Annotated in this window: 41 protein-coding genes (1 of these 41 cut by a window edge); 35 read left to right on the top strand and 6 right to left on the bottom strand. The window is 60.3% G+C overall.

Translation table 11 applies throughout. The annotated features are described in order from the left end of the window. The 23 genes from UP10_RS45540 to UP10_RS34725 all read left to right on the top strand — a co-directional run. Positions 1–242, top strand: a 242-nt coding sequence (locus UP10_RS45540; protein WP_044587925.1) for a hypothetical protein, incomplete at its 5' end; no start/stop codon positions are given. A gap of 463 nt (positions 243–705) precedes the next feature. Further along, positions 706–2,406 carry a putative bifunctional diguanylate cyclase/phosphodiesterase gene (locus UP10_RS34830; RefSeq protein WP_050043952.1) on the top strand — a complete coding sequence of 567 codons (1,701 nt, stop codon included), beginning with the start codon at positions 706–708 and terminating at the stop codon, positions 2,404–2,406. Between the two features lie 21 nt (positions 2,407–2,427). After that, on the top strand, positions 2,428–3,570 hold the full coding sequence (locus UP10_RS34825) for a DUF2336 domain-containing protein (protein WP_044591681.1): 1,143 nt from the start codon (positions 2,428–2,430) through the stop codon (positions 3,568–3,570). A 163-nt stretch (positions 3,571–3,733) separates the two neighbouring features. Next, the gene (locus tag UP10_RS34820) at positions 3,734–5,179 is read left to right on the top strand and encodes a sigma-54 dependent transcriptional regulator (RefSeq protein WP_050043951.1); all 1,446 of its coding nucleotides are present in this window, start codon (positions 3,734–3,736) and stop codon (positions 5,177–5,179) included. Positions 5,180–5,728: 549 nt separating this feature from the next. Then, positions 5,729–6,691 (top strand): NADH-quinone oxidoreductase subunit B family protein, encoded by a 963-nt coding sequence (locus UP10_RS34815; RefSeq protein ID WP_044591714.1) that lies wholly within the window; start codon positions 5,729–5,731, stop codon positions 6,689–6,691. Between the two features lie 59 nt (positions 6,692–6,750). Next, positions 6,751–8,349 (top strand): nickel-dependent hydrogenase large subunit, encoded by a 1,599-nt coding sequence (locus tag UP10_RS34810; RefSeq protein WP_044591713.1) that lies wholly within the window; start codon positions 6,751–6,753, stop codon positions 8,347–8,349. A 133-nt stretch (positions 8,350–8,482) separates the two neighbouring features. Next, positions 8,483–8,752 carry a hypothetical protein gene (locus UP10_RS34805; RefSeq protein WP_245322092.1) on the top strand — a complete coding sequence of 90 codons (270 nt, stop codon included), beginning with the start codon at positions 8,483–8,485 and terminating at the stop codon, positions 8,750–8,752. 38 nt (positions 8,753–8,790) lie between these two features. Further along, positions 8,791–9,099 (top strand): hypothetical protein, encoded by a 309-nt coding sequence (locus tag UP10_RS34800; RefSeq protein ID WP_044591679.1) that lies wholly within the window; start codon positions 8,791–8,793, stop codon positions 9,097–9,099. An 88-nt stretch (positions 9,100–9,187) separates the two neighbouring features. Continuing rightward, positions 9,188–9,676: a hydrogenase maturation protease gene (locus UP10_RS34795; protein WP_044591712.1), complete on the top strand. Its 489-nt coding sequence runs from the start codon at positions 9,188–9,190 to the stop codon at positions 9,674–9,676. Further along, positions 9,673–9,987: a hypothetical protein gene (locus tag UP10_RS34790; RefSeq protein WP_044591678.1), complete on the top strand. Its 315-nt coding sequence runs from the start codon at positions 9,673–9,675 to the stop codon at positions 9,985–9,987. The genes UP10_RS34795 and UP10_RS34790 overlap by 4 nt, the downstream gene beginning before the upstream one ends. A gap of 102 nt (positions 9,988–10,089) precedes the next feature. Continuing rightward, entirely contained in the window at positions 10,090–11,118 is a 1,029-nt protein-coding gene (locus UP10_RS34785; RefSeq protein ID WP_044591711.1) for a tetratricopeptide repeat protein, read from the top strand. Then, on the top strand, positions 11,115–11,312 hold the full coding sequence (locus UP10_RS34780; RefSeq protein WP_044591677.1) for a hypothetical protein: 198 nt from the start codon (positions 11,115–11,117) through the stop codon (positions 11,310–11,312). The genes UP10_RS34785 and UP10_RS34780 overlap by 4 nt, the downstream gene beginning before the upstream one ends. 21 nt (positions 11,313–11,333) lie before the next feature. Further along, positions 11,334–11,549, top strand: coding sequence for a hypothetical protein (locus UP10_RS34775; RefSeq protein ID WP_245322091.1), 216 nt, complete (start codon positions 11,334–11,336; stop codon positions 11,547–11,549). Between the two features lie 30 nt (positions 11,550–11,579). Beyond that, a complete protein-coding gene (locus UP10_RS34770) occupies positions 11,580–12,449 on the top strand; it encodes a NifU family protein (protein ID WP_044591675.1) in 870 nt (289 codons plus the stop codon). Between the two features lie 2 nt (positions 12,450–12,451). After that, on the top strand, positions 12,452–13,654 hold the full coding sequence (locus UP10_RS34765) for an NHL repeat-containing protein (RefSeq protein WP_050043950.1): 1,203 nt from the start codon (positions 12,452–12,454) through the stop codon (positions 13,652–13,654). Then, a complete protein-coding gene (gene hypF, locus UP10_RS34760) occupies positions 13,651–16,122 on the top strand; it encodes a carbamoyltransferase HypF (protein WP_156180552.1) in 2,472 nt (823 codons plus the stop codon). Before UP10_RS34765 ends, hypF begins: the two co-directional genes overlap by 4 nt. Next, positions 16,092–16,373: a HypC/HybG/HupF family hydrogenase formation chaperone gene (locus UP10_RS34755; protein ID WP_044591674.1), complete on the top strand. Its 282-nt coding sequence runs from the start codon at positions 16,092–16,094 to the stop codon at positions 16,371–16,373. Before hypF ends, UP10_RS34755 begins: the two co-directional genes overlap by 31 nt. 14 nt (positions 16,374–16,387) lie before the next feature. Next, entirely contained in the window at positions 16,388–17,080 is a 693-nt protein-coding gene (locus UP10_RS34750) for a D-sedoheptulose-7-phosphate isomerase (RefSeq protein WP_044591708.1), read from the top strand. Next, the gene (hypD, locus tag UP10_RS34745; RefSeq protein WP_044591673.1) at positions 17,077–18,207 is read left to right on the top strand and encodes a hydrogenase formation protein HypD; all 1,131 of its coding nucleotides are present in this window, start codon (positions 17,077–17,079) and stop codon (positions 18,205–18,207) included. Before UP10_RS34750 ends, hypD begins: the two co-directional genes overlap by 4 nt. After that, positions 18,204–19,271, top strand: coding sequence for a hydrogenase expression/formation protein HypE (hypE, locus tag UP10_RS34740; protein WP_044591672.1), 1,068 nt, complete (start codon positions 18,204–18,206; stop codon positions 19,269–19,271). Before hypD ends, hypE begins: the two co-directional genes overlap by 4 nt. A 10-nt stretch (positions 19,272–19,281) precedes the next feature. Further along, positions 19,282–19,623 (top strand): hydrogenase maturation nickel metallochaperone HypA/HybF, encoded by a 342-nt coding sequence (locus tag UP10_RS34735; protein WP_044591671.1) that lies wholly within the window; start codon positions 19,282–19,284, stop codon positions 19,621–19,623. Beyond that, positions 19,623–20,780, top strand: coding sequence for a hydrogenase nickel incorporation protein HypB (hypB, locus tag UP10_RS43525; RefSeq protein WP_082077418.1), 1,158 nt, complete (start codon positions 19,623–19,625; stop codon positions 20,778–20,780). Before UP10_RS34735 ends, hypB begins: the two co-directional genes overlap by 1 nt. A gap of 33 nt (positions 20,781–20,813) precedes the next feature. After that, positions 20,814–21,506, top strand: a complete 693-nt coding sequence (locus UP10_RS34725; protein WP_044591669.1) for a HoxN/HupN/NixA family nickel/cobalt transporter — start codon at positions 20,814–20,816, stop codon at positions 21,504–21,506. Positions 21,507–21,755: 249 nt separating this feature from the next. Here UP10_RS34725 and UP10_RS46115 read toward each other — a convergent pair whose 3' ends face one another. Further along, complete coding sequence (locus UP10_RS46115) at positions 21,756–23,072, bottom strand: sensor histidine kinase (RefSeq protein WP_050043949.1); 1,317 nt, start codon at positions 23,070–23,072, stop codon at positions 21,756–21,758. A gap of 245 nt (positions 23,073–23,317) precedes the next feature. Beyond that, positions 23,318–23,695, bottom strand: a complete 378-nt coding sequence (locus UP10_RS34710) for a sensor histidine kinase (RefSeq protein WP_283807705.1) — start codon at positions 23,693–23,695, stop codon at positions 23,318–23,320. Positions 23,696–24,227: 532 nt separating this feature from the next. Here UP10_RS34710 and UP10_RS42350 point away from each other — a divergent pair. Then, entirely contained in the window at positions 24,228–27,296 is a 3,069-nt protein-coding gene (locus UP10_RS42350) for a PAS domain S-box protein (protein WP_197086973.1), read from the top strand. 15 nt (positions 27,297–27,311) lie between these two features. On the opposite strand, the gene UP10_RS34700 is transcribed toward UP10_RS42350, so the two are convergent. Further along, positions 27,312–27,959, bottom strand: coding sequence for a response regulator transcription factor (locus UP10_RS34700; protein WP_044591705.1), 648 nt, complete (start codon positions 27,957–27,959; stop codon positions 27,312–27,314). Positions 27,960–28,478: 519 nt separating this feature from the next. Here UP10_RS34700 and UP10_RS34695 point away from each other — a divergent pair. The 3 genes from UP10_RS34695 (at position 28,479) to UP10_RS34685 (ending at position 36,540) form a co-directional block, all read left to right on the top strand. Continuing rightward, entirely contained in the window at positions 28,479–28,928 is a 450-nt protein-coding gene (locus tag UP10_RS34695; RefSeq protein ID WP_349644000.1) for a response regulator transcription factor, read from the top strand. Between the two features lie 385 nt (positions 28,929–29,313). Continuing rightward, the gene (locus UP10_RS34690) at positions 29,314–30,867 is read left to right on the top strand and encodes an ATP-binding protein (protein WP_050043947.1); all 1,554 of its coding nucleotides are present in this window, start codon (positions 29,314–29,316) and stop codon (positions 30,865–30,867) included. Positions 30,868–31,146: 279 nt separating this feature from the next. After that, a complete protein-coding gene (locus UP10_RS34685; RefSeq protein ID WP_197086971.1) occupies positions 31,147–36,540 on the top strand; it encodes a trifunctional serine/threonine-protein kinase/ATP-binding protein/sensor histidine kinase in 5,394 nt (1,797 codons plus the stop codon). A gap of 438 nt (positions 36,541–36,978) precedes the next feature. Here UP10_RS34685 and UP10_RS34680 read toward each other — a convergent pair whose 3' ends face one another. Then, complete coding sequence (locus UP10_RS34680; RefSeq protein WP_245322090.1) at positions 36,979–37,221, bottom strand: hypothetical protein; 243 nt, start codon at positions 37,219–37,221, stop codon at positions 36,979–36,981. A 204-nt stretch (positions 37,222–37,425) separates the two neighbouring features. On the opposite strand from UP10_RS34680, the gene UP10_RS34675 reads away from it, so the two are divergent. Both UP10_RS34675 and UP10_RS34670 read left to right on the top strand, forming a co-directional pair. Beyond that, complete coding sequence (locus UP10_RS34675) at positions 37,426–38,286, top strand: acetoacetate decarboxylase family protein (protein ID WP_197086970.1); 861 nt, start codon at positions 37,426–37,428, stop codon at positions 38,284–38,286. Between the two features lie 331 nt (positions 38,287–38,617). Beyond that, positions 38,618–39,322 (top strand): Crp/Fnr family transcriptional regulator, encoded by a 705-nt coding sequence (locus UP10_RS34670; protein WP_044591665.1) that lies wholly within the window; start codon positions 38,618–38,620, stop codon positions 39,320–39,322. Between the two features lie 220 nt (positions 39,323–39,542). Here UP10_RS34670 and UP10_RS34665 read toward each other — a convergent pair whose 3' ends face one another. After that, the gene (locus tag UP10_RS34665; protein WP_044591664.1) at positions 39,543–40,436 is read right to left on the bottom strand and encodes a LysR family transcriptional regulator; all 894 of its coding nucleotides are present in this window, start codon (positions 40,434–40,436) and stop codon (positions 39,543–39,545) included. 100 nt (positions 40,437–40,536) lie between these two features. Between UP10_RS34665 and UP10_RS34660 the strand changes: the two genes are divergently transcribed. The 3 genes from UP10_RS34660 to UP10_RS34650 all read left to right on the top strand — a co-directional run bounded on the left by UP10_RS34660 (position 40,537) and on the right by UP10_RS34650 (position 44,412). Next, entirely contained in the window at positions 40,537–41,958 is a 1,422-nt protein-coding gene (locus UP10_RS34660) for an aldehyde dehydrogenase family protein (protein WP_044591663.1), read from the top strand. Positions 41,959–42,327: 369 nt separating this feature from the next. Further along, positions 42,328–43,233, top strand: coding sequence for a helix-turn-helix domain-containing protein (locus UP10_RS34655; protein ID WP_044591662.1), 906 nt, complete (start codon positions 42,328–42,330; stop codon positions 43,231–43,233). A gap of 48 nt (positions 43,234–43,281) precedes the next feature. Next, positions 43,282–44,412 carry an alpha/beta hydrolase gene (locus UP10_RS34650; RefSeq protein WP_082077414.1) on the top strand — a complete coding sequence of 377 codons (1,131 nt, stop codon included), beginning with the start codon at positions 43,282–43,284 and terminating at the stop codon, positions 44,410–44,412. 157 nt (positions 44,413–44,569) lie between these two features. Here UP10_RS34650 and UP10_RS34645 read toward each other — a convergent pair whose 3' ends face one another. Further along, positions 44,570–45,226: a TetR/AcrR family transcriptional regulator gene (locus UP10_RS34645; protein WP_044591699.1), complete on the bottom strand. Its 657-nt coding sequence runs from the start codon at positions 45,224–45,226 to the stop codon at positions 44,570–44,572. Positions 45,227–45,327: 101 nt separating this feature from the next. Here UP10_RS34645 and UP10_RS34640 point away from each other — a divergent pair, with 101 nt between their 5' ends. The 3 genes from UP10_RS34640 to UP10_RS34630 all read left to right on the top strand — a co-directional run. Next, positions 45,328–45,897 (top strand): hydrolase, encoded by a 570-nt coding sequence (locus UP10_RS34640; RefSeq protein ID WP_044591661.1) that lies wholly within the window; start codon positions 45,328–45,330, stop codon positions 45,895–45,897. A gap of 62 nt (positions 45,898–45,959) precedes the next feature. Beyond that, positions 45,960–46,910 (top strand): AbrB family transcriptional regulator, encoded by a 951-nt coding sequence (locus tag UP10_RS34635; protein ID WP_245322089.1) that lies wholly within the window; start codon positions 45,960–45,962, stop codon positions 46,908–46,910. 170 nt (positions 46,911–47,080) lie between these two features. Continuing rightward, positions 47,081–47,466, top strand: the 5' end (the start) of a protein-coding gene (locus UP10_RS34630) for a helix-turn-helix domain-containing protein (RefSeq protein WP_044591660.1). Its footprint extends 520 nt past the window's final position; only the first 386 of its 906 coding nucleotides appear in the window; its start codon is at positions 47,081–47,083; its stop codon lies off the right edge, out of view.

Below are 47,466 nucleotides of genomic sequence, written 5' to 3'. Positions count from 1 at the left end.
GTTCATCTTCCAATCAGTTTTTCGTTGCCGGCGTCCTATGCTTTTTCTCATCCGCTCGTGAAAGTCCGCGATCTTCCTCGGGCTACGGGGCTCTGGCCGTTGATTCCTCGCCCAATATCGAGCATGGCGTCGATCCCAGCGCCAAGGGTGAGATCACCGCGGGCTTTTTTGCCTTGCACTTGCGGCGCGCGTTCTACCGCCAGATCAGCCATCATGAAGAACTGCGGTCGGGCATGGCTTAGTGCTAAATGATGGCTGATCTAATGTGCTGCTGCGTACGAACGAATGCGGTTCACGTGACTACAGCCCAAAGAGAGCCCAAGAACGGGCATGAAAAAAATGGGAACTTCATCGAAGGACGGTGACAAAAAGCGCTGTAAAATCAATGGCAGCCAACAAGGGTCATCCGTTCGGGACGCAGGGGTCGCAGGTTCGAATCCTGCCACTCCGACCAAGAAATCATTAGGTTTTTTCGTCTGATTTTGATCCTCGGTCAAGTTGACCACCGTTTCGGCCACCGAAACATATCGGGTTTTTTGCCCGATGACCGTGGCTGCCCCCTGTAAATCGCGCTACGGAACCGAGCGATTCTGATCACCGTATAGTATGCGGGTCACGACAGATCTTCGCGCGTCGTTAACCATGCGCCGCTGTGCCAGCGTCGTTTAACTTGAAGTTGATGCTTCGTGACCATCGTTTACCGCGATGCGTGATCCCAACAACCATGCTGAAGGCTTTTTTCTGGCGCATGACGCGTTTGAGGGGCTGTTCAACAGTGCTCCATTGCCCATGTGGGTATATGACCGTGAACATCTCGGATTTCTCGCCGTAAATGACGCCGCGGTGCTCTTTTATGGGCACAGCCGCGAACAGTTTCTGTCAAAGACAATATTCGACATTCGACCAGCCGAAGATTGCACCGAACTTAGAGAAATCATTGATCTTGGCGGATACGAATTCGAGGATCGCAGCTGGCGCCATCGAAAGGCGAACGGGACGACCATCGATGCCAATGTTTACACGCAGGCCGTGACCTATGAGGGGCGCGCCGGTGCGCTGGTCACGATGATTGACGTCACCAAACGCCGACAGGCCGAGGCCCGCATCAGCCATATGGCGCATCACGATGCGATGACCGGCCTTGCGAACAGGTTTCTACTGCAACTCAGCATTAACGATGCCCTCGTGCGGGTGCGCTATGGCGGCCGCATCGCGCTGCTTTGCATCGACCTCGATCGCTTCAAGGAGGTCAACGATTCGCTAGGCCACGCGCTCGGCGACGAACTCTTGCGAATCGTATCCAAAAGGCTCCGCGGCTGCGTCCGTGAGGGCGACACGGTCGCACGTCTGGGGGGCGACGAATTTGCGATCGTCCAGTGCGGGATAGCCGGCCCGGATGATGCCGGTGCGCTGGCCGATCGCATTCTCGAGGCAATCTCCGAACCATTCGACATCAAAGGGCACACTGTCAAAATAGCCGCGAGCATAGGCATCGCTCTGGCGCCAGATCACGCGGCTGACGCCGAGACAATTTCGAAAGTGGCGGATGTCGCCCTTTATCAGGCGAAATCGGCTGGCCGCGACGGCTATTGTTTCTTCGACCAGGAAATGAGCGAGAATGCCAGGGCGCGCCGCGAACTTGAGCGAGAATTGCGCCACGCTATCCAGCATGGCGAACTGGAAGTTCATTACCAACCGATTGTTAACGCCCGGACCCGCAGGATTTGTGGCGCGGAGGCGCTGGCGCGCTGGCGGCATCCGGCCAAGGGCATGATTTTCCCCGACCGGTTCATTCCGCTGGCGGAGGAAACCGGGTTGATCACGCAAATCGGTGAGTGGGTGCTTCGGACTGCGTGTATCGACGCGGCGACCTGGCCTGACGGTGTCAAGGTATCGGTTAATCTGTCCGCCCGCCAATTCAGCAACGATAATCTGGCCAGTGTGGTGATGTGCGCGCTTGCCGAATCCGGATTGCCGCCCGAACGGCTGGAGCTCGAGGTCACCGAGACGGCACTCATTGAATCGGCAGCGGAATGCCTGCGCACGCTTAGCCAACTCAAGAATCTCGGCGTCACCGTTGCGCTCGATGATTTCGGGACCGGATACTCGTCTTTCAGTCAGTTGACCATGTTCCCGTTCGACAAGATCAAGATCGACAAGTCCTTCACCCAAAACATGATCGAACGGGCCGACTGTGCGGCAATCGTGCATGCAACTCTGGTCCTTGCGCAAGGTCTCGGCATGGAAACGACCGCCGAGGGCGTCGAAACGATCGAACAATCTCAACTGTTGCGGTTGGCCGGCGCGACCTCGCTGCAAGGCTACTTGTTCAAGCGCCCTTGTCCGGTCTCCGAGATCGATTTCGAGGAAGTCCACGGAAGCGACGGGATCGAAGATGCCGCATAGCTTCGAACGAGCCGCGATGCCATGAACCGATCGAACGCGCCAATTCACGGACGCGCCGACGACGGGCGGCAATCGCTGATCGATGAACTGGAAGCCGCGTTTGCCAATCGTGACATTGGTGCGCGCGCCGACGTTCTGCGGCGCGTCACCGATCTGTTCGTGAACAGATTAGAACGGTTCAGCGATGAGCAGCGGAGCTTGTTTGACGACGTCATGTGCCGATTGATATGCGAAATCGATCGGTCGGCACGGATTGCGTTCGGACAGCGGCTCGCCACGATCGCGAACGCGCCACCCATGGTCAGCCGCGTGCTCGCACTTGACGACTCCATCGACATCGCAGGACCGTTGCTATCACACTCGGAGCATCTCGATGGCGAAACCCTTGTCACGGGCGCTCGAACCAAAAGCCAGCAGCATTTGCTGGCGATTTCTCAGCGCAAGCAGTTGAACGAAGATGTTACCGACGTTCTGGTGGAACGCGGCAATCGGGAGGTCGTGGTCAGGGCCGCGTCGAATAGCGGAGCAAAATTTTCCGAGTTTGGCTATTCGATACTGGTCTCGCGATCGCAGGGCGATGATGAACTCGCGCTCACCGTCTGGTCGCGTCCGGAAATTCCGCGGGAACACTTACTCGCGTTGTTTACAATCGCCTCTGACTCGGTTCGGCTTGAATTCGAGGCCGCGGATCGCAAGAAAGCGACCTTGGTCCAGGACATGGTCAAGCGGGCGTCCCATCAAATCCAGACCAAAATCCGCGAGCGATCTCCCGGTTTTGCGGCCGCAGAGGCACAAGTCCGACTGCTGAGCCAGGCGTCGGCATTGACCGAGCAGCAGCTGCGCAGGTTTGCGGAATCTGGCAAATTCGATGAGACGGTGGTCGCGTTATCGCTGCTGAGCAATGTGCCCGTTGGGGCGGTCGAACGCATCGTGGTACATGATTGCGCAGATCAGGTGCTGATGCTGGCCAAGTCTATCAGCCTGTCCTGGAATACAACGAAGGCAATATTGCTGTTTCAGACAGCTATCAGGGGCTCCTCGGTCAAGGACGTAGACGAATGCCTCGACAGCTTCAACAAGTTGAAGCCGGAGACCGCACGTACTGCCATTCAGTTCTGCAGATTGCGCGAGCGCGCAGCGAGCAGTGCGGCACCGCTCAAATAGGCACTACGCATAACGAGGTGGGTTCGTGCATCATATACCTCGATGCCCGCACGCCGCGGTGTGCCCGGCCGGCGCGATGGACCGCGTGCCGCATCTGGTCGAGCCGCTTGATCGCAGGCCTGAAAATTGCTAAGTAAGTTAGCAAATTGAAAAAGAACATTGCATGGAAACGCTCGGAACGGTGCTTATCGTCGCGCGTGGCGGCCCTCAATGGACCGCAACCGCCGATGTATTGTCCGATGAGTACGATTACCGGGTGTTGACAGCACGTTCCGGCGAAGACGCGGCCAGCGCTCTATCCGATGCGCATGTCGATATCGTCCTGGCCGAGCACGGTGCTGATGGAGACGGGCTGGAATTTCTCGCAAACCTCCGCGTCACCCATCCGGACGTCATCCGTATTCTGGCGCTTGAGGCCAAAACGGTCCTGACCAAGCAGGCGATCTCACCGGCGGCGATCTATCAATTCGTCCGCAAACCGCTGGATGCCAAACAAATCGGTTTGGTCGTCGAGCGCGGGCTGGAATCCCGCGAATTGGCGCGGCGCCATCGCATGTTGTCGCGCGAATTCAAGTTCTCTGCTGACTCCATGCACATTCATGCACGGCACGGCATGCCGCTGCATGCCGAGAGCCAGCGGTTTGAAAAGCTCGTTTACGTCAGCGAAAAGCTTACCGAACTGTGCGATCTCGCGCGCAAGGCAGCGCGGACCGAATTGCCGATCCTGATCCAGGGTGAAACCGGTACCGGCAAGGAACTGCTCGCGCGCGCGATTCATTACAATTCGTCCCGCCACACCAGCCCATTGATGGTTCAGAACTGCGGCGGGATGTCCGATGAATTGCTGCAATCGGAATTGTTCGGGCACAAGCGCGGCGCTTACACCGGAGCTATTTCCGACCGTCTCGGCCTTTTTCGTGCAGGTGACGGCGGCACCGTGTTCCTCGATGAAATTTCGGAGGTGTCGTCGTCGTTTCAGGTGAGTCTGCTTCGGTTTCTGCAGGACGGCGAAATCAAGCCATTGGGATCGGACAAGACCGAAAACAGCAACGTTCGCATTATTGCGGCGTCGAACCGTCCGCTGCGGGCGCTGGTCGCAGCAGGAAAATTTCGTCAGGATCTTTATTTTCGTCTCAAGGGGTTTGAGCTGGAGGTGCCGCCACTTCGAGATCGGCCGGACGATGTGCCAGCGCTCGCGGAATTTTTTGCAGCAAAGCACAGCAATGCGATAAGCCGGAAAATTCTGGGCATTTCCGCCAGCGCGTTGGAAAGGTTTTCCGGATTCGATTTTCCAGGCAATGTGCGTGAACTCGAAAACGAGATCCGCCGGATGGTAGCCCTGGCCGAAGACGGCGAGTATCTGACGACCAAGAACATGTCACCGGCGATCCTGGCAGCGCCGCCCCGACCACGCTCCAGCCCCGTCAATGGTTTCGTCGCGCAGGGAGCGACTTTGAAAGACAAGGTCGAAAGTCTCGAGAAGCACATCCTCCATGAAGCGTTGACGCGCCTTCGATGGAACCAGAGCCGGGCAGCGAACGAATTGGGCCTTTCGCGCGTTGGTCTCGCCAACAAGATCAAGCGCTACGGCCTAGATGGACCCAATTGAGCCGCTACGATGCCAGATGACCGCGATCCAGATCAGGACGACTCAAAAGCTCAAGTCGTCCGGTTTCCGCAAGCCCGCGTTTCGCCTGCGGGAAGCAACGTGCCGTTTAAGGAGCTCGGGCTAAGCGCCTTGTCCAAAAAACTGGGTTTGCCAGAGCGTCAAGCGACCGGTCATTGGTGCAGCCGTTGTCGCGGGATCTGGTACGGCTATCTGCTTGAGGTGGCTTGCCCGGTGTGCGGTAATCGTCACGGTTAGAACAACACGGAATCGCGATCACGGCTTTACGCGCGATGATACGAGTACCCGTGTTTTGTGCATCGCGCGCGACGTGCCGCAGCGAATGGCGTGTTCTGGAAACCAACTTTACACAGCGAACATAGTTTGCAGTTAAATCAGTTGAAAATATATGTCAGTGCTCTTGCATCATTATTCGCAAGCCAATGCTTTCACGTCGACTTCACGTTGTCTCTCTATACGGCACGCAACTTGCTCCAAGCTTCCAGGCAAGACGCCGCTCGGGCGCCCCATTGAACAAGCTTGGAGGAAATGATGGCCAATCTGCTGTGGCTTCAAGGCGGCGCATGTTCGGGAAATACGATGTCGTTCCTCAATGCGGAGGAGCCGAGCGCCTGCGATCTCGTCACCGATTTTGGCGTCAACGTGCTTTGGCATCCATCGTTGGGCATGGAGCTTGGCGACAACCTCAAAAAATTGTTGAATTCGCTGACCTCGGGCGACATGGCACTGGATATCTTTGTGTTCGAAGGCACGGTCGTCAACGCGCCGAACGGAACCGGCGAATGGAATCGTTTTGCCGGCCGGCCCATGAAAGACTGGGTGGCAGACCTCGCGAAGGTCGCAGCCTATACGGTCGCCATCGGCGATTGCGCGACCTGGGGCGGTATTCCGGCAACCGCGCCGAATCCATCTGATAGCGAGGGCCTTCAGTTCCTCAAGCGCAAGCACGGCGGATTCCTCGGCGCCGACTACAAGTCGAAAGCAGGCCTGCCTGTCATCAACGTTCCCGGCTGTCCGGCGCATCCGGACTGGATCACGCAGATTGTTGTGGCGGTTGCGACCGGCCGGGGTGGCGATTTGTCACTTGATGAATTCCAGCGGCCGAAGACCTTCTTCACCAGCTTTACGCAGACCGGTTGCACCCGCAACATGCACTTCGCCTACAAGGTCTCGGCGACCGAATTCGGTCAGCGCAAGGGCTGCCTGTTCTACGACCTCGGATGTCGCGGTCCGATGACACACTCGCCGTGTAACCGCATCCTCTGGAACCGTCAGTCGTCGAAGACGCGCGCCGGAATGCCGTGCATGGGTTGCACCGAGCCTGAATTCCCGTTCTTCGATTTGATGCCGGGCACGGTCTTCAAGACGCAGACCGTGATGGGTGTGCCGAAGGACATGCCGACCGGCGTCGACAAGGCCGGTTACATCAAACTCACCGCAGCAGCGAAAGCGGCATCGCCGGCCTGGGCCGAGGAAGACATCTTCGTGGTCTGACGAGAGTTCGTTGGACGGATTGCGAAACCCTCACGCCCCGATCAAACAGGATGAACCACATGCCATCAGCTGTTCAAACTCTCGACATCTCACCCGTCGGCCGCGTCGAGGGTGATCTCGACGTCCGCGTCAACATCCAGGACGGTGTCGTGGTCGACGCCTGGACCCAGGCCGAGCTGTTCCGCGGCTTCGAGGTCATCCTGCGCGACAAGGACCCGCAGGCGGGTCTCGTGGTGACGCCACGCGCCTGCGGCATCTGCGGCGCCTCACATCTGACCTGCGCGGCCTGGGCGCTCGATACCGCGTGGCAAACCGAGGTGCCCCGCAATGCGATCCTGGCCCGCAATCTCGGCCAGATCGTCGAAAGTCTGCAGAGCCTGCCGCGCCACCATTACGGGCTCTTCATGATCGACTACACCAACAAGAACTATTCGAAGTCGAAATTCTACCAGGAGGCCGTCAAGCGCTGGGCACCGTTCACCGGCACCAATTACGAGATTGGCGTCACCATCTCCGGCAAGCCGGTCGAAATTTATGCGCTACTCGGCGGCCAGTGGCCGCATTCGAGCTACATGGTGCCGGGCGGCGTGATGTGCGCGCCGACGCTGACCGACGTCACGCGCGCATGGTCGATCCTGGAATATTTCCGTCGCGACTGGATGGAAAAGATCTGGCTCGGCTGCTCGCTGGAGCGTTATGAGGAGATCAAGTCCTACGACGACTTCAAGGTCTGGCTTGACGAGAAACCCGAGCATGCCAATTCGGATCTCGGTATGTTCTGGCGCATGAGCGAGGACTGCGGCATGGACAAGTTCGGCCATGGTCATGGCCGATTCATCTCCTGGGGATATCTGCCGCACGAGGACAAATACCAGAAGCCGACGATCGACGGCCGCAACGCGGCGCTGATCATGAAGAGCGGAGTCTATGACGGCAAGACCGACCAGTTCAAGCTGATGGACCAGAAGTACACCCGCGAAGACACCATGCACTCCTGGTATGATGAGCCCGGCGGCCTGCATCCGTTCGACCGTACGACGGTGCCGACCCAGAAGAACACCGTCGACATGGCGGGCAAGTATTCCTGGTCAACGGCCGTACGTCATGAGGAGAATGGCCGCCTCGAGGCTGGACCGCTGGCGCGGCAGATGGTCGCTGGCGGCAAGCACGGCGAGTCCTGGCAGCACTACGATCCGCTGGTGCTCGATATGTACAAGAAACTCGGCGGCGCCAGCGTCATGCTCCGTCACTTCGCGCGGATGCATGAAGGCGTGAAGCTGTATCGCCAGGCCGAACATGCTTTGCGGGAATTCAAGCTGAACGACCCCTGGTATATCAAGCCGACCGAACGGGATGGCCGCGGCTGGGGCGCCACCGAGGCAATCCGCGGCGCGCTCTGCCATTGGATCGAGGTCAAGGACGGCAAGATCAAGAACTACCAGATGATCGCGCCGACGACCTGGAATGTCGGACCGAGGTCGGCCGACGGCATCCGCGGCCCGATGGAGCAGGCCCTGATCGGTTCGCCGATCAAGGATGTGCATGATCCCGTCGAAGTTGGACACGTCTGCCGCTCCTACGACTCTTGTCTGGTTTGCACCGTTCACGCCCATGATGCAAAGACCGGAGAGGAGCTGGCTCGATTCAGAACGGCCTGATAGCTCCTGACGGCAGGATTCAAGACATCATGATCGATACGTGCGCATCGCCGTGATAGTGTCGGACAGAGATCGTGAAAGGCAGCCACTTATGGGGTCCGATAACGGAGCGGTACTCAAGGCGATTGCCGATATGCTTGGGAAAGGACTCGAAACGCAGGTCGAGCCCTTTCCGGAGACCGACAAGGAGTTTTCCGATATCCTGGTCCAGCTTCGACAGCTCGATCCGAAGGATCTGAAGGGCAAGCTGGTTATCGGCGGCTTTCTGAACCATCCGTATGGGCCGGACAAGCAGCGCTGCCTGGAATGCATGTACTATCTCGTGCATCGGAAGTGGTGCGATCTGCCCGAACTCGCCGTTCCGGTTGAGCCGGAGTGGTGGTGCCGCTTGTGGCGTATCTAGCTGCCTCGAAACGTCGATCGGGCTGCGAGGAGTGAGCTGTGGGTGACGAAGGCTTACGCGCCGAAATCAAATCCCTGCTCGAGGGCGGCCTCAAGACCGAGGTCTTCCCGCGCGCCGATACGCATGACGAGGTTCAGACGATTATCGGCCGCCTGAAATCGGCAGGCGGTGATCTCAAATCCAAGCTCGTGATCGGCGGCTTCACGCTCAACACGATCACGCATGACGACATCGAACAGCCCTGCGAGACCTGTATGTATTACAAGGTCCATCAGCGCTTCTGCGAATTGCCCGAGCTCAATCTTCCGGTCGAACCCGAGTGGTCGTGCAGGCTTTGGCGGATCTGACCGGGCGGCCTACGGCTGTTCTGCCCGGTTGCGTCGTAAGGATCTGGATCGGCCGGACCAGCAATGCGTCGAAACCAGGGCAGCTTTCGTGATCGCTGTGATCGGATGTGGAAACCCCAATAGGCTCGATGACGGCGCCGGCATCGAGGTGTTGCAGCGGCTGCAGGTGCGCGGCATCGGTGGCGACGGGCAGCGCGTCCTTCTGCTTGCTGCTGGTACGGACGGGATGGCAACGATGTTTGCCGCGCGCGGCTGCCGGAGCCTGATCGTCGTCGATGCCTGTCGCTCTGGCTCCGATCCAGGGGCGGTCTTCGAGGTGCCGGGCGACGAACTGGAGCAGCGCTACCAGCCGTCGCTCAATCTCCACGATTTTCGCTGGGATCATGCCCTGTACGCCGGCAGGCAGATCTTTCGCGAGCAATTCCCCTCCGACGTCGTGGTCCTGCTGATCGAGGTGCAGACGACGGAGTTCGGGATCGGTCTCTCGGAACCAGTTTCGTCGGCTGTCGCGAAAGTCACCGATCGCGTCGAGGGATTGATCAGGTCGCGCCTGGCAACGCAGGTCGACATCGGATGACCGCCGCGTCGGCGGTCAGTTTGAAGCGCGGCGGACTTTATCTAAGCTGCGACGTCTACGAGCGCTATTTTGCCGGACTCGAGTCCGTCATCTTGCTGCGCCGCGATCAGGATCTCTGCATCCTGCCGGTCAGGCATGCGGCCGCCGGCGGCTATCTCCTCAAGCTGCGCAACAAGGCTGGAGACCGCGTCGTGCACGCACCGGATTTCTTTCGCGAACACGGCATCGATGAAGGCACAGCGCTAGAATTGTCGGTGGTCTGGTCGGCGGAGCAGGGTGCCTTGGTAGCGGCCGATGCCTTCGAACTGTAAACTAACTTTACAATTCGTATAATAGATAGACATCGGGAGACAGCCGGCGCTAGAGTGCTTCCAAAGCAGAACGTGTCCAAGACACGCGACGGGGAGGAGCCGGTGACCACGAGTATCATCGCTGACGAAATCCGCGCCGCGCTCTCAGCCGCCGATGATGTGGATGCCACACCGGCCGAGCGCGCCGAGATGCTGATGGAAATTGCGATGGGCCTGCAGCAGCAGCCGAGATCGCCCGATCAGTTGCATTCCGCAGTCACGCTGTACGACAAGGCGCTTACCGTTTGCCCGCAGGATATGCGCCTGTTGCGTGCCCGCATTCTGGCGCGCAAGGCGACCGCACTGCAGGCGATTCCCGAGCAGGGCACGGACGCGCTCGAGCAGGCCCGCGCGACGTTCGAAGAATCGATTCCGACCCTAATCGACTTCGGCAAGCCGGAAGAGCTCGCCGAGGCTGAAATGAATCTCGGCCTCGTGATTCAAAATCTTGCTGGCGCGGGCCGGGCGCGGATCACCGACGCGATTTCGGCCTATCAGCGCGCGTTGCGCGTGTTCACCAAAACCAAATACCCGCGTGAATTCGTCATTCTGCAGAATAATCTTGCGACCGCTTTCCTGTCGATGCCGATGACCGACGAACGCGGCAAGATGCGCGAAGCCCTTGCCGTGCAGGCCTTCGAAGAGGGGCTCAAGGTTGTCAGCCTGATCGATCATCCGACCGAATACGCGATGCTCCAGAACAACCTCGGCAACGCGCTGCAATACGTCTCATCGAGCCACACGCTGGAGAACAATTTGCGGGCGCTCGATGCCTATGACGAGGCGTTAAAGGTGCGCACGCACGAGACCACGCCGCTGGAATATGCCAACACGATTTCCAACAAGGCGAACTGCCTGTGGAATCTTCCAGATGATCCCGCAAATCCAGATGCCGGCAACCGCGCCAACCTGACTCAGGCGAATGCTTATTACCGCGAGGCGCGCGCCATTTTCATGGATCACGGCGACCTCGACAAGGCGCGCATCGTCGCCGAGGCCGTCGATCAGACCCAACGCGAGATCCTGATGTTGCCGGCCACCAACGGTCACGGTGCGCAGCAATCGCGTGCGACAGGAGCCTCAAAGCAATGACGCCTTTGACACTCGCCCTTGCCCTCATCGTGGGCGCGCTCGCTTCCGTCGCCGGCGGCGCTATCGGCGGCATCTTCGTCGGCGGCAAGGTTCTGGGGAATGAACTCGCCGCGATGCTGGGTGGGTTTTACGGCCCGCTTGCCGGTGTCGCGGGGATCGTGATCGGCCTCTTCGTGCTCGCAATCATCGGTTGAGGAACTTTCTCGATGTGGCAAATGGCGCAAAACTCGATGGCCTTGTTCTTCCGTGGCAGGCTGTTCGCGGATCCGCGCAAGGTCATCCAGCAATTGCTGATCGGGATTGTCGTCACCGTGATCCTGTTCGTCGGCCTCGCAAAGGCCGGCGCGCCGCTGTGGCTGGCGGCCCTGGTGGCGGCGCTGCTGGGCGGCGGCGTGCAACCCTATCTGTTCAAGGACCTGAAATACCTCTGAAGACATCGATAACGAGCCAGTGAGTTCATAATGAACGTCCACGACATGGCTTCAACGATGCGCACCGATCTCGCCGGATTCCTCGGCGATATCGAGCGTCTTGAGACCATCTTCGCGAGTTGGGATGAGAACCAGCAGGCCGCGGTCGGTGCCTACAGGCTTGCGATCGAGGAGTTGAACGGCGAGGCGCTGCGCCGGCTGGTTCGGGCCTTGAAGAGCGATCCGGCCGCGCTTGCTGCCATGAAGACTGCGCTCGCCGACGAAGTCGTCTACGCGGTGCTGCGGCGGCATGACATCGTCAAGCCAAGCCTGAACGAGCGGGTCGAGGCCGCGCTCGAGGGCGTGCGCCCGATGCTGGCCTCGCATGGCGGGGACGTCGAACTGGTCAAGGTGAGGCCGCCGCTGGTCGAGGTCCGCTTCATCGGCGCCTGCGACGGCTGCCCGGCCTCGGCGCTGACGTTTCATGCCGGGGTCAAGAAAGCGGTCCAGGACGCCTGTCCCGAAATCACCGACATCGTCCAGATTAAGGGACTGGGCGGCACGGAGGAAAGCGGTGTTCGCTTCATCAGCCCGTTCGCGCTCGGCGACAAGGGCAACTGGGTTGCCGCCGGACTGCTTTCGGAAATTCCCGACGGTGCGGTTCGCTCAACGATTATCGGGGGCGAGAAGGTGCTGCTGTCGCGCAACGGCGCGACCGTCACCTGCTTCCAGAATGCCTGCGCGCATCTCGGTTTCCCGATCCATGACGGCGACATCGAGAACGGCATCATCACCTGCCCGCATCATGGCTTCCGGTACGACCTTTCCAGCGGCGAATGCCTGACCGCGCCGGAAGTGCAGTTGCAGTCTCATGCGGTACGCGTGATCGGTCCGAGGGTCGAGGTGAGGATTTCGAAATAGTCATGCAGGTCTCGTTCGCGCCCAACCGCTTGCAGAGAGCCCAGACCCGGGCCGGCGACAACCATGTCGCCCGGCCGCTGCTGTCGCCGCGTGGTGCGCGCGTGGTGCTCGGCGGTGAGGCGCTGGCGAACGGCTTGGCACGATCGATCGTGCCGGCCGCGAACACCCTGTTCGGTCCGCGCGGCGCTTGCCTTGCGAGCGAACGGGGCCCGCTGTTCGTTTGCGACACCGGGCATCACCGGCTGATGATCTGGCGCAGGCCGCCATCGGGTGATCAGGCCGACGCCGATATGTTGATCGGCCAACCGGACTTCTCGCGGGAGGGCCGTAACGCCAGGGGTGAGGTTGGCGCGGCCACGCTCAACATGCCCACCGGCGTCGCGGCCTACGACGGCATTCTGGCAGTGGCCGATGCCTGGAACCATCGCGTCCTGATCTGGCACGGTTATCCCGAAAGCTCGAACCAGCCGGCCGACGTCGTGTTGGGTCAAGCTGATTTCACCGGCGGCCTTGCCAATCGCGGAGCAAGCCAGCCCACGGCTGCGACCCTGAACTGGTGCTACGGTGTTGCCATCGCCGACGGCAAACTGATCGTCGCCGACACCGGCAATCGCCGCGTGTTGATTTGGGATGCGGTTCCGACGGTGAACGACACGCCCGCCGACGTGGTGCTCGGGCAGCGCGACTTTGTCACCCGCGACGACAATGCCGGCGAAGCCGGCGGTGCGCTGGGCATGCGCTGGCCGCACGGTATCGCGGTCACGGGCGGCATGCTGTACATTACTGACGCCGGCAACAACCGGGTGATGGCATGGCGGAATTTTCCGCGCACGAATGGCGCTGCCTGCGATTTCGTGATCGGCCAGGCCGACTTCATGGGGCTCGATCACAACCGCGCCTCCTATTACCCGACCTCGAGCGCGTTGAACATGCCGTATGGGCTGACCGTCCACGGTGGCATGCTTGTCGTCATTGACACCGCCAACTCGCGCCTGCTTGGCTTCGAGCTCGACGGCCTTGCGATGGATTCGTCGGCCATCGCGCTGGCCGGGCAGCCGCTGTTTTCGGACAAGGGTGACAACCGCTGGCGCTTTGCCGGCCGGGACAGCGTGTGCTGGCCCTACAGCGCAGCGGCGTGCGGCAATCAGCTTGTGGTCGCCGACGCCGGCAATAATCGGGTTCTCCTGTGGGAGGCTGCGTCTTGAACCGCCACAGCCCCATCGCGGCCGCAGACGCTCCGGTCGGAACCGAGATCAGGGTCCGTGGGCGCGTGCAGGGGGTGGGCTTCCGGCCGACGGTCTGGCGCTATGCACGTGACCTCGGTCTTTCCGGCGAGGTGCTCAACGATTCCAGCGGTGTGCTGATCCGCGTCAGCGGCAGCGAAACCGCGATCCTGGCGTTGATTGCACGGATCCAGCTCGAGCCGCCGCCGCTCGCCCGCATCGACGCGATCGAGACGCAGTCCTGTTTCGGTGATCTCCCAACCGAGTTCGCGATTGCCGACAGCCGCGGTGGCGGCGCTCATACGCAAGTCACGCCCGATGCGCCAATCTGCGCAGCTTGCGCTGCGGAGATCGCTGATCCGTTCGAGCGGCGCTATCGCTATCCCTTTGCGAACTGCACCCATTGTGGGCCACGCCTCAGCATTGTCGGCGGCATTCCCTATGATCGCGCCAACACCACGATGGCGCCGTTCGAGTTGTGTCCGGCGTGCCGCGCGGACTATGAAAATCCGGCCGACCGCCGTTTCCACGCAGAAGCCATTGCCTGTCACGTCTGCGGCCCGAAGGCGAAGCTGATCCGCTTCGACGGGCGCCCGTTCAGCTTCGATCAGTTTTCGATGATGGACGACGTCGACGGCGCCTGTGGATTGATGAAGAACGGCGAGATTGTCGCCATCAAGGGCATTGGCGGCTATCAACTGGCCTGTGACGCGACCAAGGCCGACGTCGTGGCGCGGCTGCGGCAATTGAAGCAACGCGAGGCCAAGCCGTTCGCACTGATGGCGCGCGATCTGGATGTCATCAAGCGCTATTGCAGCCTCAGTCCGGCTGAAGAGGCGTTGCTGACCGGGCCATCTGCGCCGATCGTCCTGCTGCATGCCGACGGCGCTGAGAAGCTGCCCGATTCCATCGCGCCCGGCCTGTCGATGCTCGGATTCATGCTGCCGACCACGCCAATGCATCTGTTGATGCTGCGGCGGATGAGCCGGCCGGTGGTGATGACCAGCGGTAACCTGTCGGACGAGCCGCAGGTGATTGCCGACGAGGAGGCCCGGGAACGACTCGGCGGTATTGCGACCTACGCATTGATCCACGACCGCGAGATCGCCAACCGGATGGACGACTCGGTCGTGCGCGTCGTGGCCGGGCGGGCGCACGTGATGCGGCGGGCAAGGGGGTATGCGCCCGAATCAATCTTGCTGCCCAGCGGATTCGAAGCCGCGCCCGAATTGCTGGCGATGGGCGGTGAACTAAAATCGACGTTCTGCCTGGTCAAGGACGGCGCTGCGATCGTGTCGCAGCATCAGGGCGATCTCGAAGATGCCCGCACGTTCGACGATTACCGCAAGAACCTCGCGCTGTACCAAAAGTTGTTCGACCACACACCGGTCGCCTTAGTCGCCGATCTGCATCCGGAATATCTGTCCTCGAAACTGGCGCGCGCGCGTGCCGGTGCCGATGGATTGCCTTTGCTGGAGGTGCAGCATCACCACGCCCATGTCGCGGCCTGCCTGGCGGAGAACGGCCATCCGCTCGACGGGCCGGCTGTGCTTGGCATTGTGATCGACGGGTTGGGATGGGGCGGCGACGACACGTTGTGGGGCGGCGAGTTCCTGCTTGCCAACTATGTCAGCTATCAGCGTCTCGGAACCTTCAAGCCGGTCGCGATGCCGGGCGGCGCACAGGCGGCGCGTGAGCCCTGGCGCAATCTCTATGCTCATCTGATGGCCGAGATGAAATGGCCGGAATTCGCAATAAACTTCGACGAGCTCGAATTGCACACCTATCTCGCGAACAAGCCGCGCGCCACGCTCGATGCCATGATCAAGAACGGCATCAACGCGCCGCCGGCCTCGTCATGCGGGCGGCTGTTCGACGCGGTCGCGGCCGCCCTGAATATCTGCCGAGAGCGGCAGGGGTATGAAGGCGAGGCCGCAGCGCGGCTCGAAGCCCTGGTCGACGACGACACGCTGCGCAACGAGGACGATGCACTCGGCTACCCCCTGAGCATTCCCAATCTACGTGGCTCCGGCTTGCCCTATATCGAGCCGCTGGCGATGTGGAGTGCCGTACTCGGCGACCTCATCCTGAAGACGCCGGCTCCCGTGATGGCGGCGCGGTTCCACAAGGGCCTGGCGAAATCCATTGTCGCCATGACCAGGAAGCTCGCCGGCGGGGAGGACGAGACTGGCCCGCGCCGGTTCACGACGGTCGCGCTGTCCGGCGGCTGCTTCCAGAACCGTATCCTTTTCGAGGACGTCAGCCGTCGTCTTGAAAGCCACGATTTCACCGTGCTCTCGCATGCGCAGGTGCCCGCGAATGATGGCGGACTGGCGTTCGGGCAGGCCGCGATCGGTGCCGCCCATCTCGTCAGTTCAAGCAACAGCCAGCCAAAGAGCCAGCCGGAAGGAAACGCGTCATGTGTCTCGGTATTCCCGGACGGATCGTAAAAATCGACGACGCGACAAAGAAGCTCGCGACCGTCGATGTCGGCGGCGTCAAACGGCAGATCAACATCGCCTGCATCGTCAATGGCGAACACTCGGTGGAGTCATGTGTCGGCGACTGGGTGTTGGTGCATGTCGGCTTCGCCATGAGCCGGATCAATGAGGAAGAGGCGGCGCTGACCCTGCAGATCCTGACCGAACTCGGCGAGGCGCAGGCCGAGATCGAGGCGATGCGGTTGTCGGCGGCCGAATGAAGGAGGCTCAAGCCATGTCAAATGATGGTGACCTCAAGGCACTCTATCCGTTCCTGCACGGCCAGCCACAGGCCCCCGACCGGCTCGAGGCAGCGCTATTGCATTCGGTCGAGGAGAAAGCTCGCGACTCCCGCGAAATCAACGCGCGTTTCTTCAGCGAGCAAGCTCCTATTCTCGTTGCCGCGGCAAAGGCACTTGCCGAGGTCTACCGCCGGGGCGGGCGGATGTTTTCGATGGGCAATGGCGGCTCGAGCTGCGATGCCTCCCATGTCGCGGTAGAATTCGTGCATCCGATCACGGCCGGACGTCCGGCGCTGGCCGCCACCAATCTGGTGGCGGATCTGGCGATGATCTCCGCGGTCGGCAACGATCTCGGGTTCGAGCATGTGTTCGTCCGTCAATTGCTGGCGCAGGGCAAGGCGGGGGATGCCTTGATCGGCATCTCCACCAGCGGCAATTCCGCCAATCTGATGGCGGCCTTTGTCAAGGCGAAGGAGATCGGCATTGTCACCATTGGCCTCGCGGGCGGTGACGGCGGCAAGATGACGTCGTCAGGCGCGGTCGATTTCTGCCTGGTGGTGCCGACTTCGTCGATCCATCGCGTCCAGGAATGCCACGTCGCGGCCTATCACATCCTCTGGGATCTGGTTCATACGCTGCTGGCGGACGATCGCGGCTCGGCCACGACCAAGGGAGCCGCCGCATGAAATATCTCGACGAATTTCGTGACGGCAACAAAGCCCGCGTCCTGATCAAGGAGATCGAGGCGCTGGTCGCGACCATGACAATGCCGGCCGAGCGGCCGCTTTACATCATGGAGGTCTGCGGCGGTCACACCCATTCGATCTTCCGTTACGGCCTCGAGGGCATGCTGCCGAAGGAGATCGAACTGATCCACGGGCCGGGTTGCCCGGTCTGCGTGCTACCGATGGGTCGCGTCGACGACTGTGTCTCGATCGCCGAAAATCCGAACGTGATCTTCACGACGTTCGGCGACGCCATGCGGGTGCCTGGCTCGAAAAAGAGCCTGCTGCAGGCCAAGGCTCAGGGCGCCGATGTGCGCATGGTGTATTCGCCGATGGACGCGCTGGCACTGGCGCGCAAAAACCCGGGTCGCGAGGTGGTGTTCTTCGGGCTCGGCTTTGAGACGACAATGCCGTCGACCGCGTTGACGATCTTGCAGGCGGAGGCTGAAGGCATCCGGAATTTCTCGGTGTTCTGCAATCACATCACGATCGTGCCGACGATCAAGGCGATCCTGGATAGTCCCGGCCTGCAGCTCGACGGTTTCCTCGGACCCGGACACGTCTCGATGGTCATCGGCACCGCGCCTTATGAGTTCATCGCAAACTTCTACCGGAAGCCGATGGTGGTCGCCGGCTTCGAGCCGCTCGATATCCTGCAATCGATCTGGATGGTGCTGAAGCAGATCAAGGAGGGTCGGGCCGAGATCGAGAACCAGTATGCGCGCATCGTGCCCGACGATGGCAACGCGCCGGCGCTGCAGGCGGTATCGCGGGTCTACGAGCTGCGCGAATTCTTCGAGTGGCGCGGGCTCGGCTCGATCGATCATTCCGGCGTCAAGCTGCGCGACGCGTACGTGCATTTCGACGCCGAGCGGAAATTCGCGATTCCGAACCTGAAGATCGCCGATCCGAAGTCCTGCCAGTGCGGCGAGGTGTTGAAGGGCGTTATCAAGCCGTGGCAGTGCAAGGTGTTCGGTTCGGCCTGCACGCCGGAAAACCCGCTGGGCGCGCTGATGGTGTCCTCCGAAGGCGCCTGCGCGGCGTATTACCAGTATGGCGGCGTCAAGCGCTATAAGGAGGCAGTATGAACGTCGCGCCGTTCATTCGCAGCCGTCGGCTCGGCAAGGTCAACGTCGACACCGTGACGCTTGCCCATGGCGGCGGCGGCAAGGCGATGAAGGACCTGATCGACGACGTGTTCGTTGCGGCGTTCAATCCTCAAGCGCTGGCGCCGCTGGAGGACCAGGCTCGTTTCGGTCTCGCCGATCTCGCGAGCCATGGCGACCGGCTGGCATTTACCACCGATTCCTTCGTGGTCGATCCGCTGTTCTTCCCCGGTGGCGACATCGGCGAGCTCGCGGTCTGCGGCACCGTCAACGATCTTGCGGTCGGCGGCGCGAGACCGCTGTATCTGTCCTGCGCGGTCATCGTCGAGGAGGGCACCAGCGTCGACACGCTGCGTCGGGTGGCGCGCTCGATGGCCGCCACGGCAAGGGACGCCGGGGTCCAGATCGTCACCGGCGATACCAAGGTGGTGCAGCGCGGCGCCTGCGACAAGCTGTTCATTACGACGACCGGCATAGGTGTGATCCGAACGGGGCGCGCACTCGGGGTCGATACTGTCCGGTCGGGCGATATGGTGCTGGTCAACGGCCTGCTTGGCGACCACGGCGCGGCCATCCTTTGCGCGCGCGGCGATATGGCGCTCGACACGCTGATCGAAAGCGATTGCGCTTGCCTGCATGGCCTGATCGATGCGCTGCTGACGGCAGCGCCGGGAATCCGCTTCGTGCGCGATGCGACGCGCGGCGGGCTTGCAACGGTGCTCAACGAGATCGCCGATGCCTCGCAGGTCGCGATTGAAATCGAGGAGGGCGTGACGCCGATCCGCGAAGAGGTCAAGGCATTCTGCGAAATCCTTGGCCTCGACCCGCTCTATCTCGCCAACGAAGGCAAGATCGTGGTGGTTGCGCCGCCCGACCAGGCCGATGCCGCGTTGGCTGCGATGTGTGCGCATCCTCTCGGTCAAGGTTCGGCAATGATCGGACGCGTCAACCAGGGCGAGGCCGGGCGCGTCACCATGCGCACGGTGTTCGGTGGGCGGCGGATCGTCGACATGTTGGTCGGCGAGCAGCTGCCGCGGATCTGCTGAGGGCGTCGTCATGCATGAACTCGGCATCAGCAGAAACATCGTCGCCATTGTCGGCGATGCAGCGAAGGGGCGCAGGGTCCGACGTGTGACGCTCGAGGTCGGAAAGCTCTCGGGGGTGATGCCGGACGCAATCGCCTTCTGCTTCGAGACCGTCGCAAAAGGAACGGCGCTCGATGGCGCGACGCTGGAGATCAGGCAGATCGAGGGCCGGGCGCGCTGCGATGCCTGCGACGTGGAATTCACCACCGCAACGCTGTTTGCGCCCTGCGCCTGCGGCTCGAACCGGCTGACGCGATTGCAGGGCGAGGAATTGAACATCAAGAGCATGGAACTCGAAGCGGAGGTCGCCTGATGTGCGGACATTGCGGGTGCGGAGACAAGACCGGGGCCACCATTCTTAATCTTCAGACCGGGGAGAAAATGACGATGGGCGCGCATTCGCACGATCGCGAAAATCATCACACGCACGACCACGTTCATGCCGATGGTGCCGGTCACAGCCACGGTCATGACCACGGCCACGATCACCAACATGGTCATTCCCACGAGCATGAGCACGTCCACGCAGATGGTGTCAGCCATAGCCATGGCCATGCCCACGACGACGGCGAGCACGATCACAGCCATGATCCCGAACACCTTCATGCCCACGATCACGTGCATCCCGATGGCATCAGGCACAGCCACGAGCACGTGCACAACCACGACCATCAACATGGACACTCCCATGAGCACGATCAAGTTCATGCCGATGGGACCCGACATAGCCACGCCCGTGATGACGGGCATCATGATCACGGGCACGGCCATGATCATGATCATCACTCCCATGCGAGGGATAGCGTGGTCGAACTGGAGACCCGCATCCTCGCCAAGAACGACGCGCTGGCGGCCAAGAACAGGGCCTGGTTCGCGGGCCGTGAAATTCTCGCGCTCAACCTGGTCAGTTCGCCCGGTTCCGGCAAGACCACGCTGCTGGAGCGCACCATCCGCGACCTGAAAAACGAGCTGAAACTCTACGTGGTCGAGGGCGACCAGGCGACCGCGAATGACGGCGAGCGAATCCGCGCCGCAGGCGCGCCGGCCGTGCAGGTCAATACCGGCACGGGGTGCCACCTCGAGGCCGACATGGTGGCGCGTGGCCTCGCAGAACTGAAGCCGGTTCTGGGCTCCGTCGTCATGATCGAGAACGTCGGCAACCTGGTCTGTCCGGCGATGTTCGACCTCGGCGAACGGGCCAAGGTGGTCATTCTCTCCGTCACCGAGGGGGAAGACAAGCCGCTGAAATACCCGCATATGTTCCGCGCGGCCGAAATCATGATCCTCAACAAGACCGATCTGCTGCCTCATGTCGATTTCGACGTGGCCCGCACCATAGCCAACGCGCGTCAGGTCAATCCGGATATCAGGGTGTTCCAGGTGTCGGCGCGCAGCGGGGACGGCCTGCAGGATTGGTACGGCTGGCTGCGCAGTGAGCTCGTGAAGACCCGCGAGTCCGTTTTCGCATAAGTGTCCCGTCTGACAAATGGAATCGGGGAGCGCATGTTCGGGGTCCTTGGACTCGGCTTCTTGCTCGGAATGCAGCACGCGCTCGAAGCCGATCATATCGCGGCAGTCTCGAGCATAGCCGCCCGCCGGACCGACGTCGGCGATATCGTCAAACATGGCCTGACCTGGGGACTTGGCCATACGCTGACCCTGTTCGTCTTTGCCGGCGCCGCGATCCTGATCGGTCATGCGATCCCTGAGCAGTTTGCGCGCCCGCTCGAGACGGCGGTCGGTATCATGCTGGTCGGCCTGGGTGCCCATGTGCTGTGGCGATTGTGGCGCGACCGCGTGCATTTTCACCGGCACGGCCATGGCGACGGTGCGGATCATATCCATGCCCACAGCCACCTCAATGAAGCGATCCCGCACCAGAAAAGCCGGCACGAGCATCAACACGGCTTTCGCTGGCGCTCGCTGCTTGTCGGCTTGATGCATGGGATGGCCGGTTCGGCCGCGCTTCTTCTCCTCGCGGTGACGCAGGTCGCAAACCCAGTCTACGGAATGTTCTACGTTCTGTTGTTTGGGATCGGATCGATGCTTGGAATGGGCGCTCTATCTGCTGTGATCGCGATCCCTCTGGCCGTCTCCGCGCGATGGCTGACTTGGGCCAACCGGGGTCTGCAAAGTTTCGTCGGGCTGGTCACGATCGCCATTGGCAGCATGACGATATACGCAATGGCGTTCTAGACGAGGTCATTCTGGTCCGGAGCAGCGAGGTATCGCTACGCCAGTACTGCGGCGATCGCTCGTTCGGGACCGGGGGCCCTCGATAAGCGATTGATATCCTTGGTAGGCCCGGCAGCAAACTCTATTGTTTTGCGGATCTTTTCGATGACTACGTGCGTTCGGGGCTTCGAGAAGTCGGGTATGGCGGTGTACGCCGCCTTCCTAGGCAGAACGTGCCAAAACGACATCGGTCACGGATCGGATGGCAGTTCAGTCAGCGGGGATCGTAAACTGAAAGAGAGCACCCCGCGGCTCGCATCCGGTCGCCGACAGCCGCCCACCATGGGCCTCGACAATCGAGCGGCAGATCGAGAGGCCCATGCCCATGCCCTCGGGCTTGGTCGTGTAGAAAGGTTCAAAGAGATGCGGCAGGCTCTCCGGGTGCAGCCCATGGCCGGTATCCCGCACCGCGACGCACACGCCCTCCGGCTCGATACTCACGGTGGTGCTGATGTGCAATTCGCGGTTGCCGTCCTCCACGCCACCCATCGAGTGGATAGCGTTGACGATCAAGTTCAACATCACTTGTTGCAGTTGCACCCGATCGCATTGGACGCGTGGCAATGCGTCCGCGAATTGCGTGCTCATCGTGACTCCGGTTTTGACCGCTTCGCTGCGGGTTAGGGCGGTCACCTCGAGGATCGCGGCATTGAGGTCGACGACTTCCTTCCGGGCTGGCACTTTTTTGATGAGAGACCCGATCCGGTCGACGACGTCGCTGGCTCGATCGGCGTCGTTCACAATGCAGGCGAGCGCCTCCTGAACCTCTGCCATATCGGGTGGGCTCCTGTCTAAAAACCGTAGTGCAGCAGTGGCGTATGTGCGTGCCGCCGTAATGGGCTGCTTGATTTCATGAGCAATCGAGGCGGTGAGCTGGCCCATGGTAGCCACGCGGTTGGCATGCGCCAGCTCGCTCTGCATCTCGCGATATTGGCGCTCGCGACGGGTGCTCTCCAAGGCAATGGTGGCTTGCGCAGCGAAGACACCGAATAAGCAAATCTGTTGGTCGGTGAACGGTTGCATCTTTGTGCGGCCCAGAGTAATTGTCCCGATTATCTCATGGTCTTTGAACAACGGCACAATCAGGGTTGCTCGGTAGCCCGCGTTCACCGCCGCGATCCAAGAATGATCCCGATGATCGCCTTCAAGTGCTGCCAAATCGGGGATGTGAGCGGGTAACCTGCTTGTGGCCGTTCGACTCTGTAAACTCCCCTTTTCTGCGAGCGCGGGGAATGATGACCACAGGTGACCAACCAAAAGGGGGTCCCCTCGCATCGCCACGAGACGAAGGCCGCTCTCTTCGGAGAGACGTAAGGTGACTACGTCTGCTCGACAGAGACGTGTGGCGCTGTCGAGAATGGCGTCGAAAATCGGCTGCAAGTCGTGCGGCGAGTTCGCAATGGCGCGCAACACGTCCGAGATGGCGGTCTGTTGCTCGACGAGTTCGGTCACCCGATCTTGCAGCTCGGAGCGGGACCGAACGAGGGGCCGCATGACACTTCCTCCCGGCAGGTCCTTCTCGTTCATGCGCAGCCGTTCGTCAGCTTGTCGCCACCTCAATATACGCACCCGTCCCAGCGTTCTCGGCCTCTTGATCGCCTCATCGAGGGGGCCTCATCGCGGGGCGATTATCTCGGATCGCGACTGTGCCGCGAAGACCTACCACCATATTGAATGAAAGCGTCGTAACGGGAATGTTCGTGCTACCGTATCCGGTTGGGTCAATCGCGTCGGTTTGATCTCGCGCCGCGACATTGATCACGGATGGCGGCTCAGTCAGCGGGGATCGTAAACTCAAAAAGAGCACCCTGCGGCTCGCATCCGGTCGCCCACAATCGCCCGCCATGGGCTTCGATGATCGCGCGGCAGATGGACAGGCCCATGCCCATGCCCTCCGGTTTTGTCGTGTAGAATGGCTCGAACAGACGCGAGAGGCTCTCCGGGTTCAGCCCCGGGCCGGTGTCCTGCACCCCGACGCGCACGCCACCTTCGGACGGGACGGCATCGATGCTGATCTGTAATTCGCGCGCGCCTTCCGCAACATCTTTCATGGCCTGAATGGCGTTGACGATTAAGTTCAGCATCACTTGTTGCAGTTGGGCCCGATCGCCTTGGGCACGCGGCAAGCCGTCTGCAAATTGCGTCCGCACCGACACGCTATTGTTTGCGGCCTCCGCACCGGTGAGAGCAATAACAGCTTGAGCTGTAGTTCGCGATAGCTCTCATGCCCGACCAAGCCGAAGATGCGTCCTAGCATCTGATGTCGATGTGGGATGTTCGGCGTTAGTGAGGACCGGCAAATCTCATTGATCCTGATATGTGGCTGACTTGAGCGATAGTATGTCTTTCCGGCGCGACGAGTCTCTCGCCATCCGACGCTCTTGGGCGATGTCGACTGACGGCTGGGCAATTTTCAGGCGATGCAGTAGATTTGCAGGGGTAGCGGCCTCGGTGCGTGGTGCACGCAAGGCCTTCTGCCGAAATTAAGTCAGGAGCTCAACGCCGGAGCTGACAGATGATGCATTCGATCAATGGCGCGTACTCGGGCCGCGGCTCTCACGAGTTTTTTGCTATAGGATTATACCTCGGGCTTCCGAAAGATCATCCTCTGGGTTTCGGCATCGTCTTCAATGCGCCTGCTCATCCGACCGTTGGCTGGCGGACTCACGAATGAGGCAAGCAATGGCGCATCGGGATCCTTTATCGCCAACACCCATGCCGACAATTCTCGGCTACGGCATTGCAGTTCTGTCCGTAGCAATCGCAGTCGTATTGGATTTCTTCGTGCTGCGGCAGTTCGAGGCCGTTTTGACGCCGTTCCTGTTCGCGGTCGCCGCGACCGTTTGGTACGCAGGAACCGGGCCGGGTGTGCTCGCAATTGTCCTGTCAGTGCTCAGTCTCAATTACTTCTTCCTGCCTCCCGGTTTTTCCTTCAGCCCAATCAGCTATGCCGATTTCGTTTATCTGGCTTTTTGCGTAGTGTGCGCCTCGGCTGTCGGCTGGGTCAGCGCCGTGCGACGGCGGGCAGAGCGGGAGCTTCGCCGGGCCCACGAGGAGCTCGAGGCCACGGTGGCGGAACGGACCGCCAGCTTACGACGCAGCGAAGCCTATCTGGCGGAAGCACAGAGGCTAAGCCACTGTGGTGTGACGGCCTACAAGGGCTCGACAGTTTTCTATGGATCGGAAGAGATTTACCGCATCTGGGGGTTTGATCCCGCGCAGGGTGTTCCAAACCGCAAAGCCGTGCTGCAACGGATTCACCCGGACGACCGTGACCGGCTGAACGCAGTGGTTGAGCGCGCACTGGTTGAGAAGAAACGTTACTCGGCCGCGTACAGAATCGTACTGCCCGATGGAACGGTGAAGCACCTCGAATCAGTCGGCCAACCTGTGTTTTCAACAAATGGGGAGCTGGTCGAGGTGATCGCTACCCAGATCGACGTGACGGAACGCAAGCGCGCCGAGGACGCGTTGCGGGAGAGCGAAGCAAAGATCCGGCGCCTGGTCGATTCCAATATCATCGGGATTTTCGTCTGGGATTTCGACGGTCGCATTCTTGAGGCCAACGACGAATTTCTTCGCATAGTGAGCTACGACCGCGAAGACCTGGTTTCGGGCCGCATAAGGTGGGCGGACCTGACGCCGCCGGACTGGCGCGACAGGAATAACGCAAGGATCGACCAGCAGAAAAACAGCGGCCGGTTCGAGCCGTTCGAAAAGGAATTCACGAGAAAAGACGGTAGCCGTGTGCCCATATTGATAGGTGGGGCAACATTTGAAGAGGGCGGTAGCCAGGGCGTCGCATTCGTGCTCGATCTGACGGAGCGCAAGCGCGTGGAGGATGCGCTGCGCGAGAGAGAGGTTCAACTCGCTGAGGCGCGGCGCGAGTTGCGGCAGATGATCGATACCATCCCAATCCCGGTGGCGAGCTATTCGCCAGACGCCAGGCGTGACTTCGTCAACGCCGCCTGGAAGCAATACACGGGCCTCTCCGACGAGGCCGCGCGCGGCACGGAATGGTCCGTCGTGGCGCATCCCGACGATACCGCGGGGGGTAATAAAATGTGGCGTGACGCCCTTGCCACCGGCGAGCCGTGGCATACCGAGGAGCGCGTCCGGCGTGCCGACGGACAGTACCGCTGGTTCGCCATCGATCGTGTCGCTGCGCGCGACGAGAACGGCAAGATCATTAAATGGTATGGGACCGCCTATGACATCGAGGATCGCAAGTGCGCCGAGGATGCGCTGCGGGAGAGTGAATACAAGCTCCGTCAAATCATCGATACGATACCGGCCCATGTCGTGCGTTATCAACCGGACGGCGCAGCCGATTTCATGAATTGGACCTTTAGCGAATTCGTCGGTCCAGGGGTCGGGTTCGACAACCTGGGAAGCGTGGTGCATCCGGAAGACTACCCGAAACGCTCGCGCGACTGGGAGACACATGTTGCGGCGGCAGAGCCGTACGACATCGAAATGCGACTGCGCCGCGCCGACGGCGTGTATCGCTGGCACCGCAGCAGGCGCGTGCCGCTGCGCGACGCGAACGGCGCGATCGTGAACTGGTATGGCGCCGGTCATGACGTCGATGACCAAAAGCGGGCCGAGCAAGCATTGCGGGTAAGCGAAGCGAAATTCCGCGACTACGCGGAAAGCGCCTCCGATTGGTACTGGGAAACCGATCCTGATCACAAATTCACACGCCTCACGGAGGACGAACGACGTCTCGCTCTCGGCCTCGCGACTGTGAGCCGGATTGGGGTGGCCCGATGGGAATTCGCGACGGACGTCCAATCGGAGCCGGAAAAGTGGGAGCTTCATCGGTCTATGCTCAAGGCGCGTCAGCCGTTCCGCGATTTTGTCTACCGGGCCACACATAGCGACGGATCAGTGGTTTATAATAAAATCAGCGGCAAGCCGGTGTTTGACGCCAACGGAGAATTCCACGGTTATCGCGGCACAGGCGCCGATGTTACGGCATTGCGGATGGCAGAAGAAGAAGCTCGCGAAAACGAGCAGCGATACCGCAAGGCGGAACTCGATCTCGCGCACGCTAATCGCGTCGCGACGATGGGCCAATTGACTGCCTCGATCACCCATGAAGTGAATCAGCCGATTACAGCGGCAGTCACCTATGCGTTAGCCGCACGGCGTTTCCTAAGCGCCAAGCCACCGAATCTTCGTGAGGTGGATGAAGCGCTCTCTCTTATTGTCAAGGAGGGGAATCGTGCAGGCGAGGTTGTCGGGCGAGTCCGCGCGCTCATCAAGAAGGCGCCCGCGCGAAAAGACGCCGTAGAGATCAACGTTGCCGTCCTCGAGGTTATTGCGCTCACCCGTAGGGAGGCCGCAAACAATGGCATCTCGGTACAGACGCAGTTAGCGGAGGGGTTGCCGCGTGTTCAGGGAGACCGGGTCCAGCTGCAACAGGTACTGCTCAACTTGATCATCAACGCCATCGAAGCGATGCGAGATTGCAGCGAAGGGGAGCGGGAATTGCTCGTCAACAGCTGTGACGGACCGGATGGCGTCTCAGTCGAGGTACGAGATTCCGGTCCAGGCTTCGCAGCGGCGGATCTTGACCGCGTATTCGAGGCTTTCTACAGCACGAAACCGAACGGTGTGGGACTTGGGCTGTCGATCTGCCGGTCAATTGTCGAAGCGCATCACGGACGATTGTGGGCGAGCCCTAACGTGCCACGCGGCGCTATCTTTCGCTTCACGGTACCGGCTCATTCGGCCGCCGGATCGTGAGTGGAGTGCCCGCTTCTAGGCAACTCGACCTGGATTATGTGGCTTTGTCGGCGTCAGTTGCAATTGGTCGGCCATGCGCGCCAGGTCAGGCAAGGACGATGCCTGCATCTTGCGCATGACCTGGCCACGATGAACTTTTATCGTGATTTCGCTTACGCCGAAGTCGGCTGCGATCTGCTTGTTCAGCCGCCCGGTCACCACGAACGCCATGACCTCGCGCTCCCGCGGCGTCAAGGTTTCGAAGCGAGCTCTCAGCCCTGCCATAGCCTGTTCCTGCTCAAGCTGCGCTCGGTCACGGGCGTGACCGAGCTGAATCGCTTCAAGCAAATCCTGCTCCCGGAACGGCTTTGTCAGAAATTCGATTGCGCCACCCTTCATCGCCTGCACCGACATTGGAATGTCGCCATGTCCGGTGATGAAGATGATCGGCAGCCGTCTTTTGGCGCCTGCCAGTTCGCGCTGCAGTTCGAGCCCGCTCTGGCCGGGAAGCCGCACGTCAAGCACCAGGCAAGTGGGTCCTTCTGGCAGATACGCCGCGCAAAATTCGCTCACCGACCCGAATAGGCTGACCCGAAAGCCCGCCGATCGAAGCAGCATACCTAGGGAGTCCCGCACTCCCGGATCATCGTCGATGACCATCACTGTTGGCGGTTGCTCTACCACATGTGCCTCGTTGACATGCGCATCAGCTTTTCTCAGTCCGCGACCGAGCATAGCGAGATTATCGCGTGGACGATAGAGGAGACCATCAGCCCAATTTGCTGTCCACGGATTGCACTCATCGGTGAACTGGCTTGTTGAAGTCGGCCCAGTGTTTTGCGTCAGGAAGCCACCTGCCCACCCAAGTCGAACCGACTAGCGCCGGCAGGGCGCAACCTTTGTATAGTGCGCACATTCCCATTTGGTACTCGATCTTTCCGCTAGTTCAATAGTGAGCGCCGATGCGTGCCGCTATGGTCGAGTTCTCTCCCGAGGCCGATCACTCCCTGCGGCCTCCCCTTGCCCCCTTCAGCCTGGTCCAGGCTGGAGGGACTTTTTGTGAGTTAACAGAGCAAGGGCGATATGAAAGTCGGTGCCTGTGACGCGGCGTACTCCATGGACCACAAGATTTCCGGTCGAGTTACTATACAATCGTATAATCGAAGCACGTAGCGGTTGCGCCTAGGTTGGATGAGCAAAAGTGTGTGGACGACATCCGTTTCTCCAAGCGCTGCTCGCGGTTACCGGTCGTGCCAAGTGCCAAATACCAGACCAATAGTTGCCATAGTCGATGACGACAACGCGGTTGGAAATGCAATCGAAGTTTTAATGCGTTCGGTGGGGTTGATCGCCAAGGCATTTTCGTCCGGAGAGGAGTTCCTGCGGTCACCCGAACTGAGCCGCACCGGCTGCCTGGTTGTCGACTACGACATGCCCAAGATGAATGGCCTCGATTTGCACAGCAATTTGTCTCGATTGGGTAATGAGATTCCCACCGTACTGATTACTGCCTATCCGAGCGATGATATCCGTGCCCGGGCATTTCAGGCCGGGGTCATCTGCTATCTGCCCAAGCCGTTCGATGAGAGTGACCTCCTGAATTGCATTCAGGCTGCACTGGATCGCACCAAGGGAAATGGAGGCGCGCCTTAGTCTGCCTACATGGCACGATGGTCGCTAAGCGCGCGACAGGCCGCGTTCACTGGCCATCGATGACGCAGCTCAATTCAAATCGGCATCGCAGCGGCCGCGTACTAGACCCGTCTCCATTATCTGCCGGCTGATCGTTGCAACACGCTTCAGCGAATAGACGCAGACTGCAGGGCAGTCATGCCGTCGCACTCTAGTGTTGTCCGCCATTGTGATCGCAGCGGCGCAGGGGGGCTCAACTCTATACAAAGGTGTCGTTCGTACGTTCCAAAGGTGAGGGAAGGACTACGAGTTTCGTTGGGGCCAGCTTTACGCGCGCACAATTGCGGCGTTTTCCGACCGACGGTACGCATGCCGGGCTGGGAGATCCAACATTTGGCTGACACACATGCATGGCACCATGGTTTACACGAAGCTGAGATTCGGCCCTTTTGAACTTTCGATTGACGAGAGGCTGCTTCGGCACGACGGTCGAGTGCTTCCGCTCGGGGATCGGGCGTTGGATATTTTGACGTATCTTGTCGGCCGCCCAGGTGAGATTATCGCGAAGCAGGAACTGATGGATCACGTCTGGTCGGACGTAACCGTCGAGGAGGGAAGCCTCCGGGTCCACGTGGCCGCAATCCGCAAGGCACTTCGCGACGGCCAATTCGGCAATCGATACATCGCAAACATCAAGGGACGGGGCTATTCGTTCGTCGGCACCGTCGTCCCGCTCGCTGGTTGCACGGAAAACAGGAACACCAAGTTCTTGTCCCAAGGCAGGCGACCCTTGCGATCGGTCACGATGATTGGGCGCGAAAAGGTCGTCAGCGAGGTTGGTGGCAAGCTTCGAAATGAGCGGTTCGTAACACTGCTCGGCCCCGGCGGCATCGGCAAGACGACCATTGCTTTGGCCGTTGCCGGCGCTGTCGCCGAGGAGTTTGCCGGGAAAGTTCATTTTGTTGACCTGGAAAGCCTTACCGATCCGCGGCATGTTGCGGGCGCCGTCGCGACATCCCTGGGACTATCGCTCACATCGAGAGATCCCGGTCCGGAGCTAGTCGACCTCGTTCGCTCGGAGAAATTTCTTATCATTCTCGATAACTGTGAGCACGTGATCGAGGCGGTCGCGCTACTTGCCGAGCAACTTTATCAAGAATCAGAGCAGATTTATCTCCTGGCCACCAGTCGGGAATTGCTGAAGGTACGGGGGGAGCATTGTTGGCGGGTTCTCCCCCTTGATTTCCCACGAGATGGCTCGGAGCAAACGGCAAATGGCGTGCTTCGATATCCGGCAGTGCAGTTGCTTGCACGACGCGTGGCGGCGAGGGCGGGAAGCTTCGTTCTCACCGATGAGGACGCGCCGCTTGTCGCGGAAATGTGCCGAAAGCTGGATGGCATACCCTTGGCAATTGAGTTGGCGGCAGGTCAGGTGGCTGCCCTCGGCCTCAAGAACACCATTGCTCGGCTGGGGCTGCTGAAATTGGCCCATCGATCGGCGGTTGCCAGACATCAGACGCTAAAGGCGACTCTGGATTGGAGCTACAATCTGCTGTCTGACGGGGAAAGGATTGTTCTTCGACGCATAGCCCCTTTCGTTGGTCAATTCACCCTTGAGGACGCGCGGTATGTCGCAGGCGAACTCGGCATGGGTACCGGAGAAATCTTTGACGCGATCGCCGGCCTGGTTGAGAAGTCATTAATAGCAACTCGGATCGACGAAGCGCAGGGACAGTATCGGTTGCTAGACACGACGCGGGCATATGCGCTCCAAAAATTGGAGGAGCATGCCGAAGTCGACGTAGTCCTCCGCCGGTATGGGGAATACGTCGCTGGCTACCTCGAATCACAAAGAGTTGCGCTGTCGGCAATAGGACCCGGCAAGTTGTCGTACGTTCCTTCAAGCGGCGAGACAACTACGCGTTTAAAGCTGGTGCGGATGCGTTGCCGCGGCGGGTGAGAATGGGTCACCAGCAAGGCGGCGCTCTCAAGTAGGTGCAAGCCCCACCTGGAAAACGCTCCTGCGGGAAGCAACCGGAACGGTCATGGAGATAACGAAGCCTCTGGTAAGCGTGTCAGCCGTGGGTGACGGCGCGAGTGTGCAGGCCGTAGCGCGAGTGATTATCGAACAAGCCTCAGTGTACTTCGCCCAGGAGCCTTCATGAACGGGCTCTCGGGCTACGCATTCTCGTCGCTGCGGGAGGGCGCCATCGCTCTATCCCGGGGCTCTGGCAACGGCTTGAAGCCGATCCTGCTTGTTGCTGGAGAAGAAACGTCGCCCGGTTGCGTCGAGCGACTTGAGCACGAATATGCGCTCAAGTCCGAACTTGACGCCGAGTGGGCAGCGCGGCCTGTCGCGCTTATGCACGATAGCGGCCGTATAACGCTGGTGCTCGAGGATCCCGGTGGTACGCCGCTCGATCAACTGCTTGGTCGTCCACTGGACGTATCGCATTTCCTGCGTATCGCGATCCCGCTCGCGGGCGCGCTTCGCCATGTGCATGAGCGCGGTCTCATCCATAAGGACATCAAGCCGGCAAATATCTTGGTGGAATCGGAAAGCAGCTGCGTGTCGTTGACGGGGTTCGGAATCGCATCACGTGTGCCGCGTGAGCGGCAGACACCAGAGCCGCCGGAGACTATCACAGGTACACTTGCCTACATGGCCCCGGAGCAGACAGGGCGGATGAACCGCTCGGTCGACTCCCGAAGCGACCTTTACGCGCTGGGAGTCACTTTTTATGAGATATTGACCGGCGTATTACCCTTTACCGCCGCTGATCCGATCGAGTTGATCCATTGTCACATCGCAAGAGAGCCTGTCCCCCCGCACGAGCTTGCAAGCGCGCTGCCGGCTCCGCTCTCGATGATCGTCATGAAGCTTCTCGCGAAGACAGCTGAGGAGCGCTACCAGACCGCAGCAGGAGTGGAGGCGGATCTGCGCAAATGCCTGACTGCTTGGGAGTCGTTCGGGCGGATCGACCCATTCCCGCTTGCTCTGCAGGACGCGTCGGACCGGCTGATGATCCCGGAGAAGCTGTACGGACGGGAGGGCGAGATTGCCACCCTGCTCGCTGCCTTCGATCGTGTCGTGAATCATGGCGGTTCGGAACTCGTTCTGATCTCTGGCTATTCGGGCATCGGCAAGTCATCGGTCGCCAACGAGCTGCACAAGGTGATCGTGCTGCCTCGCGGCATCTTCATTTCGGGAAAATTCGACCAGCGGCTCCGCGATACCCCCCATGCGACCCTGGCTCAGGCTTTTCAGGGATTGATTCAACAGCTGCTGAACGGCCAGGCGAACGACATCGCTTTCTGGCGAGACGGGATTAAGGAGGCTGTCGGAAATCAGGGCCGCCTGCTGACCGATCTCATTCCCAACCTCGTTCGACTGATCGGTCCGCAGCCGACCGTGGCAGTTCTCTCGCCGGTCGACGCCCAACTGCGGTTTCAGACCGTGTTCCAGCGATTCGTCGGCGTGTTCGCGAGGGCGGAACATCCGCTCGTCATTTTCGTCGATGACTTGCAATGGCTCGATCCAGCCACGCTGACGCTCATCGAACATCTCCTGCTCCATCCGGACACGCGTCATCTGTTGCTCATCGGGGCGTATCGCGACAACGAGGTCGACTCGGCACATCCCCTGATGCTCAAGCTGGAGGATCTCCGCAAAGCCGGCGCGAAAGTCGATCAGATCGTCCTCGGCCCGCTCTCGGTCGATGACATCAACCAACTGCTGTGCGACACGTTGCGGCGTTCGCCCGACGAGATGCGGCCGTTCGCTGAGCTGGTGCACAGCAGAAGCGGTGGTGGCAATCCCTTTTTCGCCGGCCAGTTCCTCACCAGTCTCGCCGAAGAACGACTGATCGAGTTCGATCCGCTCTCGCGGTCGTGGACATGGGATTTGGACGCAATTGTCGACAAGAGGTTCAGCGACAATCCGGTGGACCTGATGATCGGCAGGTTGCGGCGTCTTGCTCCGGAGGCTCAGGAAGCGTTGAAGCTTCTCGCCTGCCTCGGCAGTCACGCTGACTTTGCGACCCTGGCAAAGCTGCGTGGCGAATCTGACGAGGCTATGCATGCAAGTTTTCGAGACGCCGTCCGCGCCGGCGCCGCTATCCCCCGCGAGGGAAGCTATCGGTTCTTCCATGATCGGGTTCAGGAGGCCGCCTATGCGCTGATTCCGACGAAAGGTCGCGCCGAACTCCATCTGCGGATTGCACGTCTCCTTGTCGCGGAGACCACGCAAGAGAGCGTTGCGGAGAAGATCTACGACCTCGTCAACCAGCTGAATCTTGGCACGGCTCTCATTTCCGAGTGGCCCGAGAAGGTGCGCGCGGCCGAACTCAATTTTGTTGCAGGCCGGAAGGCGAAAGCTTCGACCGCCTATGCTGCGGCCTCCACCTACCTCGCAGCCGGTATCGCCGTTCTCTCGGACGACGGATGGCAGAGATCCTACGATTTGACGTTGAACCTGTTCCTGGAGCGGACAGAATGCGAGATCCTCAACTCGAACCTGGAGCAGGCGGCGGGACTCGTGGAGGTGCTACTCTTCAAGGCGCGGTCCAAGATCGATAATGCCGAGATCTGTCGTCTGCGCATCATGCTTCAATTGAGGCAAGGCAACTACGGCCCCGCTGTGCGCACGGCGCTCGAATGCCTGCGAACGTTCGGCGTCGATCTGCCGGACGCTCCGACGCCGGAACAAGTGCGGGCAGAATACGAGGAGATGCGCCGGGCCCTCGATGGGCGCCCGATCGAGAGCCTGATTGACCTGCCGATGATGGATGACCCGGAGACGCAGGCGGTCATGAAGCTCTGCAGTTCAATGGGCGAATTGGCCTATCACGCCGACGGCGAGCTGTTCCAGATGAATTGTTTAAGGATGGTCAGGCTGTCCTGTCGGTATGGAACAAGCGGGTACTCTACGATCGGTTACGCCGGAATGTCCGTAGCTCTTGGCCCGGTGTTCCATTGCTTCGCAGACGGGGAGGCGTTTGCACGATTGGCAGTCGCGGTCGCCGAACGATACGGGTTCACCACGCAGAAGGCAGGCGCACATTTCCTCATGCAAATGGCGGTCCTGTGGACGCGTCCAATTGAAGACGCTCTGATCTGCCTCGAGGCCGCGGCCCAATCTGTCGCGGAAACCGGCGAGATGGTCTACGCCTGCTGGAACCGTCAACATCGCGTCACCGATCTGATGGCACGCGGCGATCCTCTCGACCAGGTGTGGCTCGAGTCGGTAGATGCCCTGGATTTCGTCCGCAAATACAAATTTGGTCAGTTGGTCATCTTGAGCATTCAGGGTTTCGTTCAAAGTCTTCGCGGAGGAGCGGGAAGCGGCGCCCCCCTTGACGAGACGGCGCTGGAAGCGCGGGTGCTCCGGGGCGGCGTGCCAATCGTTGCCTGCTTTCATTGGATCCTGCAATTGCAGCGGCACTTCTTGCTGGGCAACGCGGAGAGAGCCCTTGAGTTTGCCGCCAGGGCGAAGCCAGTTCTCTGGTCGGCTCGTTTCAATCTTCAGTCGATGGATTACTGCTTTTATCATTCTCTTGCCATCGCCGCGGTCTTCCCGGCGTCTGCGCCGGAGAGACGAGCAGATCTTCGTGAGGAGTTCATCGCACACCTGGGTTCGTTTCAGCGATGGGCTGAGAGTGGCCCGGCGACGTTCGCGCACAAACGCGCGTTGATCTCGGCGGAATGGGCGCGCGTCGAAGGACGGGACATTGAGGCCATGCGGCTGTACCAGCAGGCAATTCGCTTGGCCGCGGAGCGCGGTTTCCTCCAGGACCAGGCGCTCGCCAGCGAATTGGCAGCTCGATTCTACCGCCTTCGCGGTCTCGAAAAGGTGGCTGATACTTTTTTGGACGAAGCCCGCGAATGCTACGTCCGCTGGGGCGCGTGGGCGAAGGTCGCTCAGCTCGACAAGACCCAGCCCCGGATCCGACAAGCGGCGTCATTGGCCGCAAAGCCGACCATCGAGACGTCTGTCGAGCGGTTGGATCTGGCTACGGTCATTAAGATGTCGGAAGCCGTTGCCGGCGAAATCGTCCTTGAGAGGTTAATCGAGACGCTGATGGCTATCGCGGTCGAGCATGCCGGGGCCGACCGCGGCCTCCTGATGCTACCGCGCGGCGGCCAATACCAGATCGAGGCGGAAGCGAGGAGCGGTCGCGACGGCGTCAGGGTCCGTCTTCTCGGAACACCGGTGACGCCGTCTGAATTGCCCGTGTTGGTCCTTGAACGAGTCATCCGCACTAAGAGTCAGGTAATTCTGGATGACGCCCGCGAAAAGAACGCGTTTGCCGAGGATGAATACATCGGTCGCAAACAGGCACGGTCGCTTCTTTGCCTGCCTTTGCTGAAACAGGCCGAACTGATCGGCGTGCTATACCTCGAAAACAGTCTGGCGTCGCATGTGTTCACGCCGGGGCGGATCGCGGTGCTGAAGCTGCTCGCCTCACAGGCGGCAATCGCGCTGGAGAATGCTCGGTTGTACGGTGACGTCGCAGAGCGCGAGGCGAAAATCCGGCGCTTGGTCGACGCCAACATCATCGGGATTTTCATATCGAGTCGGAAAGGCGAGATCATCGAGGCCAACGACGCGTTCCTCAAGATGATGGGATACGACCGAGAGGATATCGCCGCAGGCAGCATGCGCTTGGCCGACTTGACGCCGCCGGAATGGCGCGCCAGCGCCGCCCGCGCTCTAGCAGGCATAGACACGACTGGCGCGGTCCAACCTTATGAAAAGGAGTACCTGCGCAAGGACGGTAGCCGCGTGCCTGTGTTGATCGGCTCGGCCGCGTTCGACGAACAGCAAGATCACGGTGTTGCCTTCGTGCTTGATTTGACTGAGCGCAAGCGCGCGGAGGCAGAAGCGCGCGAGAGCGAGCGGCGCTACCGTGAAGCGCAACTGGAGCTCGAGCACGCCAACCGCGTCGCGACGATGGGGCAGCTGACATCATCAATCGCGCATGAAGTGAATCAGCCGATCGCCGCGGCGGTCACGTACGCGTCGGCCGCTCGGCGTTTCCTAAACGCTAGGCCACCGAATTTTCGTGAGGTGGATGACGCACTCTCTCTTATTGTCAGAGAGGGAAATCGTGCAGGCGAGGTTGTCGGGCGAGTCCGCGCACTCATTAAGAAGGCGCCCGCACGAAAAGACGCCGTAGAGATCAACGACGCCATTCTCGAGGTTATTGCTCTCACCCGTACGGAGGCAGCAAACAATAGCGTCTCGGTGCGGACTCAGTTAGCGGAGGACCTGCCGCGTGTCCAGGGAGATCGGGTCCAGCTGCAGCAGGTACTGCTTAACCTGATCATCAATGCCATCGAAGCGATGCGCGACGTTGGCCAAGGGAAGCGGGAATTGCTCATCGGTACGCGTCACGAGGCGGATGGTGTGTCAGTCGAGGTGCGAGATTCGGGTCCAGGCTTCGCGCCGGTGGATCTTGACCGCGCGTTCGAGGCTTTCTACACCACGAAACGGGACGGTCTGGGGCTTGGGTTGTCGATCTGCCGGTCAATTATCGAAGCGCATAATGGACGATTATGGGCGAGCCCTAACGCGCCACGGGGCGCCATCCTTCGTTTCATTGCTCCTGCTCATCCGGCCACGGCATCGTGAGTGGAGGGGCGCTTCGGATCCACGACGTGGCAGACGACAGAGTGAGATGGAATGGGTCTCAAGCATCAGCCGCGATGGTCGCCCCATGTGCTGTCGAACAGCGCTGAGGTGACGTCAACCGCCAGCTTTGGCCAAGCGATCGCGAGTTCGAATGGGTGCGCTGCGGTAGCCAGTCCGACGAATCCGCTCACAAGGGGGTAGCACTCAACTCCGCAATAGCGTCTCGAGGAGGAGAGATTGTGCAAGTAGCCCTGCTCCAGTGGTCGCGAAAACGCCGCGCAGACAGAGCGGCTGCGCGGCGTCATGTTGTTCACCACTACAAACTTCATCGCTTGGACAGACATCTCTCCTGTGCCTCTATCTTATGAGGCGTTTGCGGGGTTGAACGCTGTCGTTTGCGCTGGGCAGCTGCTTCATTGCCGCCTCGAACGCCGTCCTTCAAGAATCGCTGAGCAGGGCGTTCTTTTCTCCGAGACAAACCGTTATCTCATCTGCATTGGGGATGAAGGCGCCGCAAAGTCTGAGTACGTCCAGCGTGTAGGCCAGGCGCTGGTCTAGTGTTTCTTGTGAGAAGGAGGGAGTGGGGGAGGCCGTCGCGGATAGCAAAGCGAGCGACAAGCGCCACCGTGTCAAATGCGTCGGCCGAAGCAGCATCCATTTATTCCGATAGTCTGCGTTCATCAGAGGCTCCACCATCCGCGGTCGTGGTCGACATTCACGAGATCGAATACGAATACGCCCTTGCCGGTGCGCGTGCTTGTAGCGAAACGTCAGCCTTTGTACCTTTCGAGGCCGTTGCGCCCCTCCGCTTCCCGAACGCGGGAGCGGAGGGCGCACAAACCAGCAAGTCATCAGACGTTTGTCCAAGCGTCCGGAACAACGCCAATGCAAACGGGTCGCTTCGAGCTAATGCGCGACGGTAGGCCGCTGGCGGTGGGACAAGAAATGCTAAAAGGGTTCACTGCGCCTCGGTCCCCTCTCGGCATCGCCGCGCTCGTCCCGTCGCCTCCCTGGCATTTCGCTGGTGATGTCCTAGCGGTAGAGTTTTGGAATGATCCGGATGTCTCGATCCATACCCTCCCGATCGGCGTCGAGCTTGATAGGAAACGTCCAGGCCACTCCGTTGCACTCTTCACGGATTATCAGTTCACAGCGCAGAACAATGAGTACCTCGATCCTGCCAGATATCAGTGTCGTGGGTTTACTGTCCTGCTCGACGCGATGTGGAAGGGATCACGAATAGCGTGGTGTCCATATTGCTATGTCGACAACGACGCTGCGTTGATAAGGGGTTGGATTCAAGGCTATCCGGAAAAATTCGGTACGGTCCACCAGACCCGTAGTTTTGCCACTGTGGGCGCAGCTTCGGCGCCACTTGTGCATGATAGCAGGTTTTCGGCCTGCATGTCGGCCCACGGTCGTTCGTTAGTGCAAGCCCGTGTTACATTGCGCGAACAAGCCGAGCGTCTCGTCGGCGTGCTCGACCGCCGGATTGTGGGGCGACGATATTTTCCGCGGCTTTCCGCCGGTATGCACGACAAGCCGGCCGTCGATGAACTCGTTCGATGTGTCTCGAACCAACTCCTGATCACAAATATCTGGACCGGCGAGGGTGAACTCGATTTTCCGGAAGCCTACGGCGAAGAGTTGGAAGTATTGGCGCCGCTGAAGGTGGGACGTGGATATCGATTCACGTTTTCATATTCTATCACCGATATTGAGGTCCTGGCAGACCTGACCGTTTAGCAAGTGAGGCCGATCTAAAAAATCGCGTCGAGCGACGACCGCTGCCCCGGCCGTAGCCCACAGGCCCCTTAGTTTTGCTGTCAGAAATGTATATTGAATTCTTATGTGCGATCTGCTGTTCTCGACACCTGCATCGTTGACGATCGACCGACCCTTATGCCTTAGCGTCTTTGCGAACAAGCGATCAGTCTCTACCGGGATGATTGTGGTGATCCGCTGCACCTCGGACATTCGCCGTTAACATTGCTGACCGACCCCTTCAGCCGCCTGTTGCAATTCGAACTGGCTCCCGCCCGGCATGGTCGCGCACTGAAAATGTTGTGAGGTCTTGATGTACGAGTTTATCGCTGATCAGGTTGTTGGGATCAACGGTCTAATTAACCTATCGAACGTTGTATTTCTTGTGGCGTTCTCGGTGCGAGACCTCCTCAAGTTGCGGATTTTGGCGATCGTCGGTGAGGGGCTGACTCTGCCGTATTACTATTTCCAGGGCGAAAAATTGTGGCCGCCGATTTTCTGGGGAGTTGCGTTCATGATCGTCAACGCGATCCGCATCGTGGCGATCGCCTTGGAGCGGCGGCCGGTGGTTCTCAACAACAAGGAAGAGCAGCTCTACCGCGTCGCTATCAGCTCGATCGACAAGCGAGAATTCTTAAGGCTGGTCAGCCTTGCTCGGTGGGTCGACTGCTCGCCCGGGGAAATTATTCTCGAAAAGGGGCAGCACATATCCGAGGCCATCGTCGTCATGGCCGGGGATCTCGAAGCTATTCTTAGCGGCAACTCCAGAATGGCACTTCGGTCTGGTCAACTTATTGGGGATGTGAGCGCCTACAGCGGCTTGGCCAGTCCGGTGCAGGTAGTGGCTCGTGGTCCCGGCACTCTCGCAAAGTGGGACCTGCAGCACTTGCGCGAATTCGCAGCGAGCAGACCCGAACTCCGCGCCAACCTTCTGCGGATTGTGAGCATGGATATCGCCGTCAAATTGCGCGAGATCGCCAGTCCCAGTTTAGCTGCTGAAGAACTTGTACCGAAGTGATCCAGTGGCGCGTAAGGAGCTACGGCGCGATGAGCCGGATGGGAGCGAATTCAGGACTACGGCCCGACGAACCGTAATAGCGGCGCTTGCGCTGCGTGACACCAGCAACGGTGGCGCACCATTCAGGATAAAATTGCGAACTCAAATAAAGCTGAAATTGCAATATAACCTCCAGTCGGATTCTGATTTGATCATGCGTCGTGCAGCGCCAACAAAACTTTCACCTCACCGCCTTTTCCCGGATCAGGTCGATCATGGCGCGCAAGGCGGCGGGTACATGCCGACGTCCGGGATAATAGAGCGACAGGCCTCGAAAGGGCGGTGTCCATTCATCCAGCACGCGAACCAGCGAGCCGGCCGCGAGGTCGGCCGCGACATTCCATTCGGTGAGATAAGCGAGGCCGAACCCGGCCCGCGCCGTAGCCAGCATTAAATTTGGCTCGTCGAGGATCAGCGGTCCTTCACCGTCGATGGCCAGCACTTCGCCGTGGCGCTCGAACTCCCAACGATAGATCGCACCGCTCGGCAGTCGGCTGCGGATACAGCGATGCCGGGAGAGATCGGCAGGCGTGCGCGGCTTCGGATGCTGCTTGAAATAGGCGGGCGATCCGACAACTGCGAAACGTTGATCGGGCCCCAGCGGCACGGCGATCATGTCTTGCGGCACCAGTTCAGCCAGGCGCACGCCGGCGTCGAACCCATCGACGACGATGTCGACCAGTCGTCCCTCAGTAACGATGTCGACCGTCATGTCGGGATATCGGCGCAGATACTCGAACACCAGCGGCTCCATCTGCCGCGCCGCGCCCGCCGATGTGTTGATGCGCAGTGTGCCAGCCGGCGTGTCGCGATGGCTTCCCGCTCGCGCCATCGCTTCCCTGATCTGGCCCAGCGCTGGCGCAACGCCGGAAACGAACTGCTCGCCGGCCTCGGTCAGCGAGACACTTCGGGTCGTTCGGTGGAACAGGCGCACGCCGAGTTTCGCCTCCAGCGCGGCGATGGCATGGCTCAACGCCGAGCGCGACATGCCGAGTTCGGTAGCAGCCGCTCGGAAGCCGCGGTGGCGCGCCACCGCCAGCACCGCGTCCAGCTCGATCAGTCCCGATGACCTCATTGTCCGGATTCTTGCACCGTTTCATGCGGAATTATACACCTTATCGCACCAACGATAATGGCCTATCTCCCGGTTCATCCACCGTTTCCGGGAGAGAGCCATGCGCTTCATCGACAAGATCTATATCGACGGCAGCTTCGCCACGCCGCACGGGACCGAGCTGTTCGACCTGTACAACCCTGCGACGGCGCAGGTCATCGGTCGGGTGCGCCTCGCTGACGTGGAGGACGCACGCGCCGCTATCGCTGCCGCCAAACGGGCCTTCCCGGCCTTCTCGCGCACGAGCAGGGACGAACGCATCGCCCTGCTGCGGCGGATGCACGCCGCCATCAAGGCGCGTCGGGAGGACCTGCTGGAAGCCATCGTCGAAGAGTATGGCGCACCCGTCTCGCGTGCCGGCTTCATGGCTGACTACCCGGCAAACGTCCTGCTCGATATGGCGCGGGTGCTCGAGGACTATCGCTTTACGCGACGCGTCGGCACGGCCGAGGTGGTGATGGAGCCCTTGGGTGTCGCCGGCCTCATCACGCCGTGGAACAGCGATGCCGGCTTCATTTGCGGCAAGCTCGCGGCCGCTATCGCCGCCGGTTGCACGGCGGTCGTCAAGCCGAGCGAGATGAGCGCGATCCAGACGCAGGTGGTCACCGAAGCGTTGCACGCAGCCGGATTGCCGGCCGGCGTGTTCAACATCGTCACCGGCCGGGGCGAGGTGGTCGGCACCGAGATCACGAGCCATCCCGATGTCGCGAAGATTTCCTTCACCGGCTCGACCGCAGTCGGCAAGGCAATCCTGCGCGCCGGCGCGGAGACGATGAAGAGGATCACGCTCGAACTCGGCGGCAAGTCTCCCACCGTCATTCTGGACGATGCCAATCTGGCGCAGGCGATTCCGTTGGCTCTCGGTGCGGGCTTCATGAACAGCGGACAGGCCTGCATCGCCGGCACGCGCGTCCTCGTGCCACGGAGCCGACTCGGCGAGGTGGAAGAACTTGCGAAGGCGGCGGTTAGAGAAGTCAAAACCGGCGATCCGCGTGATCCCTCAACGAGCGTCGGCCCGATGGTCAGCCAGAAGCAATGGGATCGCGTTCAACGTTATATCCGTATCGGTATCGACGAGGGCACGCTGCTTGCCGGCGGCGAGGGTAGGCCGGACGGGCTCGGCGGCTGGTTCGTGCGGCCGACGCTGTTCACCAACGTCCGCAACGACATGACCATTGCGCGCGAGGAGATCTTCGGGCCGGTGCTGTCGATCATTCCCTACGCGGAAGACGATGAGGCGATCGCCATCGCCAACGACACGGCCTATGGCCTGCAAGCCTATGTCCTGGCGGGCGACATGGCGCGTGCGCGACGGGTGGCCGACCGGATTGTTGCCGGTCGCGTGCTGATCAACACGCTGGCCCACGAGCCGATGGCACCCTTTGGCGGTTTCAAGCAATCCGGCATCGGCCGCGAATACGGCGACTTCGGGTTGGAGGCGTTTCTCGAGCCGAAATCCCTGCTCGGCCTGCACGCCGCCTGACACGCCAAATCGTCAACAATGCTGGCGGCGGGGTCAGCCAGGGCCGATATAGAGAACACGGCGGCAGCAATGACTCACGAAATCGACGTCAACAAAATTCGATCTCCAGCCTTCGTCTAGCTCGTATCCATCCGTATTTGGCTGCGTGCTAATGAGTCCGCGCCCCAACGGGCATAAGTGTTCAGTTGGGATCACGTTCGTTCAAGAATCACTTGAGCAACTGTGGGATCGTCGCCGTCGGGCTGACAGTTGACGCTCATGCGATGGGATGGCTTCATGATGACCGTCTCCGGCGGCGCTCGCGGCGTCAGATCAGGGAGCTACAAAATGCGGATCTACAGTTTGGCCCTTTGAGTTATTGAGCGAGTGATGACCGAGGCTTATGGACGGCGGCTTGGTGAGCGATTTCAAGTCGAGAATGCACCGGCGATCGTTACTCGCGCATTACGCACAGCGGAACTGGCTGTCACAGAGATCCGATGTGACAGTCCGTTGCACGAAATGTGCGGGCCGATTCAGCAGGAAGATGCTTTTCTCATCGGTTTACACCTTCGCGATTTTCCCAATCGCGAATATTGGGAGGCTGGTCGACGAGCGTCGGTGTGCGACGTACGGGCTGGCGAGAGTTGTCTCCATGACCTGAAGCGAGTTCCCACCGCTCTATTCGACAAGCCCTATCACTCTCTGGCTTTCTATCTGCCGCGTGCGGCGCTGGACGTGATCGCTGAAGAGGCCAATGCGCCGCGAATTCGCGATTTGAGCTATGAGCCCGGCGTGGGCGTCAACGACGTCACGATTTCCAGCCTGGGGAGCTTGCTGCTGCCCGCGCTCAGCCATCCTGATCAAGCTAACCGGTTGTTTGTCGACCACGTCCTGCTGGCGGTCGGGGTGCATATCGCTCAGACCTATGGAGGCATGCGGCCGATGTCGCAGCCGACCCGGGGTGGGCTTGCACCATGGCAGGAGCGACGCGCGATGGAAATTCTTCGCGCCAACATCAAGCGCGGTGTAGCGCTCAAGGAGGTGGCGCGAGAGTGCGGCCTGTCGATGGGTTATTTTTCGCACGCCTTCCGTCGCACGCTGGGAGTGGCGCCGCACAAGTGGCTAATTGAGCAGCGCGTCGTGCTATCCAAGGAAAAGCTGCGCGATGACGAGCTGTCGTTATCGGACGTGGCCGCGGAGTGCGGCTTCAGTGACCAAAGTCACCTCACGCGAGCTTTCAGGCAGACAGTCGGCGTAAGCCCGGGCGCGTGGCGTCGGGCCCTCAAGCGATAGCAAGCGAGTAGATCAGTGCGCGTTGGCTTGGTGGGGGAGGCAGTTGCCATGTGGCGTAGTTTTCGTTGTCGCAGGCTAGGTTGGGCAGTCGTCGTTCTGTTTTCCTTCATTCTGGTCGGTTGCGCTGCCAGACCTGGTCCAGAAGTGCTGACGCCCGTGGCTGCCTCGTCTGGCGAAAAAACGCTGCAGATCTATGTGGCGACCACGCGTGAGCGCGAGATTTCGTCGGGGAACGTATTCACTGCGAACCAGGCCAATGCGCTCAACTTTGCCAAGTTTGTCGTCTCGGTGCCACCCAATCACAAGTCCGGCAATATTGAAATGCCGACCGCAACCCCCGATCCACGGAGCAGCTTTGCTGTAGTAGATCAGGCCGTGATGAGCGAAGCCGATTTTCGCAAAGCCGTCGCTCCGCAAGGCGATACTCGGAGAAAAAAGCACAAAGCCTTCGTTTTCGTGCACGGGTTTAACAGCAATTTCCAAGAGTCGCTGTTCCGACTCGCCCAGTTGCAGGCGGACATCAGAATCGACGGGATTCCGATCCTGTTCTCCTGGCCATCGCAAGGTCAGGTAGCTGCCTATGAAACAGACAAGCAATCGGCAAGCCGTTCTCGCGACTATCTGATGGCTCTACTAACAATGTTAAGCAGCAGCTCCGAGGTCGGCGACATTGTCGTGGTTGCCCACAGCATGGGTGCTATGTTGACCGTTGACGCTTTGCGTCAGCTTCGTATCGAAGGCAAAGACCGAGTGATCGCCCGGTTAGGCCGTGTTGTGCTGGCGGCGCCCGACATCAACGCGGAAACGTTCCGTGCTCAGGTACAAGCCATTGGTCCGCTCAAGCCACCTTTGCTGGTTCTGGTTTCCAGGGATGATGGTGCGCTTCGACTGTCCAGTTTTCTTGACGGTGGCATCGCGCGTGCTGGCGATATTAACGTTGACGATCCCGTTGTGCGGGAGGCTGCCCTGAAAGAAAAGGTTCAAATCGTCGATATTTCGAGGCTCGCGAAGCACGACGATCTGGGGCATGACCAGTTCGTTAGTGTTGCTGTCCTTTATTCACGATTGCACGAGCAGGCTGCGCGCTATCGCAACACGGCTGGCACATTCATCTTTGTGGATGACGATGAGACGTTTTTACGGCCGATCGACATCGGAAATCAGGTGGCTGCGCAATGACGGCTTGCAAGCCCGTAGACCGGAGCGGTAGATTTGGTTCCATACTGGCAACAACCCGAGCAACCAGTCTTTCCTCCAGATCACTACTCGCTTCGATTGCACCCACTCGTCTCGAGCACAACTCTGGCACTGCCGTGAGGATAAAGACCAGACTAATTCAGTTGCCGCTCTTTTTCCTTTTACGCGGCGCTCCAGTTCTGAGCTTCGCTGCCAGATAGAGGCGGTTCATCAATCTGAGCTCGTCGGGTGCGCCGAGGCTGGTAGGTGCTTCCTTATTGGCCATACTTACCATCGTCTTCATGTTGTTCAGAACGACGGTAGCGACGTCGTCGGCCAGGTTGTCATCGAGATCAGGTGCACAGACGGTTAGCGCCGTTCTAACTCCAGTGAGCGCCTGGGCTCGGAAACGTTGACGGACGACAGTCCAGTCGGCTCGGAACTCAAGGAATGCCGTCACGGCTTGCGCCTGCGGATGGAGTTTCACAAAGAGATCGATGAGGGCGTCGGCGAGCTCCCCGGGCGTAATCATCGCAGCCCGCGCGTGGATCGCGTCATATTCCGCCTGCAGGATTTCAGCGTATCGCTGCATGAGAGCATCGCCCACTGCCTCTTTGCTTGGGAAGAAGCGGTAGAGCGAACCTATCCTTGCATCGGCCCGCGCCGCTATCTCCGCCATGGTTGCGGCCTCGTATCCCCGTTCCTGAATCACGGCCGCCGCGGCTTGCATCAAATCCGCGACACGCTGGCGGCCGACATCCCGCTGAGGTTCCAGCGACTGTCGATTAGGGCTTGACGAATTTGAGGATTTGCTCAAATAGTGTTCCTGCTTGAGTGTATCCTCAAGTATATAGCGGAACCGCTCCGCGTTAGGCAACAGGCGACGACAAGAAGCCTCGAACTCAAAAGGACACTTCGATGATCATTCTTCCCGCCGCTTCGACGGCACTGATCTTGATCGATTTGCAAAAGGGCATCGTCGGAATGCCAACAGCTCCATATTCTGGCGAAGCGGTGCTCGCCAAAGGAGACGAACTAGCCCGGCGCTTCCGGGCCGCCCGGGCGCCGGTCGTGCTCGTCAATGTCGCCTTCTCTTTGGATTTCAGCGACGCACTGAAGATGCCGGTCGATCGCCCACCGGCGTTGCCGCCCGGCGGCTTGCCGGAAGGTTGGACCGAGCTCGCCGACGGCTTGGCCGAACCGTCCGATCTGAGAATCACAAAGCGTCAATGGGGCGCATTCCATGGCACCGAATTGGACCTGCAACTCCGCCGCCGCGGGGTGACCTCGGTGGTGATCGGCGGGATAGCAACCAATATGGGCGTGGAGTCGACCGCCCGGGCGGCGCATGAACACGGCTATGCGGTTGTGTTGCCCGAGGACGCCTCTGCAGGCCGATCGGCCGAGATGCATACTTTTGCGTTCGAGCAGATTTTCCCGATGCTGGGACGTGTGGCGAAAGCCGACGATATCGAGCTCCAGAGGTGAGCGAGCCGTCGGCGAAACGGGCTCTTCCGCTGCAACGCCTATCCACGGCGGGACGCTGGGTTGTGCTCATTGCACTGTCCGCCATGGCGGCGGCAGTTCTCCAGTGTGCCCGGCTTCCGGCCGCTGCGATGCTCGGGCCGCTTGCGGCTGCCGCCCTGCTGCAGGCCTCGGGTGGCGCAGTGATGGTTCCTCGTGTCTTCCTCATAGCCGCGCAGGCGATCATGGGTTGTCTCGTCGCGCGCTCGATCACCTCTTCGATCGTCGGAGGCTTCATCATTCATTGGCCGCTGTTCCTCGGCGTTGTGGCACTTTCGATCATCGCGAGCGCGGCAGTAGGCTGGGTCATGAGTCGCCTTCGCGTCATTCCTGGCACGACCGCGGTATTGGGCACGCTTCCAGGAGCTGCTCCGGTGATGATGTTGATGGCCGAGGCTTATGGCGCCGATTTTCGGCTCGTTGCCTTCATGCAGTATCTGCGCGTCGTAATGGTGGCCGCCGTAGCCTCGCTGGTTTCGCTGATATTCGTCCCCGGTGGCGGTGGCCGCTTCTCCAGCGGCTATTTCCCGCCGATCAGCCTGCCGGACCTCACGGCGACGGCAATTCTGGCTATGATCGGCGGTAGCATCGGTCTCGGCCTGCGGATACCGGCCGGCGCGCTTCTCGGTCCGCTGGTGCTGGGAGCGGTGCTCAATGTGTTTGGCTGGGTGAGCATCGAGCTGCCCCCCGTCGTCCTTGCCGCCAGCTTCGCGCTCATCGGCTGGAATATTGGATTGCGTTTCACCCATGACGTGCTGACCGCCGCCGCGCGGGCTCTCCCCCAGTGTCTAGTCGCCATCGTGCTGCTGATGGCATTTTGCGGCATACTGGCCGGGACGCTGACGGCTTTCTTCCACATTGACCCACTTACCGCCTACCTCGCGACCAGCCCCGGTGGCGTCGACGCTGCCGCGATCATCGCGGCCTCTACCAAAGTAGACACACCTTCGTCATGGCCATGCAGACCGTCAGGATGATCGTGCTGCTGCTCGTTGGCCCTCATATAGCGCGATGGATAGCGAGCACGCTTGAGCCGCGAGCGCTGAACTCCGAGCCAGCCGCGCCACTGGACCAAGGTGACTGAATACGCGGGAGAGAGTTACAATATGTTGATCTACAATTTGGCCCCTTGAGCGATTATTGAGTGATGACCGAGGCTTATGGACAACGGCTTGGTGAGCGATTTCGAGTCGAGAACGCACCGGCGATCGTTAGCAGGGCATTGCGTACAAGTGATATCGCGGTCACGGAGATTCGATGCGATAATCCGGCGCCGGAAATGACCGGTCGGATTCAGCATGAAGATGCGTTTGTCGTCGGTTTGAAACTCCGCGATTTTCCCGCTCACAAATATTGGGAGGATGGCCGACTGACGCCAGTGTGCGACTTGCGGGCCGGCGAGAGTTGTCTCCATGACCTGAAACGGGATCCCACCGTTCTCCTCGACAAGCCCTATCACACTCTGGCTTTCTATCTGCCTCGGGCGGCGCTGGACGCGATCGCAGACGACGCCAACGCGCAGCGAATTCGCGA

This window comes from Bradyrhizobium sp. LTSPM299 (genome assembly GCF_000938235.1).
Taxonomy (GTDB): Bacteria; Pseudomonadota; Alphaproteobacteria; order Rhizobiales; family Xanthobacteraceae; genus Bradyrhizobium.
The sequence above is the reverse complement of the archived record's forward strand: the minus strand, read 5'-3'. Positions and strand labels throughout refer to the sequence as shown.

Excerpts from the sequence above, each read along its gene's own strand:
- UP10_RS34830 (WP_050043952.1), top strand. The coding sequence starts at position 706 with ATGCGTGATCCCAACAACCATGCTGAAGGCTTTTTTCTGGCGCATGAC.
- UP10_RS34825 (WP_044591681.1), top strand. The coding sequence starts at position 2,428 with ATGAACCGATCGAACGCGCCAATTCACGGACGCGCCGACGACGGGCGG.
- UP10_RS34820 (WP_050043951.1), top strand. The coding sequence starts at position 3,734 with ATGGAAACGCTCGGAACGGTGCTTATCGTCGCGCGTGGCGGCCCTCAA.
- UP10_RS34815 (WP_044591714.1), top strand. The coding sequence starts at position 5,729 with ATGGCCAATCTGCTGTGGCTTCAAGGCGGCGCATGTTCGGGAAATACG.
- UP10_RS34810 (WP_044591713.1), top strand. The coding sequence starts at position 6,751 with ATGCCATCAGCTGTTCAAACTCTCGACATCTCACCCGTCGGCCGCGTC.
- UP10_RS34805 (WP_245322092.1), top strand. The coding sequence starts at position 8,483 with ATGCTTGGGAAAGGACTCGAAACGCAGGTCGAGCCCTTTCCGGAGACC.
- UP10_RS34790 (WP_044591678.1), top strand. The coding sequence starts at position 9,673 with ATGACCGCCGCGTCGGCGGTCAGTTTGAAGCGCGGCGGACTTTATCTA.
- UP10_RS34780 (WP_044591677.1), top strand. The coding sequence starts at position 11,115 with ATGACGCCTTTGACACTCGCCCTTGCCCTCATCGTGGGCGCGCTCGCT.
- UP10_RS34775 (WP_245322091.1), top strand. The coding sequence starts at position 11,334 with ATGGCGCAAAACTCGATGGCCTTGTTCTTCCGTGGCAGGCTGTTCGCG.
- UP10_RS34770 (WP_044591675.1), top strand. The coding sequence starts at position 11,580 with ATGAACGTCCACGACATGGCTTCAACGATGCGCACCGATCTCGCCGGA.
- UP10_RS34765 (WP_050043950.1), top strand. The coding sequence starts at position 12,452 with ATGCAGGTCTCGTTCGCGCCCAACCGCTTGCAGAGAGCCCAGACCCGG.
- UP10_RS34755 (WP_044591674.1), top strand. The coding sequence starts at position 16,092 with ATGTGTCTCGGTATTCCCGGACGGATCGTAAAAATCGACGACGCGACA.
- UP10_RS34750 (WP_044591708.1), top strand. The coding sequence starts at position 16,388 with ATGTCAAATGATGGTGACCTCAAGGCACTCTATCCGTTCCTGCACGGC.
- hypD (WP_044591673.1), top strand. The coding sequence starts at position 17,077 with ATGAAATATCTCGACGAATTTCGTGACGGCAACAAAGCCCGCGTCCTG.
- hypE (WP_044591672.1), top strand. The coding sequence starts at position 18,204 with ATGAACGTCGCGCCGTTCATTCGCAGCCGTCGGCTCGGCAAGGTCAAC.
- UP10_RS34735 (WP_044591671.1), top strand. The coding sequence starts at position 19,282 with ATGCATGAACTCGGCATCAGCAGAAACATCGTCGCCATTGTCGGCGAT.
- hypB (WP_082077418.1), top strand. The coding sequence starts at position 19,623 with ATGTGCGGACATTGCGGGTGCGGAGACAAGACCGGGGCCACCATTCTT.
- UP10_RS34725 (WP_044591669.1), top strand. The coding sequence starts at position 20,814 with ATGTTCGGGGTCCTTGGACTCGGCTTCTTGCTCGGAATGCAGCACGCG.
- UP10_RS46115 (WP_050043949.1), bottom strand. The coding sequence starts at position 23,072 with ATGAACGAGAAGGACCTGCCGGGAGGAAGTGTCATGCGGCCCCTCGTT.
- UP10_RS42350 (WP_197086973.1), top strand. The coding sequence starts at position 24,228 with ATGGCGCATCGGGATCCTTTATCGCCAACACCCATGCCGACAATTCTC.
- UP10_RS34690 (WP_050043947.1), top strand. The coding sequence starts at position 29,314 with ATGCATGGCACCATGGTTTACACGAAGCTGAGATTCGGCCCTTTTGAA.
- UP10_RS34680 (WP_245322090.1), bottom strand. The coding sequence starts at position 37,221 with ATGAACGCAGACTATCGGAATAAATGGATGCTGCTTCGGCCGACGCAT.
- UP10_RS34675 (WP_197086970.1), top strand. The coding sequence starts at position 37,426 with ATGCAAACGGGTCGCTTCGAGCTAATGCGCGACGGTAGGCCGCTGGCG.
- UP10_RS34670 (WP_044591665.1), top strand. The coding sequence starts at position 38,618 with ATGTACGAGTTTATCGCTGATCAGGTTGTTGGGATCAACGGTCTAATT.
- UP10_RS34665 (WP_044591664.1), bottom strand. The coding sequence starts at position 40,436 with ATGAGGTCATCGGGACTGATCGAGCTGGACGCGGTGCTGGCGGTGGCG.
- UP10_RS34660 (WP_044591663.1), top strand. The coding sequence starts at position 40,537 with ATGCGCTTCATCGACAAGATCTATATCGACGGCAGCTTCGCCACGCCG.
- UP10_RS34655 (WP_044591662.1), top strand. The coding sequence starts at position 42,328 with ATGACCGAGGCTTATGGACGGCGGCTTGGTGAGCGATTTCAAGTCGAG.
- UP10_RS34650 (WP_082077414.1), top strand. The coding sequence starts at position 43,282 with ATGTGGCGTAGTTTTCGTTGTCGCAGGCTAGGTTGGGCAGTCGTCGTT.
- UP10_RS34640 (WP_044591661.1), top strand. The coding sequence starts at position 45,328 with ATGATCATTCTTCCCGCCGCTTCGACGGCACTGATCTTGATCGATTTG.